The organism is Cellulomonas sp. PS-H5, from assembly GCF_019265565.1.
Lineage (GTDB): Bacteria > Actinomycetota > Actinomycetes > Actinomycetales > Cellulomonadaceae > Cellulomonas.
Window position 1 is genome coordinate 55835 of the sequence record NZ_JAHVCI010000009.1, and the last position, 44222, is coordinate 100056.

Annotated in this window: 41 protein-coding genes and 1 other RNA gene (1 of these 42 cut by a window edge); 22 read left to right on the forward strand and 20 right to left on the reverse strand. The window is 74.9% G+C overall.

Translation table 11 applies throughout. The features are described from left to right. Window positions 1-355, forward strand: the 3' end of a protein-coding gene (locus tag J5O08_RS05955) for an ABC transporter ATP-binding protein (RefSeq protein WP_218705971.1). It extends 407 nt beyond the left edge of the window; the window shows 355 of its 762 coding nt (coding positions 408-762); the start codon falls outside the window, past its left edge; the stop codon is at window positions 353-355. 61 nt (window positions 356-416) lie between these two features. Here the strand turns inward: J5O08_RS05955 and J5O08_RS05960 are convergent, their stop codons facing one another. Continuing rightward, complete coding sequence (locus J5O08_RS05960; RefSeq protein ID WP_218705972.1) at window positions 417-3086, reverse strand: right-handed parallel beta-helix repeat-containing protein; 2670 nt, start codon at window positions 3084-3086, stop codon at window positions 417-419. Window positions 3087-3282: 196 nt separating this feature from the next. Between J5O08_RS05960 and J5O08_RS05965 the strand changes: the two genes are divergently transcribed. From J5O08_RS05965 to J5O08_RS05975, 3 genes are all read left to right on the forward strand, one after another. Continuing rightward, on the forward strand, window positions 3283-3714 hold the full coding sequence (locus J5O08_RS05965) for a type II toxin-antitoxin system PemK/MazF family toxin (protein ID WP_218705973.1): 432 nt from the start codon (window positions 3283-3285) through the stop codon (window positions 3712-3714). Between the two features lie 122 nt (window positions 3715-3836). Further along, complete coding sequence (locus tag J5O08_RS05970; protein WP_218705976.1) at window positions 3837-5192, forward strand: ABC transporter substrate-binding protein; 1356 nt, start codon at window positions 3837-3839, stop codon at window positions 5190-5192. Window positions 5193-5205: 13 nt separating this feature from the next. Continuing rightward, window positions 5206-5652 carry a GNAT family N-acetyltransferase gene (locus J5O08_RS05975; protein WP_218705978.1) on the forward strand — a complete coding sequence of 149 codons (447 nt, stop codon included), beginning with the start codon at window positions 5206-5208 and terminating at the stop codon, window positions 5650-5652. Window positions 5653-5688: 36 nt separating this feature from the next. Here the strand turns inward: J5O08_RS05975 and J5O08_RS05980 are convergent, their stop codons facing one another. Next, on the reverse strand, window positions 5689-6084 hold the full coding sequence (locus J5O08_RS05980) for a VOC family protein (RefSeq protein WP_218705979.1): 396 nt from the start codon (window positions 6082-6084) through the stop codon (window positions 5689-5691). A gap of 46 nt (window positions 6085-6130) precedes the next feature. Here J5O08_RS05980 and J5O08_RS05985 point away from each other — a divergent pair, with 46 nt between their 5' ends. Together J5O08_RS05985 and J5O08_RS05990 are read left to right on the forward strand one after the other, a co-directional pair. After that, entirely contained in the window at window positions 6131-6580 is a 450-nt protein-coding gene (locus J5O08_RS05985; RefSeq protein WP_218705980.1) for a MarR family winged helix-turn-helix transcriptional regulator, read from the forward strand. Window positions 6581-6797: 217 nt separating this feature from the next. Continuing rightward, complete coding sequence (locus J5O08_RS05990; protein WP_218705981.1) at window positions 6798-7094, forward strand: hypothetical protein; 297 nt, start codon at window positions 6798-6800, stop codon at window positions 7092-7094. A 121-nt stretch (window positions 7095-7215) separates the two neighbouring features. Here J5O08_RS05990 and J5O08_RS05995 read toward each other — a convergent pair whose 3' ends face one another. Both J5O08_RS05995 and ssrA read right to left on the reverse strand, forming a co-directional pair. Next, window positions 7216-9111: an HNH endonuclease signature motif containing protein gene (locus J5O08_RS05995; protein ID WP_218705982.1), complete on the reverse strand. Its 1896-nt coding sequence runs from the start codon at window positions 9109-9111 to the stop codon at window positions 7216-7218. A gap of 254 nt (window positions 9112-9365) precedes the next feature. Beyond that, window positions 9366-9732: a transfer-messenger RNA gene (gene ssrA, locus J5O08_RS06000) on the reverse strand. Between the two features lie 216 nt (window positions 9733-9948). Here ssrA and J5O08_RS06005 point away from each other — a divergent pair. Continuing rightward, window positions 9949-10524 (forward strand): DUF6328 family protein, encoded by a 576-nt coding sequence (locus tag J5O08_RS06005; RefSeq protein ID WP_255589370.1) that lies wholly within the window; start codon window positions 9949-9951, stop codon window positions 10522-10524. A gap of 18 nt (window positions 10525-10542) precedes the next feature. Here the strand turns inward: J5O08_RS06005 and J5O08_RS06010 are convergent, their stop codons facing one another. Beyond that, on the reverse strand, window positions 10543-11355 hold the full coding sequence (locus tag J5O08_RS06010) for a TetR/AcrR family transcriptional regulator (protein ID WP_218705983.1): 813 nt from the start codon (window positions 11353-11355) through the stop codon (window positions 10543-10545). Between the two features lie 193 nt (window positions 11356-11548). Between J5O08_RS06010 and J5O08_RS06015 the strand changes: the two genes are divergently transcribed. From J5O08_RS06015 to J5O08_RS06035, 5 genes are all read left to right on the forward strand, one after another. After that, a complete protein-coding gene (locus tag J5O08_RS06015; RefSeq protein WP_218705984.1) occupies window positions 11549-12526 on the forward strand; it encodes an ABC transporter ATP-binding protein in 978 nt (325 codons plus the stop codon). Beyond that, window positions 12523-13257 (forward strand): ABC transporter permease, encoded by a 735-nt coding sequence (locus J5O08_RS06020; RefSeq protein WP_218705985.1) that lies wholly within the window; start codon window positions 12523-12525, stop codon window positions 13255-13257. Before J5O08_RS06015 ends, J5O08_RS06020 begins: the two co-directional genes overlap by 4 nt. A 61-nt stretch (window positions 13258-13318) precedes the next feature. Then, window positions 13319-14071 carry a histidine phosphatase family protein gene (locus J5O08_RS06025; protein ID WP_218705986.1) on the forward strand — a complete coding sequence of 251 codons (753 nt, stop codon included), beginning with the start codon at window positions 13319-13321 and terminating at the stop codon, window positions 14069-14071. 72 nt (window positions 14072-14143) lie between these two features. Then, entirely contained in the window at window positions 14144-15223 is a 1080-nt protein-coding gene (locus tag J5O08_RS06030; RefSeq protein WP_218705987.1) for an ATP-dependent DNA ligase, read from the forward strand. A 98-nt stretch (window positions 15224-15321) separates the two neighbouring features. Next, window positions 15322-16695: an NAD(P)/FAD-dependent oxidoreductase gene (locus tag J5O08_RS06035; protein ID WP_218705988.1), complete on the forward strand. Its 1374-nt coding sequence runs from the start codon at window positions 15322-15324 to the stop codon at window positions 16693-16695. Between the two features lie 36 nt (window positions 16696-16731). Here J5O08_RS06035 and J5O08_RS06040 read toward each other — a convergent pair whose 3' ends face one another. Both J5O08_RS06040 and J5O08_RS06045 read right to left on the reverse strand, forming a co-directional pair. Next, on the reverse strand, window positions 16732-17442 hold the full coding sequence (locus J5O08_RS06040) for a triacylglycerol lipase (protein ID WP_218705989.1): 711 nt from the start codon (window positions 17440-17442) through the stop codon (window positions 16732-16734). Further along, window positions 17436-18299: an alpha/beta fold hydrolase gene (locus tag J5O08_RS06045; protein ID WP_218705990.1), complete on the reverse strand. Its 864-nt coding sequence runs from the start codon at window positions 18297-18299 to the stop codon at window positions 17436-17438. Before J5O08_RS06045 ends, J5O08_RS06040 begins: the two co-directional genes overlap by 7 nt. A 121-nt stretch (window positions 18300-18420) precedes the next feature. On the opposite strand from J5O08_RS06045, the gene J5O08_RS06050 reads away from it, so the two are divergent. Further along, a complete protein-coding gene (locus J5O08_RS06050; RefSeq protein ID WP_218705991.1) occupies window positions 18421-20556 on the forward strand; it encodes a thioredoxin domain-containing protein in 2136 nt (711 codons plus the stop codon). An 81-nt stretch (window positions 20557-20637) separates the two neighbouring features. On the opposite strand, the gene smpB is transcribed toward J5O08_RS06050, so the two are convergent. The 9 genes from smpB to prfB form a co-directional block, all read right to left on the reverse strand. Further along, window positions 20638-21108 (reverse strand): SsrA-binding protein SmpB, encoded by a 471-nt coding sequence (gene smpB / locus J5O08_RS06055; RefSeq protein WP_147794009.1) that lies wholly within the window; start codon window positions 21106-21108, stop codon window positions 20638-20640. Between the two features lie 106 nt (window positions 21109-21214). Next, entirely contained in the window at window positions 21215-22552 is a 1338-nt protein-coding gene (locus J5O08_RS06060; protein ID WP_218705992.1) for a M23 family metallopeptidase, read from the reverse strand. Between the two features lie 10 nt (window positions 22553-22562). Continuing rightward, window positions 22563-23480, reverse strand: a complete 918-nt coding sequence (gene ftsX / locus J5O08_RS06065; protein ID WP_217615941.1) for a permease-like cell division protein FtsX — start codon at window positions 23478-23480, stop codon at window positions 22563-22565. 13 nt (window positions 23481-23493) lie between these two features. Continuing rightward, window positions 23494-24183 (reverse strand): cell division ATP-binding protein FtsE, encoded by a 690-nt coding sequence (gene ftsE / locus J5O08_RS06070; protein WP_147794012.1) that lies wholly within the window; start codon window positions 24181-24183, stop codon window positions 23494-23496. 204 nt (window positions 24184-24387) lie between these two features. Next, complete coding sequence (locus J5O08_RS06075) at window positions 24388-25659, reverse strand: ROK family protein (protein WP_218705993.1); 1272 nt, start codon at window positions 25657-25659, stop codon at window positions 24388-24390. Between the two features lie 27 nt (window positions 25660-25686). After that, window positions 25687-26964 carry a sugar ABC transporter permease gene (locus J5O08_RS06080; RefSeq protein ID WP_218705994.1) on the reverse strand — a complete coding sequence of 426 codons (1278 nt, stop codon included), beginning with the start codon at window positions 26962-26964 and terminating at the stop codon, window positions 25687-25689. Beyond that, entirely contained in the window at window positions 26961-27815 is an 855-nt protein-coding gene (locus J5O08_RS06085) for an ATP-binding cassette domain-containing protein (RefSeq protein ID WP_218705995.1), read from the reverse strand. Before J5O08_RS06085 ends, J5O08_RS06080 begins: the two co-directional genes overlap by 4 nt. 90 nt (window positions 27816-27905) lie before the next feature. Continuing rightward, window positions 27906-29021: a sugar ABC transporter substrate-binding protein gene (locus J5O08_RS06090; RefSeq protein WP_218705996.1), complete on the reverse strand. Its 1116-nt coding sequence runs from the start codon at window positions 29019-29021 to the stop codon at window positions 27906-27908. A gap of 227 nt (window positions 29022-29248) precedes the next feature. Beyond that, window positions 29249-30367, reverse strand: a complete 1119-nt coding sequence (gene prfB / locus J5O08_RS06095) for a peptide chain release factor 2 (protein ID WP_218705997.1) — start codon at window positions 30365-30367, stop codon at window positions 29249-29251. A 200-nt stretch (window positions 30368-30567) separates the two neighbouring features. Between prfB and J5O08_RS20825 the strand changes: the two genes are divergently transcribed. The 3 genes from J5O08_RS20825 (at window position 30568) to J5O08_RS06110 (ending at window position 34094) form a co-directional block, all read left to right on the forward strand. Beyond that, on the forward strand, window positions 30568-32715 hold the full coding sequence (locus tag J5O08_RS20825) for a GDSL-type esterase/lipase family protein (protein WP_255589371.1): 2148 nt from the start codon (window positions 30568-30570) through the stop codon (window positions 32713-32715). 113 nt (window positions 32716-32828) lie between these two features. Next, complete coding sequence (locus J5O08_RS06105) at window positions 32829-33125, forward strand: hypothetical protein (RefSeq protein ID WP_218705998.1); 297 nt, start codon at window positions 32829-32831, stop codon at window positions 33123-33125. Window positions 33126-33170: 45 nt separating this feature from the next. Then, the gene (locus tag J5O08_RS06110) at window positions 33171-34094 is read left to right on the forward strand and encodes an aldose 1-epimerase family protein (RefSeq protein ID WP_218705999.1); all 924 of its coding nucleotides are present in this window, start codon (window positions 33171-33173) and stop codon (window positions 34092-34094) included. Window positions 34095-34160: 66 nt separating this feature from the next. On the opposite strand, the gene J5O08_RS21565 is transcribed toward J5O08_RS06110, so the two are convergent. From J5O08_RS21565 to J5O08_RS06125, 3 genes are all read right to left on the reverse strand, one after another. Further along, complete coding sequence (locus J5O08_RS21565) at window positions 34161-35015, reverse strand: M15 family metallopeptidase (protein WP_217615588.1); 855 nt, start codon at window positions 35013-35015, stop codon at window positions 34161-34163. 261 nt (window positions 35016-35276) lie between these two features. Further along, window positions 35277-36335: a hemolysin family protein gene (locus J5O08_RS06120; RefSeq protein ID WP_218706000.1), complete on the reverse strand. Its 1059-nt coding sequence runs from the start codon at window positions 36333-36335 to the stop codon at window positions 35277-35279. Further along, window positions 36332-37660 carry a hemolysin family protein gene (locus tag J5O08_RS06125; protein WP_210417355.1) on the reverse strand — a complete coding sequence of 443 codons (1329 nt, stop codon included), beginning with the start codon at window positions 37658-37660 and terminating at the stop codon, window positions 36332-36334. Before J5O08_RS06125 ends, J5O08_RS06120 begins: the two co-directional genes overlap by 4 nt. A 186-nt stretch (window positions 37661-37846) precedes the next feature. Here J5O08_RS06125 and J5O08_RS06130 point away from each other — a divergent pair, with 186 nt between their 5' ends. The 4 genes from J5O08_RS06130 to J5O08_RS06145 all read left to right on the forward strand — a co-directional run bounded on the left by J5O08_RS06130 (window position 37847) and on the right by J5O08_RS06145 (window position 41625). Next, entirely contained in the window at window positions 37847-38647 is an 801-nt protein-coding gene (locus J5O08_RS06130) for a response regulator transcription factor (protein ID WP_147794017.1), read from the forward strand. Between the two features lie 2 nt (window positions 38648-38649). Then, entirely contained in the window at window positions 38650-39729 is a 1080-nt protein-coding gene (locus tag J5O08_RS06135; protein ID WP_374225936.1) for a sensor histidine kinase, read from the forward strand. Window positions 39730-39826: 97 nt separating this feature from the next. Then, window positions 39827-40819, forward strand: a complete 993-nt coding sequence (locus J5O08_RS06140; protein ID WP_218706002.1) for an ABC transporter ATP-binding protein — start codon at window positions 39827-39829, stop codon at window positions 40817-40819. Then, a complete protein-coding gene (locus tag J5O08_RS06145) occupies window positions 40816-41625 on the forward strand; it encodes an ABC transporter permease (RefSeq protein WP_218706003.1) in 810 nt (269 codons plus the stop codon). Before J5O08_RS06140 ends, J5O08_RS06145 begins: the two co-directional genes overlap by 4 nt. A gap of 141 nt (window positions 41626-41766) precedes the next feature. On the opposite strand, the gene J5O08_RS06150 is transcribed toward J5O08_RS06145, so the two are convergent. Beyond that, window positions 41767-42267 carry a MarR family winged helix-turn-helix transcriptional regulator gene (locus tag J5O08_RS06150; protein WP_218706004.1) on the reverse strand — a complete coding sequence of 167 codons (501 nt, stop codon included), beginning with the start codon at window positions 42265-42267 and terminating at the stop codon, window positions 41767-41769. A gap of 106 nt (window positions 42268-42373) precedes the next feature. Here J5O08_RS06150 and J5O08_RS06155 point away from each other — a divergent pair, with 106 nt between their 5' ends. Both J5O08_RS06155 and J5O08_RS20835 read left to right on the forward strand, forming a co-directional pair. Further along, on the forward strand, window positions 42374-43666 hold the full coding sequence (locus J5O08_RS06155) for a multidrug effflux MFS transporter (protein WP_218706005.1): 1293 nt from the start codon (window positions 42374-42376) through the stop codon (window positions 43664-43666). A gap of 230 nt (window positions 43667-43896) precedes the next feature. Continuing rightward, window positions 43897-44222, forward strand: a 326-nt coding sequence (locus tag J5O08_RS20835; RefSeq protein ID WP_308281412.1) for a hypothetical protein, incomplete at its 3' end; no start/stop codon positions are given.

Below are 44222 nucleotides of genomic sequence, written 5' to 3' on the forward strand. Positions count from 1 at the left end.
GTCCGGCGGGCAGCGGCAGCGCGCGTACGTGGCGATGGTGCTCGCCCAGGACACCGAGTACGTCCTGCTCGACGAGCCGCTGAACAACCTCGACATGCAGCACGCCGTCGCGATGATGGCCCGGCTGCGGCGCGCGGCGGACGAGCTCGGCAAGACGGTGGTGCTCGTCGTGCACGACATCAACTTCGCGTCCGCGTACGCCGACCGGGTGGTGGCGATGACCGAGGGCCGGGTGCGGTACGTGGGGACGCCGCGCGAGGTGATGACGGACGCGGTGCTGTCGGACGTGTTCGCGACGCCGGTCACCGTCGTCGAGGGGCCCGGGTACCCGCTGGCGGTGTACTACCGGGCGTGATCGGCGCCGGCTCGCGGATCCCCCGCCCGGCGAGGCGGCCCGGGACCGGGCCGTTCCCGCGTCACGGCGCGGCCCGCCGGCGAGCCACCAGCCCGGCGCCGAGCACGAGCAGCAGTGCCGCGACCGCGACGGCCGCGCCGGCACGCGCGCCCGTCGTCGCGAGCGGGCCCGAGGCTCCCCCGTCCACCGCGTCGCCGACGCCGCCGGGACCGCCCGCACCCAGCCCGGGCGCCTCGGGCCCGGGCGCGGGCGCCTCCGGGGCGCCGGGGCCTCGGGCCCCCGGCTCGGGCCCGAGCACGATCTCCGTCGGGTCCGGGTTCGGCAGCAGCCGCGCACCGGTCCCGGCCGGCGCCGCGTCCGTCAGCTCCAGCAGCCCGTGCATGTCGATGCTGCCGTCCGCGGCGATCGTCGGGGCGACCGAGGTGTCGAGGTGGACGAACCAGTCGTCCCGCACCTCCACCCCGAGCGCGTTGACGCCGTCGAGGTAGTTGCTCGGATCCGTCCGGATGGTGTCGGCCTGCTCGCGGAGGCTGATCTGGTCGGCCCCGCGCGGCCCGACGGACAGGAAGCCGGTCACCCGGTAGTCGGTCACCGGGTGCGTCGTCGTCGACAGGGTCAGGTTGTTCTGCTCGTTGGCGTACGCGGTGACCCCCTGGACGGTGCCGTCCGGGCTCGAGTTGCTGGACACGCCCTGCGTCACGTTGCCGTAGGCCACCGAGCTCGTCAGCACGTTGCCCAGCGGGATCGACTCGCCGCCGAGCTTGAAGCCCTTCCCGCTCTGCGGCGACACCTCCGCCGGGTCGTCCGTCAGGTAGCCGTTCCGGTAGGCCACCGAGTGCTCGATCGCCACCGACCCGTGCGGCCCGAGCGTGGACTTGGCGTACAGGTCGAACCCGTCGTCCACGTTGTGGTGCGCGATGCAGTACCGGAACACGTTGCCGTCGCCCACGGTCAGCTTGGCCGCGAACCCGTCCGCGTCGTTCCGCTCCGGGTCGACGTTGTGGTGCGACACGCTCGACAGCACCAGGTTCCGCGCGGGCCACATCGACCGGGGCTCGGTGTCGTCGCCCGAGATCTGCAGGCCGGTGTTGCCGTTGTGGTGGGTGTGCAACCGCTCGACGACGTTGTCGTTGCCCATGACCGAGAACGCCTTCTGCCGCCCGCGGGCCCTCGTGACCTCGAGGTCGTGGACGTGCCAGAAGTCGCCGCGGAGCACGAACCCGCCGTCGGGCGAGCCCGAGAGGTCCACCAGGACGTGCTCGCCGGGTGCCGAGGTCAGCAGGATGCGGGCGTCGGCGGTCCCGTCGCGCCCTCGGGGGATCACCACCGCCCGCTCCGGCCGGTAGGTGCCGCCGCGCAGCACGACCTGCTGCCCGGGCTGGGCGAAGGCGAGGGCGGTGGCGAGGTCGAGCGGGGCCGCACGGGTGCCCGCGCCGTCGGGCGACCCGGGCGGGCCGCCGGCCGCGACGTCCGCCTCCGCCGTGGGCGCCACGTGCAGGGCGTCACCGGCCACCCCGTAGCGCCGCACCTCGAGGTCGACGGACAGCGGCACCGGGTCCGTCCCGGCGAGCCGGACGCCCTCGTCGAGCTCCTGCTCCGCCTCCGGCGCGGGCTCGAGGACGGCGGTGAGGTGGGAGTGCCCGTCCGGCAGGTGCAGCGGCACGCGGGCCGGCACGCCGGGCACGACCGGCACCGGGCCGCCGAGCACGGCCCCGGAGGCGTCGCGCACGTGCACCGCCCCCCGGACGTTCGCCGTGAACCCGGGCGCGTAGTCCCGGGACGGCGTGGTGGTGGCGGAGTCCAGCGCGAGCGCAGGCTCCAGGAGGGTGACCGGGCGCGGGTCCGCGGGGTCGTCGTCGTCCGGGTGCACGGTCGTCAGGCTGAGGTCCGTCACGGTCACCTGGACCTTGCGCCCCGCGAACACCCCGACGGTCATCGCGTCGTCGGTCTGCTGCAGCAGCATCGCCGGGTCGTACGCGATCACCTGGCGACCCACGTCGTCGCCCAGCCACGCGTGGAACCCGGTGTTCGAGCGCCGCAGCGTGAGCGTGAAGGTGTCCCCGGTCAGGATCTTGGGCGGGTTGGCGTTCTGCTCGGTGACCAGGTCGGAGCGGAACCCCCAGTCGAACGCGGCGGAGTCCCGCACGGAGCGGGCGGTGGACGCGACGTCGGGCGCCTCGGTGTACCCCGAGACGAACCTGCCGCCGGCGGTGCCGTACCGGAACTGCCCGGACTCCGGGTCGGTCTGCCGGGCGAACGCGGCCGCCGCGGAGTTGAAGTACCGCGCGCCCTTGCTGCCCGGCACGAACGTGTCGAGGGCGATCACGCCGTACCCGCTCTGGTTGTCGACCGCGGAGGCGTCGTCGACGTGGAACGTCGCGGTCAGCGTGAAGTTCTCCGTCGCCGGGTCGATCTCGGTGTAGTGGTAGACGAACCCGTCCTCCGACTCGGCGATCTTCCCGTCCACCGACGTCAGGCGCACCGAGCCGTCGTCGAGGACCTCGACCGAGCCGGCGTTGGCGCCCGAGCCGGAGACGTTCCCGACGAAGGCCGACCGCCAGGTGCGCTCGGCGGGCGGATCCGGGGGCAGGTCGGCGTCCCCGGCCGAGGCCGGGGACGACGTGGCCGGCTCGGGCGCCGAGGTCGCGGAGGCGGCCGGCGCGCAGGCGAGCGCGGACGCGAGCACCGCGGCTCCGAGGGCGAGCGGGGTGGGGCGAGGACGGGCGCGCACACGTGCTCCTTCGACGTCGTCGTCGTGCAGGGACCCGGTGTGCGGCGACCCCGCCCGAACAGGGCGGGAAACCGGTTCCTGAGAACGTAGCGACCGCGACGGTCGGCCGTCAACGCGAGCGACGGCCCGGACCGGCACGCGCCGCGGGCGGGCTGCGCCACGCCTGCCGGGGCGCCGGCCTGCGACACTCCCCTGCATGACCGACCAGATCGTGCCCGGTGTCCTCGCCGACCTCGTCGCCGACCGCCCGTGGCTGCTGGTCCTCGTCGTCGGCGCCGTGGTGCTCGTGCTGCGGCTGCTCGGGCGGGCGGGGGCGCCGCGGGCGCGCCGGGGCGACGTGTGGTTCGCGATGGTGCCGTACCGCGACGGCACGGGCGCGAAGGACCGCCCCGTGGTGGTGCTGTCGGCCCGCGGGCGGCGGTGCACCGTCGTGCGGCTGACCTCCCGGGACCAGGACGGGCGGCGCGGCTACGCCCGGTCTCCCGAGACGCTGCCGGGCCTCGACCGGCGGAGCTGGGTGGACCTGCGGCCGCTGGACCTGCGCCGGACCGCGCTGCGGCGGCGCACCGGGGACGCCGGGCGGGCGTGGCTGAGCTGGTACGAGGAGGCGGCGCGCGACCTGCGGTGACGGGCGGCTCGACGCGTGCACCGGTCGACGCCCACCGCGAGCCGCGAGCCGTGCGCGTAGCGTGCGCGACGTCGGGACCGGGTGGCCCGGCGCCGGGCCGAGCGCGAAGCGGGAGGCGGACCATGACGCTGCGCCGCGTGGCCGTCGTGGCGACCATGGTGCTTGCCCTGTCGGGCGCGGCGTGCACCGGGTCGAGCGGCCCGGACCCGACCGCAGCCCTCTCGGGGCCGTCGTCGGGATCGCCGTCGGGGTCGTCCCGGACGCCGGACCTCGACGGCGCGGAGGTGTCCGTCCTCGGCCTGTGGAGCGGACCCGAGCGCGACGCCTTCGCCGCGGTCACCGGGGCGTGGGAGGACGCCACCGGTGCGACCGTCGCGTGGACCGGGTCCCGGGACCTCGCGGGCGACCTGGCGGCCGCGGTGGCCGACGGGGTCCCGCCCGACGTCGCCGTCCTGCCGAACCCCGGCCTGCTGCGCGACCTCGTCGGTGCGGGCGCCCTCCTGCCGCTCGACGACCTGCTCGACCCGGCCGCCGTCGCCCGCGACTACCCCGCGGCGTGGACGGACCTCGGGACCGTCGACGGCGCGCTCTACGCGCTCCCGGTCAAGGTCACCGACCGCTCCACGGTCTGGTACTCCTCCGCCGCGTTCGACGCCGCCGGCTACGCCGTGCCCGGGACCTGGGACGACCTCGTCGCCTGGGCGGGCGACGCCGTCGCCGACGGGCGGACGCCGCTCTCGGTCGTCGCGCCCCGCGGCCCGGGCAGCGGCTGGGCGCTCACGGACGGGGTGGCCTCGCTCGTGCTCGGCGGCTGCGGCCCCGCGACCTACGACGCGTGGGTGGCCGCCGAGGTCCACTGGACCGACGCGTGCGTCCGGCGGTCCTTCGACCGGTTCCTGACGCTGGTGACCGCGCCCGGGCGGGTCCTGGGCGGGGTCCAGGCGATCCTGACGACCGGGGACGCCGAGGGCGTGCTGCCGGTGTTCGCCGACCCGCCGGAGGCGTACGCCTACCCGATGGCGTCGTTCGCGCAGGCATTCGTGACCGAGGCCTACCCCGACCTCGTGCCCGGCACGGGCTACGACTGGTTCGCGTTCCCGGCCGTCGACCCCGCGCTCGCGGGCGCCACGACCGTCGGCGCGGACCTGGTCGCCGCGCTGCGGGACACCCCGGCCGCCCGGTCGTTCCTGGCCTACGTGACCGGCGCCGACGCGCAGGCGCGGTGGGCCGGGCTCGGCGGGTACACCTCCGTCAACCGCGGCGTGCCGGCCTCGGCCTACCCCGATGCGGTGGCCCGGTCGGTCGCGGAGCACCTGACCGGCGCCGAGGTCGTGCGGTTCGGCGCCGGGGACGCGATGCCGGCCGAGGTGCAGTCGGCGTGGAGCGCGGCGATGCTCCGGCTCGTGCAGGACCCGGGCGGGCTGGACGGCGAGCTGGCGTCGCTGACGGACGTCGCCGCGGCGGCCGCGGACGGCTGACTACGCTGCGCGGATGGCCACCGTCACCCCGCTCACCCCGGACGACCGCGCCGCGTGGCGCGCGCTGTGGGACGGGTACCTCGCGTTCTACGAGACCACCCTCGACGAGGAGACGACGGCCGCCACCTTCGCCCGGCTCGTGGACCCGGGCTGGGGCCTGCACGGGGCGCTCGCCCGGGACGACTCCGGCGCGGCCGTCGGCCTCGTGCACTGGCTGACCCACGCCGCGACCTGGACCACGACGAGCTACTGCTACCTCGAGGACCTCTTCGTCGCCCCGGGCGGGCGCGGCGCGGGTGCGGGCCGGTCGCTCGTCGAGCACGTGCGCGCGTGGGCCGAGCAGAACGGTTCCGCCAAGGTGTACTGGCTGACCGCCGAGTCGAACGCCACGGCCCGGGCCCTCTACGACCGGGTCGCGACGCGGTCCGGGATGATCCACTACCAGATCCCGCTCGGCTGACGGCCGCCGAGCGCCCGGGCCGAGCCGCCGCCCGGGTCAGGCCTTCGAGTGGACGGTGACCACGTAGCCGTCGGGGTCGCGGAACGAGAACGTCGTCCCGAACGGGCTCTCGAACGGCTCCTGCACGATCGGCACGCCGGCCCCGACGAGCCGCGCGTGCAGCGCCGCCGCGTCGGGCTGGTGGAACCACACCCCGATCCCGGCGCCGAGCTGCCCTGCCGCATCGAGGTCGACACCCGGGAAGGGCACCCGCACCGCGAACGCGGTCGCTCCGGCGGCGCCGCCGGTGGAGAAGACCACGGCCTGGGGGTTCGACGCCGGGAGCCGGGTCAGGCCGACGAGGCGCTCGTAGAAGTCGGCGGAGGCGGCCAGGTCGCGGACCTGGAAGGAGACGAAGTCGGGGCCGGTCGTGCCGGCGGGTGCGGTGTTCATGTCAACATCCTGACACTCACGCCGGTGCATGTGTCAAGATGCTGACATGGACGATGCCACCGAGGCCGCTCTCGCCAAGGAGCTCGGCATCCTGCTGAAGGCCACGCAGGCCGCGCTGCACCACCGCATGGACGAGGCGCTGCGCCCGCTCGGGCTGACCGTGTCCCAGTACGCCTGCCTGAGCACCCTGCGCGCGGAGCCGGGCATCACCGGTTCCGAGCTCGCCCGGCGCACCTTCGTCTCCCGGCAGTCGATGAACGTGCTCGTCCAGGGCATGGAGCGGCAGGGTCTCGTCGACCGCGCCGAGGAACCAGGGCCCCGGCGGGAGCGGGCGGTCGCGCCGACGCCCGCCGGCACCGCGGCGCTCGCCGTGGCGGAGTCGCGGGTGGCGGAGGTGACGGCACGGATGCTCGGCAGGCTCGGCGCCGCGGAGCGGATGGCGCTGCGGGACGCGCTCGTGGCGAGCAGGGACGCGTTGCTCGCCGGTGACGACTGATCGCGCATCCTCCCGTCCGAACCCGCCCGCGACCCGTGGCCGCGCCGCTACGGTGACGCACTGAGGCGTCGAGGGGTGAGCACGCAGGTCCACGCGCTGGTTGTGCTGCTCGCAGCGGCGAACGGTCGCATCGGGGGGTGCGGGCACCACCTCCCCGTCGACCGAGGTCCAGGGACCGTCGCCGCAGCCCACCGGGCCGGCGGACCCGGCGGCCTCGATGGCCCTCGTCGACCAGCACCTCGCCGGCGCCGACCTCGTGGCGGGCCCCGCGCGGAACGTCCTCGGGCTCGGCGAGGGGCTCGGCGAGGGCGGCCCCACGTACGCCGTCGCCCGGGCGCTCGGCCGCGACGACGACGGCGGCTGGCGACTCGTGACCACCCGGGCGTTCACGGTGCTCGGGGCCCAGCAGGTCACGACCGTCACCTGCCCGACGGGCACGGGCGTCGACGTGACCCAGGGCCAGATCGCCATGACCACCTGGGCGCACCTGCCCGGACTCGAGCGGTACCCCTGACCGCGCGGCGGCGGCGACGTCCTGAGCGAGGCTCGAGTACGCGACGCAGCGCCGTGCACGCGACGCGCGGCACGTGCCCTGCACGAGGCGACGCGGGGCACGCGCCGCTCCGGGGCGCGCCTCAGAACGGGGGCGCTGCGTCGTGCGGGTCGGCCGTGGCGTCGTGGGTCTGCCCCGTGCCCGGCCGGGTGAGGTACCGGTGTCCGGTGGGCGTGATCCACTCGAACAGGCCGGGTTCGATCTGCCGGAGCCGGAAGCCGCCGTCGGTCTTGAGGCGGTGGTGCCGGTGGCAGACCGGTCCGAGGTTGTCCGCGTCGGTGCCGCCCAGGGGCGCGTCGGGGTCCCCGCCCGGTCGGGAGTGGAACTCCTGGGTGTGGTCGAGCTGGCAGGCGCAGGCCGGGACCCTGCAGCCGGGTGCGGCGCACGTCTTGTCGCGGGTGCGGATCAGGTCCGCCAGGGCGGCGGGTGGTCGATATCGCTCGCGACCGACGTCCAAGACGCGGTCCGAGAGGGGATCCGTGACGATTCGCCGCCAGACCGCGCCGATCGCGAGTGCTCGGGCCTGGACGGCGTCGATGGGGCCGTGGCCGTCGAGGTGGGCGGGCTGGTCGTCCAGGCCGAGCAGGGTGGAGGCGGGGATGGTGATGCGGACCTCGGCGCCCGGACGGCCGGAGCAGCGGGTGCAGCCGCGACGATCGGGCGCGGGTGCGGTCGCCCCGGGGTTGGACGCGAGAACGGGCTCGGTCGCGCGGGCCGGTGCGCCCGGCGCGGTGGCTCCGATGGGTGCGCCGGGCACGGTGGCGTCGGTGCCGACCGTGGTCCCGGTCGTCACGGACCCGGTCGCGGTCCGGGTCTTGGTCGAGGTCGTCGCCTCCGGCGAAGGCGCGGTCGCGACCGTCGCGGCCTGCGAACCGGTGTCGTTCGCCCCGGGCCCGGGACGCGCGGCGGTGTCGTCGAGCGGGGTGAGCGTGGCGATCGGGATCGGCTCGACCGGGCGCGTGAGCACCACCCCGTCCCGGTCGGTCATGGTCGCCCCGTTCCACGACCGTCGCGGCTCCGGCGGCACCGGCAGGCCCGGGGACAGGTGGACCTCGAACGCCGGACCATCCGACGCGGGGACGTCCCCGACCACCAGGTCGCGCAGACCATCCGCGCGCAGCTGGTCCAGGGTCCGGTCGTCACCCAGCGCCTTGGCGGTCTTCGCAGCGTGGGTCAGGACCCCGTCGACGCGCAGCGCGTCCGCCGCGTCCAGGACCAGCCACATGGAGGCCATGCCGTCCGGCTGCGGCCGGGGGTGGGAGACCTTCCTGGTGCAGCGGGCGCGTTCGCGGCGGGCGGCTGCGCCCTCGGGGTCGACCAACCGGATCTCCCGCGCCACCCGCTGCCGCAGCTCGGCGACGGAGCACTGGTCGGCCTCGGGCAGCACCGCGTCCTCCACGGCGTGCGCGACCTGGAACGGCAGGTCCGCCAGCTCGGCCGTCAGCACCTGGGCCTTGGCGGGGTCGAGGTGCCCGACCTCCAACGCCTGCCGGGTCGCACCGAGCATCCCGTCGAGCACCAGCGCCCGGTGCACGGTCTTGGTCGCCGTCACCCGCGGCCACCCGAGGCGCATCTGGAGCTCGTCGCCCGCCACGCAGGCCTGCGTCGGGGGCGCACCGGCCAGAGGGGACCACTGCGGACTCATCTCGTCCCGGGAGGCGAGCTCGGCCACCATGGCCAGCTTGCGGGCGTGCTGATGACTCTCGACCCGGTCCTGCGCGGCGATCACCTCGACCAGGATCTTCGAGGACAGCACCTGCAGGTCCAGCCCTCGCAGCCAGGCGTCCAGCTCGGGCCCCGGCGGGCACGCCGCGATCGCCTCGACCTGCCGCTGCTCACCCGTGCGCGGCACCCCACCCGCCGCCACGACGGGGTCCGGGCCGAAGTCCGTCAAACAGGTCCCGTCAGGCCCGTAGACCGGCAGCACCGGGACCGCGACCGGGTCGCCGTCGGAGTGTTCCTGCAGGTCAGATGCCATGGAACGACACTACCGACCACCACCGACACGACCCCGGCGCCCGACCCCCGCCCTGGGGACGGAGCACGACCACGGCACCTGTGGACGACTCGGCGCCCCGCAGCCGCGCGGCGGGTCCCGCGCGCGGGGTCCCGCACGGCGGGTCCCGCGGGCGGGCTCCGCCGCCCCGGCAGGCCGAGCGGCCGCCGGCACGGCCCATGACTGACGACGCACGAGAGGCCCGCCCCCGGACGGGGACGGGCCTCTCGGCACTCGAGTGGAGGTGGCGGGAATCGAACCCGCGTCCGATGACGTGGAACCAGGACTTCTCCGGGCGCAGTCTGCTGCGCTTTTCTCGGCCCCCACCATCACGCAGACAAGTGGTGGACAGGCTCAGTCACGTGAAAGTCCCCGCAGCCCCCGTGACGAAGGCTACGAGCAGTGGCTCCCTAGATGACGCCAGGAACTGAGTCGGAAGCTAGCTCAGGCTGACGGACTTCGAGGCTCGCTCAGGCGGCGAGGGCGAAGTCGGTGCGCTTGTTATCGGCACCTATGGGTTTACACGGATCGTTAGCGAGATAACCGTGTGTCCTCGGCCCGCTTCTCCTGGCTCGACGATCACCGTCGAAACCGATCACCCCCATGTGGAGTTGTCAATCGCCGCGCCCCTCGTCCGGTCGCCCTCGCGGGCTCCCGGCCGCCGGCCGCAGCGGGTCCAGCATACGGGTGCAACGCCGCGGCCCGCACCGTGATTCCCGCCGCGCGCCTGCTCGACCTGCGCCGTGCGACCGGGCGCGGCACCATCTGCGCAGATGCCGCCGAGGACCCGGGCGGCGCGCACCGCGCGGAGGACCGACCATGCCGCAGCACGACCCCGAGAGCACCCGCCCCGACGGCACGCCCCCCGCGAGCCATACCCGTCCGGGCAGCACCCGACCCGAGGACCGGGACGCCGACCCCCGCGACGGCCGGCGTGAGACAGCCACCGAGCGGATGGACCGGAACTGGAACGAGCTGCTCCAGGAGCTGCGCGTCGCCCAGACGGGCGTGCAGATCCTGACCGGCTTCCTGCTGACGGTCCCGTTCCAGCAGCGGTTCCTCGACCTCGACGACTACCAGAAGACCGTCTACCTGGTGCTGGTCGTGCTCGCGGTGACGGCGACGGGGTTCATCGTCGCGCCGGTGTCGCTGCACCGGATCCTGTTCCGGCGGCACCTCAAGCGAGAGCTGGTGGAGTCCGGCGACCGGATGGCGCAGGCGGGTCTGGCGACGCTCGCGCTGGTGCTCGCGGGGTCGGCCCTGCTGCTGTTCGACGTCGTGGTCGGCCGGTCGGCGGGCTGGGTCGCGGGGAGCGCCGCGCTCGTCGGGCTGGCGGTGGTCTGGCTGGCGTTGCCGCTGCGCCTCTCGCGCCGGGCGGGGCGCGAGGACGAGTGAGGCCCTCGCGCGGGATCGTCAGCCGCGCAGCAGCCGCGCGATCACCCGCGCCCCCGCCTCCGGCGAGGCGTGCGGCGAGCCGGTGACCGCGCCGAGCAGCAGGGCGATGTTCGAGACGCTGACCACCGCGAGCGCGGTGTCCCAGTCGTCCTCCGCAGGTTCGGGGTCGGCGGGGTGCCGCGCGCGCCCGACCTGGTCGGCGAGCTCCGCGAAGCCCTCCTCGTAGAACGCCCCGATCTCGGCGCGCGCCTCGGGGTGCCGGACGGCGAAGGACAGGATCTCGAGCGCGAGCAGGAGCTCGGTCTCGTCCACCATGCCGAGCAGCGCCGCCGACAGCTTCTCCTCCAGGCCCTCCTCCCCCATCCCGGGCAGGCCGGGCTGGGCCGGGGCGGCGGCGATCTGCCGACGGGCGACCTCGAGGAACAGCTCGTGCTTCGACCCGAAGTGCGCGTACACGGCGCCCTTGGTGTACCCGGCGTCGGCGGCGATGTCACCGAGGGACGCCCCCTCGTAGCCCTGCCGGGCGAAGGCGCGGGCCGCGGCGTCCAGCAGCTCGGTGCGCGTGCGGCCCGCGCGCTCGGCGCGCCGCTCCTCGGCCCGGCCGCTCCCACCCCGTCGCCCGACGCTCTCGGAGGCGTCGGCCAGCCCGCGCGACGCCTCGCGCAGGCTCGCGGCGACGGCGTCGGAGACCTCGGGGACGACGGACTGCACCTGCTTGCCGATGAGCCGGGTCAGCGCCGCGGTGGCGTCGGCGAGGGCGCGGGTCGCGGCCCCGATCGAGTCGTCCGCTGCGTTCCCGTCGGGGGCCTGGTCGTCGTGCATGCGCGCCATGCCGTCATCCTAACCGCGTCGCGTACCGACCGGTATCCAGGATCGGACCGATGGCCAGCCAAGAGTCTGACCTGGTGCAACACGGCTCAAACCAACGAGATACCTACTGGTATCCCGGAGCCACATCCTGCTACGTTCATCACGTACCGGTCGGTATCAGAGCCGCCGAGGCGACGAGCGAAGGAGTGCGGAGATGGGTGCAGCGGGTGTGCTGACCGTCCGCGGGCTGCGGAAGCGGTACCGCGGGCGCGGCGGCGTGCAGGCGAACGACGGGATCGACCTGGACGTTGCGGCGGGGCAGGTCGTCGGGCTCCTCGGCCACAACGGGGCCGGCAAGACGACCCTGGTGAACCAGGTCGTCGGGCTCGTCCGCCCCGACGAGGGGACGATCCACCTGGACGGCGTCGACGCGGTGGCGCAGCCCGCCGAGGCGCGGCGCCGCACCTGCATCCAGGCGCAGGCCAACGTCCCGATCACGGGCCTCACGCCGCGCCGGGCGATCGAGCTGGTGGGGCGCATCCGCGGCGCCGACCGCGCGGCGGTGCGCGAGCGGACCGACGAGCTGCTCGACGCGCTCGACCTGCGCCCCTGGGCCGACACCCCCGCGGAGAAGGTCTCGGGAGGCATCGCCCGGCTCACCGCGTTCGCGATGACCGTCGTCACCCCGGGCCGGCTCGTCGTCCTGGACGAGCCCACCAACGACGTCGACCCCGTGCGCCGACGGCTGCTCTGGGGCCGGATCCGCTCGCTCGCCGACGAGGGCCGCGCGGTGCTGCTCGTGACGCACAACGTCCGGGAGGCCGAGCGCGTCGTCGACCGGCTCGTCGTCCTCGACCGAGGCCGGGTGCTGGCCGACGACACCCCCGCGGGGCTCACGGCGCACCTGCAGGGCACGCTCACCGTGGAGGCCGACCTCTCCCCCGGCGCCGTCGACGCCGGCTGGCGGTGGCACCCGGCGGTGCGGGAGGTGGCGGGCGCGCGCGGCCGGGAGGTCGGCACGGTCCGCGCCGCCGACGCCGCGGAGGTCGTGCGCTGGGCGCAGGACGAGGTCGCGGCGCACCGGCTCGAGCGGTACGCGCTGACGCCGGCGTCGCTCGAGGACGTGTACGTCGACCTCGTCGGCCACGAGCAGCACGCGGGCCGGGCCGCGGGTGCGGAGGTGGCGGCGTGACCACCGTCCAGCAGACCCTCCTGCTCACCCAGTGGCAGTTCCGGCGGCAGGCGACGATGCTGCCGCTGCTCGTCGTGGTCCAGGTGTTCCTGGCGGTCGCGACGATCCTGGGCTTCGGGCTCGTGATCGGCGACCCGCCCCCGGACCAGGCCCTCTACCTGGCGACCGGCGCCCCGACGATCACGCTCGTGATGGTCGGCCTGGTGATGACGCCGCAGATGCTGTCCCAGTCCCGGACGGAGGGCAGCCTCGACTGGATGCGCACGCTGCCGGTGCCGCGCGGCTCGTTCCTGGTGAGCGACCTGCTGGTCTGGACGCTGATCGCGCTGCCCGGCATGGTGCTCGGCATCGTCACCGGCGTGCTCCGGTTCGACGTCCACCTGTCGCCCGCGCCGTGGCTGGTCCCCGCGACGCTGCTGGTGTCGCTCACGGCCGCGGCGGTGGGCTACGGGATGGCGTCGCTGCTCAAGCCGACCCTGGCGATGCTGATGACCCAGGTGCTGGTGTTCGTGATCCTGCTGTTCACCCCGGTCAGCTACCCGGCCGACCGGATGCCCGCGTGGCTGCAGACGGCGCACGAGTGGTTCCCCTTCGAGCCGATGGCCCAGCTCGTCCGGTCCGGGCTCGCGAGCGACACGTTCACGATGCCCGGGCGCTCGCTCGTCGTGCTGCTGGCCTGGTGCGCGGCGTCGGTGGCGGGCGCGACCTGGGCGCTGCGCCGGCGGGCGTAGGCGCCCGCGCGGCCCCGGCGACCCAATCACGGGCGTCGGGGCCGTGCCTAGGATCGCGGGCATGCCCTTCCTCGCGACGTCCGCCGACGCGGCGGAGCACGGCCCGACGACCAGCCTCGACGACGGGGCGGTCCCCGACGGCACCACGACGCTCTACCTGGTGCGGCACGGCCGCACGGAGTTCAACACCGCCCGCCTGCTGCAGGGCTGGTCGGACTCCCCGCTGACGGCGGACGGCCTGGCCGGCGTCCGCGCCACCGCGCGGGTGCTCGCGGACCGGACCTTCGCCGCGGCGTACGCGAGCCCGGCGGGCCGCACCGTCGCGACGGCGCGGGAGCTGCTCACCGCGCACCCCGGCGTGGGGCTCACCACCGACCCCGGCCTCCGGGAGATGCACTTCGGCGACCTCGAGGCCCGCCCGGAGGCCGAGCTGCTGGCGCTCGGCGACCCGGTCGAGCTGTTCGGCGGCATCCTCACCGGCACCTACCCGGGCCTGCCCGGCGCGGAGCGCACCACCGCGTACCTGGAGCGGGTCGCCGACGCTTTCGGGCGCATCGAGCGGGAGCACGCGGGCGGCGGCGACGTGCTCGTGGTCAGCCACGGCGTGACGCTGCTGGCCTACCTGGCGATGGCCGGCACCGTGCCGATGGACCCGCTGGCGAACGCGAGCGTGTCGACGGTCCGGATCGGGCCGGACGGCGAGCGGGAGGTGCGGACGTTCGGGTACGACCCGGCCGCTCAGGGCGCGCCGGGGCTGCCGGTGCCCGGCACCGAGCAGCCGGTGCGCTCCCCGGAGCGCCCGGACGGCGCCTGACGACCTCTGTCCCGCCGCAGCGCCGACGCCCACCCCTGGCCGCGCCCGCCCCCGCCGAGCAGGATGGGCGCCATGGACCTGCCCGTGATGCCGCCCGTGTCCCCGATGCTGGCCAAGGCCGTGCCGGAGATCCCCGACCTCGGCCACACCGAGCCCAAGTGGGACGGGTTCCGCACGATCGTCTTCCGGGACGGCGACGAGGTGGTGCTCGGCAGCCGCAACGAGAAGCCGATGACCCGGTACTTCCCGGAGCTGGTCGACTCGATCAAGGCATCCACCCCGGAGCGGTGCGTGCTGGACGGCGAGATCGTGATCGTGTCCGGCGACCGGCTCGACTTCGACGCGCTCCAGCAGCGGATCCACCCCGCGGAGAGCCGGGTCCGGCTGCTGGCCGGGCAGACGCCCGCTTCGTTCGTGGCGTTCGACGTGCTCGCGCTCGGCGACGACGACCTGATGCGCACCCCGTTCGGCGACCGGCGCGCCCGCCTCGTCGACGCGCTCGGCGCCACGATCACCGGCGACGACCCCCGCGTGCACGTCACCCCGGCGACGGGCGACCTCGCGGTGGCGCAGCAGTGGTTCACCCAGTTCGAGGGCGCCGGGCTGGACGGCGTCGTCGCCAAGCCGCTCGACGGCACCTACCAGCCCGACAAGCGGACGATGTTCAAGGTCAAGCACGCCCGCACCGCCGACTGCGTGGTCGCCGGGTTCCGCTGGCACAAGTCCGGCGACGTGCTCGGCTCGCTGCTGCTCGGGCTGTGGACCGACGACGGCCGGCTGCAGCACGTCGGCGTCGCGGCGTCGTTCCCGATGGCCCGGCGCAAGGCGCTGGTCGAGGAGCTGGCACCGCTGCGGGCCGACGACCTGTCCGAGCACCCCTGGGGCGACTGGGCGGACCAGTCGGCGCACGAGGGCAGGCGGATGCCCGGCGCGGTCAGCCGGTGGAACGCGACCAAGGACCTGTCGTTCGTGCCGCTGCGCCCGGAGCTCGTGGTCGAGGTCGGCTACGACCACATGGAGGGCGACCGGTTCCGGCACACCGCGCAGTTCAAGCGCTGGCGCCCGGACCGCGACCCCGCGACCTGCACCTACGCGCAGCTGGAGGAACCGGTGAACTTCCGGCTGTCGGAGATCCTCGCGCCGCCCGCGTGACCGGCGGCCGGCCCCGGCGCCCTCCGCGCGCGCTCCGCGCAGCCCGCTCGTAGGGTCGGACGGGTCCGCCAGACCCGACCGCGGAAGGACCCCGTGGAATGAGCGCCTCCGTCCCCTCGCGCACGCCCGGCAAGCCGCACGACGTCGTCGTGATCGGGTCCGGCTTCGGCGGCCTGTTCGCCACCAAGGCGCTGGCCGACGCCCCCGTCCGGGTCACCGTGATCGACGGGACCGCGACGCACCTGTTCCAGCCGCTGCTCTACCAGGTCGCCACGGGGGTGCTCTCGGTCGGCGAGATCTCCCCCGCCACCCGCGACGTGCTCAAGAGCCAGCGCAACGCCCGGGTGCTGCTGGGCGTCGTCACGGACATCGACCTCGACAAGCGCGAGGTCGTGTCCGCCTCGCCGCTCGGCGAGACCCGCACCCGGTACGACAGCCTGGTGGTCGCGGCCGGGTCGGGGCAGTCGTACTTCGGCAACGACCAGTTCGCCGACTTCGCCCCGGGCCTCAAGAGCATCGACGACGCCCTGGAGATCCGCGGCCGCGTGTTCGGCGCGTTCGAGCTGGCGGAGCTCGCCACCGACCCGGCGGAGCGCGCGCGGCTCACCACGTTCGTCGTCGTCGGCGCGGGACCCACGGGCGTCGAGATGGCCGGGCAGCTCGCGGAGCTGGCGCACCGGTCGCTGCGCGGCTCGTTCCGCAGCCTCGACCCGACCCAGGCGCGCATCCTCCTCGTCGACCCGGTGCCGAAGGTGCTGCCCGGGAACCCGGAGGAGCTGCAGGACGCGGCGGCACGGGTGCTCGAGGGCCTGGGCGTCGAGCTGCTGATGGGCCACAAGGTCGTCGACGTCGACGCGTCCTCCGTCACGGTCGAGGACGGCGACGGCAACCGCACCACGATCGAGTCGCAGACGAAGGTCTGGGCTGCCGGCGTGCAGGCGTCGCCGCTCGGGAAGCAGCTCGGCGAGAAGACCGGGGCCGAGGTGGACCGCGCGGGCCGGGTGCGGGTCGAGCCCAACGGCTCGCTGCCCGGGCACCCCGAGGTGTTCGTGGTCGGCGACATGGCCCTGCGTCCGGGCGTCCCCGGCGTCGCGCCCGCCGCGATGCAGACCGGCCGGTACGCCGCCCAGGAGATCGTCCGCCGCGTGCAGGGCGAGCCCAGCGCCGGGCCCTTCCGGTACCAGGACAAGGGGTCGCTCGCGACGGTGTCCCGGTTCCAGGCGGTCGCCAAGATCGGGCCGGTCAAGACCGCCGGGTTCGGCGCGTGGCTGCTCTGGCTGGGGGTCCACCTGTTCTACCTGGTGGGGTTCAAGAACCGGATCACCACGCTGCTGCACTGGGCCGTGAGCTTCATCGGCCGCGGGCGGTCCGAGCGCACGGCCACGTGGCAGCAGGTGGTCGGCCGGGGCGCGCTGCGCACCCGGGGCGTCGACAAGCCCACGGTGCCGACCCGCCAGGTCCTGGACGACTGACCCGCCGTCTCCGCGCCGCGGCGAGGTCGGCCGGGGTCAGGCCGGGTCGGCCGACGCGAGGCGCGCGAGCTCCTGCTCCAGCAGCGGGAGCAGCGCCGGGTCGGTCAGCGAGCGGAAGTGGCCCGGGGTCTCCAGGCGCACGTTGCGCGCCCCCGGCAGCTCGCTGCCGGTCGGGATGTGCGGGTCGAAGCACGTCGCCACGGACACGATGCGCCCGTGGTCGGCGCGCTGGGCGGCGAGCGCCGTGAGCACCTCGTCGTCGGGCAGGAAGGTCCGGATCGACCGCAGGGGCAGCAGCCGCGCGTAGGGCGACCCGGAGAACGGCGTGTTGAGCGCGACCATCCCGAGGACTTGGTCGCCGACGTCGGTGCGGCCCATGACGCTCTTGCCGATCAGCCCGCCCTTGGAGTGCGCCACGAGCACCACCCCGCGCAGGTCGGCGTCGACCAGCTGGGCCGCGGCCAGGTCGGCCATGTCCGGGACGCTCCCCCGGTTCAGGCCGAACGGCGCGACGACGTGCACCGGGTGCCCGCCCGCGAACAGCCCGCGCGCCAGCGGCTCCAGGAACCGCCAGGTCTCCCACACGCCGGGCAGCAGCAGGACCGGCGGGCGGCGAGCCGGCGCGGGCCGGGTGTACGAGTCCGGCGAGGTCCGGGACAGCAGCCCGCGCGCCTGCCGCCAGCCGGCGTACGCGTAGTCCTGGCCCCACCACACCGCGCGGCGGGCGGTCTCCCCCGCGGTCAGCACGGGTCCTCCCGCACCCAGCGGGCGAGCAGCGGCGCGTGGCTGGCCATCGCGACGTGCCCGGCGCGGGGCACCTCGCGGACGTCGGCCCGCGGCGCGAGCGCACCCAGCCGGCGCGCCCAGGCCCGCGACGACACCGGGTCGTGCTCGCCCCGCACGACCAGCACCGGCCCCGGCAGCCGGGACACGGCGTCGGCGGTGTCGTAGGCGAACATGTGCGGGAGCACCGCCGCGTACCAGGAGGGCCCGGTCCGCAGGTAGTCGCTGGCGACGACCGCGTTGACGCCCAGCGGCTCGTGCAGCCCGTCCTTCGCGAGCCGCAGCGCCTGGCGCAGCACCGACGGCGCGTCCGGGTCGACGACGGCGCCGATGAGCACCACCCGTTCCACGACGTCGGGCGCCCGCAGCATCGCCTCCGCGACCACCTGGGCGCCCATCGAGTGCCCGACGAGCGTCGCGCGCTCGATCCCCCGGTGCCGGAGCACGGCGAGCACGACGTCCGCGAGGTCGCCCACCGTGGGCACCCGGGCCGGGCGCGGGCTGCGGCCGAACCCCGGGAGGTCCGGGACGAGGACCCGGCGGTCGGTGGCCAGCTCGCGGGTCAGGGCGCGGTAGTACCGCTCGGAGACGCCGATGCCGTGCACCAGCACCACCGCCGGGTCGTCAGGGCGCCCCACGTCCGTGACGACGACGCCCGCCGCCGGGTCGAGGCCGCGGGGCTGCGCGCCGCCGAGGGTCCGGGCGAGGAGCCGGCCCGGGCGGCGGCCGGCGGTGCGCCCGTCGAGGCGGGCGCGGGCGCGAACGCCGGTGCGGTCGCCCGTGCGGCCGTCCGCCGGGGTGTCGGGGGGCGTGGACAGCACGGACGGGGCTCCTCGGGGTCGAGCGGGCGGGATCCGTACTCTGGCGGACTCCGCGCCGCCGGGCCACCCGGGGCACCCGCGCGGGGTGCGGGCCCCGCGGCGCCGGGCGAGAGTGGGACGCATGCCGAACCGCCTCGCCCGCAGCACCAGCCCGTACCTGCGCCAGCACGCCGGGAACCCGGTCGACTGGTACGAGTGGGGCGAGGAGGCGTTCGCCGAGGCCCGCCGCCGGGACGTGCCGCTGCTCGTGTCGATCGGCTACGCCGCGTGCCACTGGTGCCACGTCATGGCGCACGAGTCCTTCGAGGACGAGGCGGTCGCCGCGGTGATGAACAGCCGGTTCGTCAACGTGAAGGTCGACCGCGAGGAGCGTCCGGACCTCGACGCCGCCTACATGGCGGCGACCCAGGCGATGACCGGGCAGGGCGGCTGGCCGATGACGGTGTTCGCGACGCCGGAGGGCGACCCGTTCTTCTGCGGCACGTACTTCCCGCCGGTCCCCGTGGCGGGGCGGCCGGCGTTCGGGCAGGTGCTCGAGGCGCTGTCCCGCGCGTGGCGGGAGCGGCGGGACGAGGTCCGGGGCGGGGCCGCCGAACTGCTGGCGCACCTGGGCGGCGGGGCGGCGCCCGGCGCGGGCACCGCGGGCGGCACGGAGGCCGACGACGACGGCGCGGCGACCGGCGCGCGGGCGGGCGACGCCGCCGACGACGGCACCGCCGCCCTCGACCTCGACGCCGTCGCCCGGGTCTCCGACCTCGCGGTGGAGGCGCTCGCCGCGTCGTACGACGCCGAGCACGGCGGGTTCGGCGGAGCCCCCAAGTTCCCGCCGTCGACCGCCCTGGAGTGGCTGCTGCGCCGGCACGCCCGCACCGGCGACGAGCGCGCGCTCGCGATGGCGACCGGCACCCTGGAGGCGATGGCCCGCGGCGGCATGGCCGACCAGGTCGGCGGCGGGTTCGCCCGGTACGCGGTGGACGCGACGTGGACGGTGCCGCACTTCGAGAAGATGCTCGAGGACAACGCGATGCTGCTCCGGATCGGCGTGCACTGGTGGCGCAGCACGGGATCGGACCTGGCCCGGCACGTCGTCGAGGGCACCGCCGACTGGCTGCTGCGCGACCTGCGGACGCCCGAGGGCGCGTTCGCCTCGTCGCTCGACGCGGACACCGACGGCGTCGAGGGCGCGACCTACGTGTGGACCCGGGCGACGCTCGACGAGGCGCTCGGCGCCGAGGACGGTGCGTGGGCGGCGGAGCTGTTCGGCGTCACGGAGGCCGGCACGTTCGAGGCGGGCACCTCCGTGCTGCAGCTGCGCGCGGACCCGGCGCCGGAGGACGAGGTGCGGCTCGCGCGGGTGCGCCGGGCGCTGCTGCGCGCCCGGTCCGCCCGGCCGCAGCCCGCGCGGGACGACAAGGTGGTCGCGGCGTGGAACGGGCTGGCGGTCGCCGCGCTCGCCGAGGCGGGCGCCGCCCTGGAGCGCCGCGAGTGGGTCGCGGCGGCGGCGGACGCGGCGGAGCTGCTCGACACCGTGCACACGCTCGACGGCGGGGACGGGCTGCTGCGGCTGGCGCGCACCTCCCGGGACGGCGCGGTGGGGACGGCGCCCGGGGTGCTCACCGACTACGCCGCGGTGGCCGAGGGGTTCGGGGTGCTCGGCGGCGTGACCGGGGACCCGCGCTGGGCCGCGCGCGCGTCGGCCCTGCTGGACACGGTGCTCGCGCGGTTCCGCGCGCCGGGCCACGGGTTCCGGGACACCGCCGACGACCAGACCGACCCGGTCGTCGCCCGGCTGTCCACCCGGCCGGACGTCGCGGACGGGCCCTCGGCCGCGGGGCAGTCGGCCGCGGCGGGCGCGCTGCTCGCCCGCGCGGCGCTGACCGGCTCGGCGACCGACCGGCGCGCCGCGGAGCTCGCGCTCGCCGGGCCGCTGTCGATCGCGCACCAGCACCCGCGCGCGGTGGCCTGGGCGCTGGCGACCGCCGAGGCGGTGCTGGACGGGCCGCGGGAGGTCGCGGTGCTCGGCCGGGCGGACGACCCGGGCCGGGTGGCGCTGGTGCGCGCGGCGCTGCGCTCCCCCGCGCCGGGGCTGGTGCTCGCGCAGGGCGACCCCGACGAGGTGGCCGCCGACCCCGCCGCGGTGGGCCTGCTCCGTGACCGTCCGCTGGTGGGCGACCGCGCGGCGGCGTACGTGTGCCGCGGGTTCGTCTGCGACCGCCCGACGACCGACCCGGGCGCCCTGCGCGCGTCGCTCGCGTAGCCCTTCGCCGAGTCTCCGTTTCTCGCATCCCCGCACCCGCGCGCGCAGAGTCCGGAGACGAAGACTCGGCGAGATGGGGCGTCAGCGGTCGCGCTTCTCCCGCATGGCGCGGACCGCCTCGAGGTTGTCCTGGCGCTCGCGGAGGGCCTGGCGCTTGTCGTACTCGCGCTTGCCTCGCGCCAGCGCGATCTCGACCTTCGCGCGGCCGTCGAGGAAGTACAGGGACAGCGGGATGATCGTCTGGCCCTTCTCGCGCGTCTTCGCCTCGAGCCGGTCGATCTCCTCGCGGTGCAGCAGCAGCTTGCGCTTGCGCCGCGGGGCGTGGTTGGTCCACGTCCCCTGCGAGTACTCGGGGATGTGCACGCCCTCGAGCCAGGCCTCGCCGCCGTCGACCGAGCACCAGCCGTCGACCAGCGACGCGCGGCCGGCGCGCAGCGCCTTGACCTCGGTGCCGCTCAGCACGACGCCGGCCTCGAACACGTCCTCGATCAGGTAGTCGTGGCGCGCCTTGCGGTTGGACGCGACGAGCGACCGACCGCTCTGCTTGGCCATGACTCTCCTCCTGGGGTCGTGCACGGGGTCGTGCGGGAGCCCCGACGGGTCCGGGGGGCGACGCAGCAGCCTAACCGGCCCCGCCCCGCGCGTCGCCCGGATTCCGCTACAGGCCGAGCAGCGGCCGCGGGTTCTGCGTCGCGCCGTTGACGTACACCTCGAAGTGCAGGTGGCAGGCCGCCGACGTCCCGGTGTTGCCCGAGTAGCCGAGCAGCTGGCCCTGGGACACGTGCTGGCCGCCGCCGACCACGAAGCTCGTCATGTGGTTGTACGACGTCATCAGCGAGCTGCCGTTGTACAGGCCGTGGTCGACCATGACCTGGTTGCCGAAGCCGTTGCGCCAGCGCGCCCACTGCACGGTGCCCTCGCGGGCCGCGTAGATGGGGGTGCCGCAGTAGGTGCGCAGGTCGATGCCCGCGTGCAGCCGGTAGTACCCGAGGATCGGGTGCAGCCGCATGCCGTACTCGCTGGTGACGTGGATCGGGTTGATCGACGTCGGGTTGCCGAACAGCGCGCCGGACACGGGGCCGGCGGCGGGCGCGGGCTGCCCCGCCGCCGCGGCCGCCGCGGCCGCGCGGGCCCGCTGCTCGTTCGCGACCTTGGTCAGCTCCGACTCGATCGACTTCTTCTCCGCGTCGATGGACGCGACCTCGGCCTCGGCGGCCGCCTTCTGCGAGGCCAGCGCCTGCTCCTTGGCGGTCTGCTCCGCGATCAGCCGCTCGACCTCGGCCTGGCGGTCGGCGGCCTCCTGGCGCGCCTGCTCCGCCTCCTCGACCTTGGCGTCCGCCTCGGCCTTGAGCTCGGTGATCCGCTCGCGCACGGCCGTGAGCCGCGCCTGGCTGTTCTTGTTGGCGGCCTCGATGTCGGCGAGCTCGTCGAGCACCTGGTTCTGGGTGCGCTGCGCGGCGGACGCCAGGCCGTACTGCTCGGTGAACTCCTCGACCGTCTGCGCGCCGACCATGATGCTGAGGCCGGACAGGCTCGGGCCGCCCTGGTACGCCTGGCGCGCCATCTGCCGCATCTGGCTGCGGATCTCGTCGGAGCGCTGGGTGTCCGTGGCGATCGTCGAGCTGATCGACGTCTCCTGGTCCTCGGCGTCCTGCAGCCGCGCGGCGATCAGCTCCGCCTCGCGCTCGTAGCCGGCCAGCGCCTCCTGCGCCGCGGTGAGCGCCGCCTGCGCCGGGGCGAGCTGCTGCTGGACCGCGAGCAGGTCCTGCGCGGTCTGCTGGTACTGCGCGCTGAGCCCCTCGAGCGCCGCCTCGGCGTCGGCCCGCTGCTGCTCGTTCTGCTGCTGCTGGCGCTGCAGCGCGGCCTGCCGGTCGTCGAGGTCGTCGCCGACGGCGGACCCGGCCGCGGTCAGCCCGAGCAGCACCGCGAGCGCGCCGGCGAGCGACGCGGCGACGGCGCGGGTGCCGCGCGCGCGGCGGGGGGTGCGGGTGCGCATGCTCGCCATCTCAGACCTTCGTGTAGCGGCTCAGGGTGACCAGGGACGAGATCGCGGCGAGCAGGATCGCGGCCGCCACCAGGAACGGCGCCACCTGCCACACCTCGTTGGTGGTGACGTACGGGATCCACGCGACCTGGCCGCCCAGCCAGTCCGTCACGAGGTACCGCACGCCGGCCCACAGCCCGGCGACGGACAGCGCCGCACCGATGGTCGCGGCGATCGCGCCCTCGAGCATGAACGGCAGCTGGATGAACAGGTTGGACGCGCCGACCATCCGCATGATCCCGGTCTCGCGCCGCCGACTGAGGGCGGACAGCCGGATCGTCGTCGTGATGAGCAGCACCGCGGCGAGCAGCATCACCCCCGCGAGGCCGAGCGACAGCAGGGTCGCGGAGTTCAGCACCCGGAAGAGCGTGTTGTAGAGCTCGCGCTGGTCCTGCACGGTCTCGACGCCCTGCCGGCCCTGCAGCACGTCGGCGACGACCTCGAACTTCTCCGGGTCGGTGAGCTTGATCCGCAGCGACTCGTTCATGTCGTCGACGGTCATCACCTGGGCCCAGTACTGGCCCTCGAACTGGCGCTGGAACGTCTCGAACGCCTGCTCCTTGGACTCCGCCGTGACGCTCTCGATGTACGGGGACACGTCCGGCGCGTCGAGCGCGTCGAGGATCGCCTGCTTCTGGTCGTCGGTGACCTCGCCGCCGGCGCAGGTGGGCTCCGAGGAGGTCCCGGCCGGGCAGAGGTACACCGCGACCTCGACCTTGCCGTAGAAGTCGTCCTGCATCTTGCCGATCTGCATCTGCAGCAGCGCGGCGGCCCCGACGAACGTCAGCGACACGAAGGTGACCAGGACGACGGAGATGGTCATGGAGAGGTTCCGGCGCAGGCCGATGCCGATCTCCGAGAGGATGAACTGCAGTCGCACGTCGATCCTCCCCTCAGCGGTCCGAGCCGTAGACGCCGCGCGACTGGTCGCGCACCATCTCGCCGCCGGACAGCTCCACGACGCGCTTGCGCATCTGGTCGACGATCTCGTCGTCGTGCGTCGCCATGACGACCGTGGTCCCCGTGCGGTTGATCCGGTCGAGCAGGCGCATGATCCCCAGGGAGGTCGTCGGGTCGAGGTTGCCGGTAGGCTCGTCGGCCAGCAGGATCGACGGCCGGTTCACGAACGCGCGCGCGATCGCCACGCGCTGCTGCTCGCCGCCGGACAGCTCGTGCGGGCGGCGCTTCTCCTTGCCGGCCAGGCCGACCATCTCGAGCACGTCGGGCACGGTGGTGAGGATGTGGTGCCGCGGCTTGCCGATCACCTGGAGCGCGAACGCCACGTTCTCGAACACCGTCTTGTTGTGCAGCAGCCGGAAGTCCTGGAACACCGCGCCGATCTGGCGGCGCAGGTGCGGGACCTTCCACGACGACAGCGTGGTGAGGTCCTTGCCCGCGACGAAGACCTTGCCCGCCGAGGGCCGCTCCTCGCGCAGCGCCAGCCGCAGGAAGGTCGACTTGCCGGAGCCGGACGCGCCGACGAGGAACACGAACTCGCCGCGCTCGACCTCGAGGCTGATGTGGTCCAGCGCGGGTCGCGCGCCGCGCGCGTAGACCTTGGTGACGTTCTCGAATCTGATCACGGGGTTCTGCGGCCAGCCGGTCGGGGACTGAGGGCGTGCGGAGGGTGGTGCGGGACCTGGCCGCGTCGAGCGTAGGCAGCGGCCCGTCGTGACCCGTCCGTGACACGCCGGTCGCTCCCTGTGAGAACGGCCGCCGCGCCCGGATCGCGTAGATCGTCCGGTTCGCCCCGCCGCGCACGCCCCGCGGACCCCGTACGACCCGCGTCAGGCCGGGTCAGCCGCCGGCTCGCCCCCGCGCGGGTGCGGCACCAGCGCCGCGCCGGCGCGCAGCGTCTCGACGGTGCCGACCGGGTCCTCGAGCACGTCCGCGAACGCGACCTCCGCCGCGCCCACCAGCTGCGCGTCCGAGCCCAGCCCCGACCGGACCAGGGCCGCCTGCTCCCGGATCGGGCCGAGCGCCCGCGCGTAGGTCGCCTCCAGCGCGGGCTCCATCGTCGGGTACAGCGCGCCGAGGGTGCCGCCCAGCACCACGACCGCGGGGTTGAACAGGTTCACCAGCGTCGCGAGCCCGGTGCCGACCCACTCCCCCGTGCGCCGCACGCCCGCCACCGCGCGCCGGTTGCCGACCGCCACGTCCGCCAGCACGTCCTCGATGTCGGACTCCCGCGGGTCCCGGCCGACCGCCCGGATGATCGCCGCGTCGCCGATCTCGGCCTCCCAGCAGCCGCGGGCGCCGCACGCGCACGGCCGGCCGCCCGGACGCACGACGATGTGCCCGACCTCGCCCGCGTAGCCGCCGACGCCCTTGAGCAGCTCGCCGTCCACGACCACGCCGCCGCCGACACCCGCCTCGCCGCGGACGTACAGCACGTCCCGGAACCCGCGGCCCGCGCCGCGCAGGTGCTCCGCCACCACGCCGAGGTCGCCGTCGTTGCCGACCGTCACCGGCAGCGCCCCGCCGGTCGCGGCCCGGAGCAGGTCGGCGAACGGCACGTCGAGCCAGCGCAGCGACGGCGCGCGCCGCACCAGGCCGTCGGGCTGCCGCACGCTGCCCGGGATCGACACCACGATCCCCAGGCAGACCGAGCCCGGGGTCGCGCGCGCCTGCATCTCGGCCGCGAGCCCCGCGACCAGCGCCACCACGCCCGCGACGTCCGACGGGTCGGTGCGGTGCAGCCGCCGGCGCACCTGGAGCAGGAAGCCGCCGAGCCCGACCGCCGCCGCGCCGACGCTGGACTGCGTGACGTCCAGCGCGAGCACGTGCGCGCTGGTGCTCACCGGCTCGACCACGAGCGACGGGCGGCCCTTGCCGCGCACGACGCCGGGCCGCTCCCGCACCAGCCCGACCCGGGCCAGCTCGGACGTGAGCGCGCCGACCGTCGAGCGGTTGAACCCGGTGGCCGCGACGATGTCCGACCGGGTCGCCGCACCGCCCACGTGCAGCTGGCGGAGCACCGCCGACAGGTTGGCGCGCCGCACCTCGTCCGGGCCCGAGGCGTCCGCGCGCCGCACCGGCGGGCCAGCACCGAGCCGCACGGGCCGCCCTCCTCGTCGTCGCCGTCCTCAGACGCGGCCGGTGGCCCGCGCCCGGCGCCGGGACAGGGCGTCCACGGCCGCGGCCAGCGCGAGCACGCCGCCGGTGACAACGTACTTGACGCCCGCCGAGTACCCGAGCAGGCCCATGCCGTTGTCGATCACGGCGATCACCGCGCCGCCGATCAGGGCGTCGACGATCCGGCCCTTGCCGCCGAACAGCGACGTCCCGCCGATGACGGCCGCGCCCACCGCGTACAGCAGCACGTTGGAGCCGCCCGCGTTCGGGTCGACCGACGTGGCCCGGGACGCCGCGAACACGCCCGCCACCCCCGCCATGGTCGAGCAGATGATGAAGCAGAGCTGGCGGACCACGGCGACCGGGATGCCCGCCCGGCGGGTGGCCTCGGCGTTCCCGCCGACCGCGTACACGTGCCGGCCGAACGCGGTCCGCGTCAGCAGGAAGCCCAGCACCAGGGCGAGCACCGCGAGGATCGGCACCACGATGGGCACGCCCTGGATCGAGGTCCGCGCCGGGTTCAGGCTGCGCTCCTGGTTGAGGACCGCCACCAGCGCGAGCACCACGGCCGCCACCACGACGACCTTCGTCGCCACCAGGCCGAGCGGCGGCGTGACCAGCCCGCGGGCGCGGCGGTGCCGCCAGGTGCCGAGCTGCTGCAGCGCGTACCCGGCGACGGCCAGGACCGCGATCGCCCAGCCGAGCAGCGGCGGCACGTTCTTGTTCTGGATCGCCAGGATCACCGGGTCCGTGATCGGCACGTTGCCGCCCGAGCCGATGATCAGCAGCACGATGCCCTGGAACGCCAGGAACGCCGCGAGCGTCGCGACGAACGACGGGATGCCGACCCGCGCGACCAGCAGGCCGATCAGCACACCGATCACCACGCCGGTGCCGAGCGCCGCGGCGAGCGAGGCGTACCAGGGCCAGTGCATGTCGGTCAGCGTCGTGGCCAGCACGGCGCCGCAGACGCCCGACGCGAAGCCGGCGGACAGGTCGATCGCGCCGAGCAGCAGCACGAACACCAGCCCCATGCCGATCGTCATGACGACCGCGCCCTGCTGGAACAGGTTGGCCAGGTTGAGCGCGGACGGGAACGTCTGCGGCTTGGCGACGGTGAACGCCGCGACCAGCACGGCGAGCGCGAGGACCGCCGGCAGCGACCCCATGTCGCCGCCGCGGACCTTCCGGACGTAGGCGTTCAGGGCCTCGGCGAACGTCGGCTGCTCGACCGCGCCGGTCAGCGGCGACGACGGGGTGGAGGGCGGGGTCAGGGTCGGGGTGGTCACGGCTGCACGCTCCCGTCGGGTCCGGGCCGGCCGTCAGCGGCGGTCGACGGCGGCGGGGGCGCCGGGTCGCGGTCGCCCGTCGTCCCGCTCGTGATGAGCTCGATGACCTGGGCGCGGCTGGTCTGCGCGGTGCGCACCTGCGCCGCCGTCTGCCCGAGGTAGAGGACGCAGATCGCGTCGGCGACCGCGAACACGTCGTTCATGTTGTGGCTGACCAGCACGACGGCGAGGCCCGCGTCCGCGAGCCGCCGCACGAGCTGCAGGACCTGCTCGGTCTGCGCGACGCCGAGCGCCGCGGTCGGCTCGTCCAGGATGACCAGCGTCGAGTTCCACAGCACCGCGCGCGCGATCGCGACGGTCTGCCGCTGCCCGCCGGACAGGCTCGCGACGTGCTGCCGGATCGACCGCACCGTCCGCACCGACAGCGAGGCCAGCACCTCCGCGGCCCGGGTCTCCATCGCGTCCTCGTCCAGCCGGATGCCCTTCCTCAGCTCCCGGCCCAGGAACATGTTGTGGACGATGTCGAGGTTGTCGCACAGCGCGAGGTCCTGGTAGACGACCTCGATGCCGAGCTCGTTGGCCGCCGCGGGGTCCGCGATGTGCGCGGGGCGGCCCTGGAACCGGACCTCCCCGGCGTCGAACGGGTAGATGCCGGCGACGCACTTGATGAGCGTCGACTTGCCGGCGCCGTTGTCGCCGACGAGCGCGGTGACCTCGCCGGGCAGCGCCACCAGGTCGACGCCGCGCAGGGCGTGCACGGCGCCGAAGTTCTTGTGGCCGCCGCGCACCTCGAGGGTCGGCGGCGGGGACAGGTCGGGATCGGCCGGGGTCTCGGCCAGGACGTCGGTCATCGTCCACCTCGCGTCGTCGCAGGGCTGCCCGGGGGCTGCGGGGTGCCCGGACGGCCGACCCCGCACCGGGGCCGGCCGTCCGGGCGGGGGTCAGGAGATGCCCGCGGAGGCGCACGCGTCGGCGAGCGCCTCGGTGCACACGTTCTCCTTGGTCGTGTAGCCGTCGGCGATGACGTCCTTGACGTTGTCGAAGTAGATCGCCTCGGGCTTCAGGAGCACCGCGTCGACCTCCTCGTCCGTCTCGGTGTCCGTGACCGTGCCGGTGGCCAGGCTGGACGTGTCCCCGCCGGTCGCGAGCGCCACGGCCAGCGCGGCGGCGGCGTCCGCCTCCTTCTTCACGGCCTTGTAGACCGTCATGCACTGGTCGCCGGCCAGGATGTTCTGCAGGCCCTGGTCGGTGGCGTCCTGCCCGGTGACGGGCACGGTGCCGTTCACGCCGTTCTTCTTCAGGATGGCGATCGCAGCGTTGCCCAGGCCGTCGTTGGCGGCGAGCACGCCGTCGATCTTCCCGCCGGTCTCGGTGTACATCTGCTCGAAGATCGTGCCGGCCTGCTGGTTGTCCCAGTCGGGGACGTCCTGGTCGGCGACGACCGTGTAGTCGCCGCCGTCGGTCTTCGCCTGGAGCGCCTCGACCGCGCCCTGCTTGAACAGCGTCGCGTTGTTGTCCGTCGGCGAGCCGTTCAGGAACGCGATGTTCGCGGTCGTCGTGCCGGCGTCGGTCAGGCACTTCTCCAGCCCCTGCCCCTGGAGCCGGCCGACCTCGACGTTGTCGAACGACACGTAGAAGTCGGCGCCGCCGCCGAGGGTGAGCCGGTCGTAGTCGATCGTCGCGATGCCCTGGGCCTGCGCCTTCTGCAGCACCGCCTTGCCGGAGCCGGAGTCCAGGTTGACGATCATCAGCACGTTCACGCCGCTGGTGATCATCTGGTCGGCGATCGTCTGGAACTGGGTCTTGTCGCCCTGCGCGTTCTGGATGTCGTAGTCCACGCCCGCGTCCTGGAAGGCCTGCTCCAGGTACTTGCGGTCCGCGGTCTCCCAGCGCGCGGAGGACTTGGTGTCGGGCAGGATCACGCCCACCTTCGCGGCCGACGCCGAGGTGGTCTCGCCACCACCGCCACCGCCGCTGTCGTCGCTGCCGCCGCAACCGGCCAGCAGCAGTCCGGTGGCCGCAACGGCCGCCGTCGCCAGGAACATGCTTCGTCGCATCGGTCCCCCTCGCGTCGGACGCGCCCGGGTGCACACCTCCTGTGCCCGTGGCGCAGAGTATGTTGCGAGCCACAACATAGAACCGCTCGTCCGTGGCGACAAGGGGTTTCGCCCAACCTGGACCCGACCTGTGACCAGGATGTGACGCGGGCGTCCCGGGGTGCGGACGCGCCGAGGGCGGCGCACCCGGTGGGGTGCGCCGCCCTCGGACGGTCGGGCGGGGCCCGTCAGGCCTCGACGGACGCCTGCCGGCGCCAGCGGATCCCGGACTCGATGAACCCGTCGATGTCGCCGTCGAACACCGCGGAGGTGTTGCCCACCTCGTGCTCGGTGCGCAGGTCCTTGACCATCTGGTACGGGTGCAGCACGTACGACCGCATCTGGTCGCCCCAGGACGCCTTGATGTCGCCCGCGAGCTCCTTCTTCTTCGCGTCCTCCTCGGCCTTGCGGACCAGGAGCAGGCGGGACTGGAGCACGCGCAGCGCCGCCGCGCGGTTCTGGATCTGCGACTTCTCGTTCTGCATCGACACGACGATGCCGGTCGGGATGTGCGTCATGCGGACCGCGGAGTCCGTCGTGTTGACCGACTGCCCGCCCGGGCCGGACGAGCGGAACACGTCGACCTTGATCTCCGACTCGGGGATCTCGATGTTGTCGTCGCTCTGCTCGATCAGCGGGATGACCTCGACCGCCGCGAACGACGTCTGCCGGCGGCCCTGGTTGTCGAACGGCGAGATGCGCACCAGGCGGTGCGTGCCGGCCTCGACCGACAGGTGCCCGAACGCGTACGGCGCCTTCACCTCGAACGTCGCCGACTTCAGGCCGGCCTCCTCGGCGTACGACGTGTCGAGCACGGTCGTCGGGTAGCCGTGCCGCTCCGCCCACCGCAGGTACATGCGCATGAGCATCTCGGCGAAGTCGGCCGCGTCCACGCCGCCGGCGCCCGCGCGGATCGTCACGACCGCCTCGCGCTGGTCGTACTCGCCGTTCAGCAGCGTGCGGACCTCGAGCTCGCCCAGGTCCTTGCGGATGCCGACGAGCTCCGCCTCCGCCTCGGCGAGGGTCTCGGCGTCGCCGCCGTCCTCCGTCGCCATCTCGACCAGCGTCTCGAGGTCGTCGATCCTGCCGCCCAGCTTGTCGACGCGGTCCAGCTCGGACTGCGCGGCGCTCAGCGCGCTCGTCACCTTCTGCGCGGACTCGGGGTCGTCCCACAGGTCGGGGGCGGACGCCTGCTCGGAGAGGTCGGCGATCTTCGCCCGGAGGGCCGTGGGGTCGGACACCGCCTGGATGGACTGCAGGGTGCTGCGCAGGTCGCGGATCTCGGCGGGGAAGTCGGTGGCTGCCACGACGGTCCAGGCTACCCGGTGCCGCACGGAGGTGTGCTCACGGCCGTCGCCACGTCGGTCGGCGGGCTCGCGCGCCCGAAGTGGGGACGTAGGTCCCGGCCCCGCGACGGCCCCCCTCCGCCAGGGTGATGGTCGAGGACCAGACACCACCCCCGCGGTGTCCAGCCGCTCGTTCCTCCTCTGCACGAGGGAGCGCGCGCATGTCCATGCCCCGCTGGCGGCCGGCAGCCGCCCTGGTCGCCACGATCCTGCTGCTGACGGCGCTCGGCCCACCGGCGACGGCCGCCGGCCCGCCCGCGTCCACCTCGGACGGGCCGGGCGGCGAGTCCTCCTCGGTCGAGGTGGGCGCGGAGCTGCGTGCCGACCTCACGACGAACGCGGACGAGATGGAGACGATCACCTTCTCGGAGTTCCCGGTCGGCACGGCGATCACGACGCAGTACCAGCAGCGCGGCATCGCCTTCGGCGGCGACGCACCGTTCATCGCCCAGGACGGCTCGAACCCCACCAGCCCGGTGCTGTCCGGCACGCCCACGTTCCAGGGGGCGATCGAGGGGCGGTTCGTCCGCGCGGACGGTTCGCCGCGCACGGTGAACCACCTCGCGCTGTCGGTCGGGTACATCGACACACGGAAGAGCGTGCGGGTGATCGCCCGGGGCGCGGACGGTGCCGAGCTGCTCTCGGTGCCGCTCGACGCCCTCGGGATCGTCCGGGTGACGATCACGCAGTCCCGCATGGCCTCGTTCCGGGTCGAGGCGGTCGCCGCCGAGCCGGCCGGGTTCGCCGTCGACGACGTGACCTTCCTCTCCGCGTCCGCTCCGGACGTCGTGCACGTCGACACCTACGTCGCGCTGGGTGACTCGTTCCAGTCCGGCGAGGGCGCCGGGAACTACGAACCCGGGACCGACTGGGACGGCAACAGCTGCCGGCGCTCCTACGCCGCGTACCCGCACCTCCTGCTCCAGCGGGGCACCACCCGGCTGTCGCTGGACTTCCGCGCCTGCTCGGGCGCCGTGATGCGTGACATGTACCGCGCGCAGAAGGCCGACCAGGGTCCCCAGCTCGACGCCCTCGGGTCGGACACCCGGCTCGTCACGGTGGGCATCGGGGGGAACGACCTGGGGTTCGCCGGGGCGTTGAGGGACTGCCTCCTCATCAACACGGGCGGCGCGGTCAACCCGGTGATCAACTGGTGGCGCAGCTGCGCACGCAACCAGGGGCCAGCAGTCGACGCCCAGCTCGCCGAGCTGAGCGGCGGCTCTCTCGCGCACGAGCTGTCCGCCCTCTACTCCGACATCCGGCGCCGGGCGCCGAACGCACGGGTCGTCGTCGTGGACTACCCGCAGTTCTTCTCGCCGAGCGGCGTCGGCGGGCTTCCCGGCTGTGCGAACGTCCGATCCTCCGACCAGGTGTGGCTCAACGAGAAGGTCCGGCAGGCGAACGAGGCGATCGCCTCGATCGCGACCCGCGCGGGGTTCGAGCGCGCCTCCATGACCACCGCCCTGGCCGGGCACCACCTGTGCGACGCCGAACCCGGGATGAACCCGTTCTCGCTCGAGAACGGTTCGGGGTCGTTCCACCCGAACGCGCTCGGCCACGTGCTCATGGCCAACCGCGTCGCCTCGACGATCGGCTCCCCGATGCGCCCGACGGTCGTGGTCAGGTCCCGGCAGACGGTCACCACCCGCTACACGGTGCGCGGCTCGGTGATCGACCTCGACGCGTTCTTCCCGCCGTACCTCGCACCCGACGCGGGCTCACGGACGATCACGGCGCTCTCCGAGGTGGTGATCACGCCGGAGCGCCGCGACGTGGTCACGTCCCTGATCTCCCCGTCCGGCGTCCGGTACTCCCGGGACACCCTGCGCGACGCCGAGCACGAGGTGGGCCCGACGTTCGAGCACTGGACGATCCACGACCCCGAGCCCGGGGAGTGGACCGTGGAGATGTTCGGTGCCGACGTGCCCGAAGAGGGCGCGGGGGTCGTGTCCTCCTTCGTCGACCACGTCGCGCCGAACCAGCCGCCGACCGCTGAGGTCGTCGCGACTCCCGGGGCACCGCTGCTCCCCGGCAGCGCGGGCGGTGCGGGGACGTACACGTTCGACGCCTCGGGCTCCACGGACCCCGACGGGCGGATCGTGGACTACCGCTGGGAGTTCGGCGACGGCACCACCGCGTCCGGACCGGTGGTCACCCACACGTTCGCGCCGGGCACCTACGACGTGACGCTCGTCGTGACGGACGACGCAGGGGCGCTGGGATTCGGGCACCCCGACGACGAGATCACCGTCGCGCTCGGGCCGATGCTGCCCGGCGGGGGCGGCTCCGGACCGGTGCCGCTGTGGTGAGCCCACCGGGCTCGATCCCGGGCGGAGTCGTTCCAGCGGGGCCCGAGCCCCCGCCGTCGTGGTGGCAGACCTGGGGCCTGTTCCTGGTACTGACGGCCGTCGGCTGGCTCAGCGTGCCCTTCTTCGCCGTGCTGGGCTGGGTGGCGCTCGGTGGCGCGCACGGCGTCAGCATTGCGGGTGCACCTCCGAACACGACTCTCGGCACTCTGTTCTGGGCCGCTTCCGCCCTGCTGCTGGTCGGCCCCGGCTGCCTCGCCGGCTACCGGCTGTGGTCCCTCGAGCACCGGCTCGCGGTGGCGTTGCCCGTCGGCCTGGCCTGGTTCGCCCTCGGTCGCTTCGTGCTGCCCGCCCCGGGCGTCCCCGGCTCGATCCGATCGGTCGCGGAGGCGGTGGCTTCGCTGCCCCTGTGAGTGAGAGCGTGACCGCCCCCGACCCCCGGCCGCTACGGTGTGAGCGTGAACACGCCCGCACCCTCCGGACAGCAGCACGCCCTCGCCCACGGCGCCCACCGCGCCGTGATCGCCGAGGTCGGAGCCAGCGTCCGCGCCTACAGCGTCGGCGGCCGCGACGTCGTGCTGCCGTTCGACGAGTCCGACCTCGCGCCCGCCTTCTCCGGCGCCGTCCTCGCCCCGTGGCCCAACCGGCTGCGGGACGGGCAGTACACCTGGGACGGCACCGACTACCAGGTCCCCGTCACCGAGCCCGACCGGATGACCGCCCTGCACGGCCTGGTGGCCCAGGTCCGGTACGCGAAGGTCGCCTCCGAGTCCGGCCCCGACGGCGACACCTCCGTCACGCTGCGCCACGAGCTGGTCCCGACGCCGGGCTACCCGTGGTCGCTGCGCGTCGACGTCACCTACTCGCTGTCCGACGCCGGGCTGCGCGTGCACGTCGCCGCGACCAACCTGGAGGCCACCGCCGCGCCCTACGGCATCGGGTTCCACCCGTGGCTGTCGCCCGGCGACGCCGCCGTGGACGACTGCACGCTGCGGGTCGACGCCGCGTCGCAGGTGACGGTCGACGACCGGCTGCTGCCGACCGGAACGCGCCCCCTGTCGGGCGCCGAGGACCGCCGGACCCCGCAGCCGCTCGCCGGCGTGGCCCTGGACGACGCGTTCGTCGACGTGACCCGGGACGCCGACGGCCTGTCCTGGATCGTGCTCGGCTCCCCCGACGGCCACGGCGCCGCGATGTGGATGGACACCTCGATGGACACCTGGCAGGTGTGCACCGGCAACGGCATCCCGAAGATCGACCGCCGCGGCGTCGCCGCCGAGCCGATGAGCTGCATCGCGGACGCGTTCCGCACCGGCGAGCGCCTGGTGCGCCTCGAGCCGGGCGCCACCCACGAGGTCACCTGGGGCATGACGCTGATCTGATCGGTCCCGGACGACGACGGCCCCGCCTCCCGGAGGAGGCGGGGCCGTTCTCATGCGCGTGCGGCGTCAGCCGTAGTACTCGCCGTCGGCCATGACGCCCTTGGTGTACTCCCAGTGCCAGCGCTCGTAGGGGCCGGAGCCGCCGGGGCGCGCCCAGTCGGGGTTCTCCCAGCCGAACACCGGCGCGTTGTCATTCAGCCACTCCCACTGCGCGCCCGTGGTCTGCGAGGTGCACAGGTCGACCGCGAGGCCCCAGCCGTGGTTGCTGCGGCCGGCGGGCGCGGCGAGCGAGCCCTTGGCGGCCTTGACCGCCCGCTGCTCGGCGAGCGTGCGGTAGCCGCTGGACAGGCACAGGTCGGTGCCCCACCGGGTCACCCACATCGCGTTGAGCTCGGCGAGCGCCTCGGCGGCGTCCGCGCGCAGCTGGGTCTTGCCGTCCCAGAGGTAGCAGAGGTCGGACTGCGGGACCTGGCCGTTCGCGCTGGCGGGGTTGGCCTCGCCGTCGCACCCGGGCAGGATCTCGCGCTCCTGGCTGCGGCTGACGTCCACCTGCGCGCGCAGCGCGGTGGCGTCGCCCGACACGAGGGACGCGGGCGGGAGCACCGACGTCGCGGAGGAGGTGAGCGCCTCGACGGTGCTGGGCAGCGTCGCGTCGGCCTCGGCGTCGGTGAAGCCGTCCTCGCTGCGCGCGGCGCCCTGGGAGAGCGGGATCGCGACCGTGACGGCGGCCAGCGTGACGAGCACGCCGGCGCGGGTGCCCCACCGGGCGGCCGGGCTGGTGCGCCGCCGGTGCTCGGTGACGACGACCGCCGCGGGGGCGGCGTCGGCGGACGCGGCGGCGGGTCGCGTGCGGCCCGCCTCGCGGAGCTGGCGTCGGGTGGGAGCGCCGGCGTCGGCGGGCTGCACGCGGTGCGACGCCACGGGACCTCCGAGCTCACGGGCAGGCGGCCAGGAACCGCCGACGGACGAGGGGCGACACCCGGGAAGGGGCGGGGCGCCGAGGCGTCACCGTCGAGGGGGGATCCGGGTGATCGATCACGAAACCATAACGGCACCGGGGTGCCCGTTCCAACCCCCCGACCGGGGGGTAGCTGACGGATCATCGGCGTGTCGCGTGCGTTCACCCACCGGGCTCACCCTGTCGTGTGACCAAGGTCCCACATTCGGCCCAGTCCGGGGCGCTCACGCCCCCGCGCGGTGTCGGAACGCGCCCCGCTGCATCGCGTCCCGGACCTCGCCGACGAGCTCCTCGAGGATGTCCTCCAGGAACACGACGCCGACCGCCCCGCCGTCGTCCTCGACGCGCGCGAGGTGCACGCCGGAGCGCTGCATGGCGGCGAGCGCCTCCTCGACCTCGTCGCCCGGTGCCACGACGGCGAGCGCGCGCACCCGCCAGGTCGGCACCGGCAGCCGGCGGGAGCCGTCGTCCGCGTAGAGCACGTCCTTCACGTGCAGGTAGCCCGTGGGCACCTCGCCGCGGCCGAGCACCGGGAACCGGCTGTAGCCCGTCCGGGCGACCAGACGCTCGACCTCGTCCGGCGTCGCGTCCACGGGGACGGTGACGAGGTCCGCGAGCGGGACCATCACCTCGGCCGCCGTGCGGTCCGAGAACTGCAGCGCGCCGGACAGCAGGCCCTGCTCGTCGTCCAGCAGCCCCTCCGCCTGGGACTGCTCGACGATCGACTGCACCTCCTGCGCCGTGAACGCCGAGGCGACCTCGTCGCGCGGGTCCACCCGGAACAGCCGGAGCACGTGGTTCGCGATCCAGTTGAGCGCCGCGATGACCGGGCGCACGACCCGCCCGAGCCAGACCAGCGGCGGGCCGAACACGAGCACCGCGCGGTCCGGGCCGGACACCGCCAGGTTCTTCGGGACCATCTCGCCGAGGACGACGTGCAGGTAGACGACCACGAGCAGCGCGACGACGAACGCGATCGGGTGCGCCAGGCTCGTGCTGACGCCGACCGCGTGCAGCGGGTCCTCGATGAGGTGCGCGATCGCCGGCTCCGCGACCAGGCCGAGGCTGGTGGAGCAGACGGTCACGCCGAGCTGGGCGCAGGCGAGCATGAGCGAGACGTGCTCCATGGCCCACAGCACGGTCGTCGCGCGGCGGTCACCCGCCGCGGCCAGCGGCTCGATCGCCGAGCGGCGCGCGGAGATGATCGCGAACTCGGCCGCGACGAAGAACGCGTTGCCCGCGAGCAGCGCGACCGCGAGCGCCAGGGCCACCCCGGGGCTCATCGGGCCGCCCCCTCAGCATCGGCGGCGGCCCGCGCGGGCTGCACCACCACCCGCTCGACGCGGCGGCGGGCCATGGTCTCGACGCGCAGCAGCACGTCGCCCGCACGCACCTCGTCCCCTGCCTCGGGCACCCGCCCGAGCGCGGCCATCACCAGGCCGCCCAGCGTCTCGTACGGGCCGTCCTCCGGGACGACGAGGCCGGTGGTCTCGGTGAGCTCGTCCGGGCGCAGCAGGCCCGACACCACCCAGGCGCCGTCCGCGCGCCGCGAGGCGGCGGTGCGCCGGCGGTCGTGCTCGTCCGCGACGTCGCCCACCAGCTCCTCGACGACGTCCTCCAGGGTCACGACGCCGGACGTGCCGCCGTACTCGTCGACGACGACGGCCATCTGCATCCCGTGCTCGCGGAGCTCGACCAGCAGCGGGCCGAGGTGCACCGTCTCGGGGACCCGCGGCGCGTCGATCATCAGCGCGGCGGCGGGCACCTCGTCGCGGCGCTCGTACGGCACGCCGATGGCCCGGCGCAGGTGCACCAGGCCGACGACGTCGTCCGAGTCGTCGCCGATCACCGGGAACCGGGAGTGCCCGGTCTCGCGGGACAGCCGGACGACGTCGGCGGCGGTGTCCGCGCGGCGGAGCGTGACGACGCGCTGCCGGTCGGTCATCACGTCGACGGCGGTGAGGTCGGTGAACTCGATCGAGTTGGTCAGCAGGGTCGCCGTCGACTCGTCGAGCGTGCCCTGCTGAGCCGACCGCTTCACCAGGGCCGCGAGCTCCTGCGGCGACCGGCCGCCGGACAGCTCCTCGCGCGGCTCGACGCCCATGCGCCGCAGCAGCGCGTTGGCGCTGGAGTTGAACAGGGTGATCAGCGGACGCAGCGCGGAGGTGAAGCCGGCCTGCAGCGGCGCGACCCAGCGCGCGGTGCCCAGCGGGCGGCTGATCGCGAAGTTCTTCGGCACCAGCTCGCCGAACAGCATCGAGAACCCGTTCACCAGCACCAGCGTGACGACGAGCGCGACCGCGCCGCCGATCGCCGGGCCGAGGAACGACCCGCGCAGCGGCTCGGCCAGCAGCGCGTTCACGGCGGGCTGCGTGGTGTAGCCGAGCAGCACCGTGGTGACGGTGATGCCGACCTGGGCGCCGGAGAGCTCCGTCGACAGCCGGCGCAGCGCCTTGAGCACGCTCTGCCCGCGGCGGTCGTCCGGCCGGGTCTGGCCCTCGACGACGCCGGGGTCGAGCGTCACCAGGGAGAACTCGCTCGCGACGAACACCGCGGTGCCGGCGGTGAGCACGACGCCGAGCGCGACGAGCAACCAGTCGGTCAGCACGGGTCACCACCCGCGGCGCGCGCGCCGGGCGGTGCCGGGACGCGCGCGGGGTGGGTCAGGAGGCAGGAAGGGCCGGCATGGTCTCCCCCGGGCACGTCGGCCCGGGAGGGACGCCGGCAGCGACTTGAGCTGCTCATGGTGGCGCAATCATACGAAACCTCCACACGCGCGCTCTACGCTGGCGAGATGACCTTCGCATCCCGCCCCGGCGCCGGTGCCGGAACCCCCGCGGGCGCCCCGGGCGCCGCATCCACCTCGGTCCTCGTGGTCGAGGACGAGCCGGCCATCGCCACCGCCGTCGCGCGCCGGCTCGCCGCCGAGGGCTGGCAGGTCGAGACGGTCGGCGACGGCCTGCAGGCGGTCGACGCCGCCGCGCGCCTCGCGCCCGACGTCGTCGTGCTCGACGTGATGCTGCCCGGCATCGACGGCCTCGAGGTGTGCCGCCGGATCCAGGCGGACCGCCCGGTGCCCGTCCTCATGCTGACGGCGCGCGACGACGAGACCGACATGCTCATCGGCCTCGGCGTCGGGGCCGACGACTACATGACGAAGCCGTTCTCGATGCGCGAGCTCGTCGCGCGGGTCAAGGCCCTGCTGCGCCGCCAGCAGCGCGCCGCCCTCGCCGCCGAGCTCGCCGCGGCAGGCACCGAGTCCGCCGAGCCGCCGGTCGCCGTGGGCGACGTGGTCATCGACCGCGCGCAGCGCCGCGTGCACCGCGCGGGCGAGGAGGTGCACCTCACGCCGACGGAGTTCGACCTGCTGCTCGCCCTCGCCGCCAGCCCGCGGACCGTGCTCACCCGCGAGCGCCTGCTGGCCGAGGTCTGGGACTGGGTGGACGCCTCCGGGACCCGCACGGTCGACTCGCATGTGAAGGCCCTGCGCAGGAAGCTGGGCGCCGACCTGATCCGCACCGTGCACGGCGTCGGCTACGCCCTGGAGCCGGCCGGAGCGGCGGGCACGGCCACCCCGGGAGGCGGCCCGGCGTGACGGTGCCGACCCCTCCCCGGCACCAGCGGCCGCGCCTGCCGGACGTGCGCCCGCTCGACCGGCTGCGGTCCATCAAGATCAAGCTCGGCGTCCTGGTCGCGGCCGCGGTGTTCGTGGCGGCGCTCCTGACCTGGATCGGGCTGAACAACGCGCTCGGCCCGACGCGGACGTTCCCGATCGTCATCGTCCTGGCCCTGGTGATGACCCAGGTGCTCGCACGCGGCATGACGTCCCCGCTGCGCGAGATGACCTCCGCGGCCCGGGCGATGGCCGCCGGCGACTACAGCCGGCGGGTCCGGGCGACCAGCCGGGACGAGGTCGGCGAGCTCGCGACGGCGTTCAACCGGATGGCCGACGACCTCGAGCAGGCCGACCTGCTGCGCCGGGAGATGGTCGCCAACGTGTCGCACGAGCTCCGCACGCCGGTGACCGCCCTGCAGGCGCAGCTGGAGAACATCGTCGACGGCGTCGAGGACCCGGACCCCGAGACGATGAAGGCCGCGCTCGCGCAGACCCAGCGCCTCAGCCGGCTGGTCGCGACCCTGCTCGACCTGTCCCGGCTGGAGGCCGGCGCCGTCGACCTCCAGGTCACCGACGTGCCGGTGCAGCAGTTCCTGGAGGAGGCCGCCCAGGAGGGCCGGCTGGTCGGCGCGTCGAAGGGCCTGACGTTCCCCGTGGTCGTCGACCCGCCCGACCTCACCCTCCCGGCGGACCGCGAGCGGCTGCACCAGGTGGTCGCCAACCTCGTCCAGAACGCCGTCCGGCACTCCCCGCGCGGCGCACCGGTTCGGCTGGAGGCGCACCGGGCCGGCGGCTGGGTCCGGCTCGACGTGGTCGACCAGGGCCCCGGCATCGCGGCCGACCAGCGCGAGCGGGTGTTCGAGCGGTTCGCCCGCGGCAACTCCCCCGCCATCACGGGGCAGATCTCCACCGGCGGGACCGGCCTGGGCCTGTCGATCGTCCGCTGGGCGGTGACGCTGCACGGCGGGACGGTCGAGGTCGCGGACAGCGACACGGGCTGCACGATGCGGGTCATGCTGCCGTCGCGGCGGACCTCCCGGCCGGCGACCGCGGCGTTCTGAGCCGCCCGGGCTCCCCCGGGCGGCGGAGGCGCACCCGCCCCCGGGTTCCGCCTCGCGGCTGATCCGCCGCGTGCGGGTGGGTCCCTAGGGTCGAGACATGCCACCCGACGCGACGCACGCCATCGAGGTCTCCCACCTCACGAAGACGTTCGGCCAGGTCCGGGCCGTGGACGACCTGAGCTTCACGGTCCGCCCCGGGCGGGTCACCGGGTTCCTCGGGCCCAACGGCGCCGGCAAGACCACCACGCTCCGGATGCTGCTCGGGCTCGTGCAGCCCACCGCCGGCACCGCCACCATCGGCGGGCGCCGGTACACCGCGCTGGACCGCCCGATGCGCACCGTCGGCGCCGCCCTCGAGGCCGCGGACTTCCACCCCGGCCGCACGGCGCTGGACCACCTGCGGGTGTACGCGCCGCAGGCCGGCGTGCCGGACCGCCGGGCGCACGAGGTGCTCGACCTGGTCGGTCTCCACGGCGCCGCGAAGCGGCGGGTCGGCGGGTTCTCGCTCGGCATGCGGCAGCGGCTCGCGCTGGCGACCACGCTGCTCGGCGACCCGCCGGTGCTGCTGCTGGACGAGCCGGCCAACGGGCTAGACCCCGAGGGCATCCGCTGGCTGCGCGACCTGCTGCGGGCGCTGGCCGCCCAGGGGCGCACGGTGCTGGTGTCCTCGCACGTGCTCTCCGAGGTCCAGCAGACCGTCGACGACGTGGTCATCATCGCGGGCGGCCGGCTCGTGCACGCCTCGACGCTCGCGGAGCTGAGCGGGCTGGCCGAGCCGCGCGTCCGGGTCGCCTCCCCCGACGGTGCGGCGCTCGACGCGCTGGTCGCCCGGGCGGGCTGGCAGCGGGTCGCCGGGGCGCCCGGCGTCGCCGAGCTCGTCGGCACCGACGTCGCCACCGTGGGGCACGCGGCGTTCGCCGCCGGGCTGGAGCTGCACGAGCTCGCCGCCCACGGCGTCGGGCTCGAGGACGTCTTCCTCCGGCTCACCGCCCCCGCCCCCGCCCCCGCGGGCGGCGCGCACGCGGCGCCCGCCGACGGGCCCGCCCCCGCCTCCGCCCCGACCGACGCCCCCGCCGGAGGTGCCCGATGAAGGACTCCCTGGTCTCCGAGTACCGGAAGATCGTCACCACCCGCACGTGGTGGGTCCTGCTGATCGTGATGATCGGCTACATGGCGTTCCTGGGCGCCGCGATGGCGTTCGCGTTCACGTTCGACGGCGCCGAGGTCTCCGGCGCCGACGGCGCGCCGGTGGTCGCCGACGCGCAGACGATCGTCACCGCGGTGTACACGCTGCCCGCCTCGCTCGGCTACGCGCTGCCGCTGCTGGTCGGCCTGCTGTCCGTGACCGCGGAGTTCCGGCACCGGACGCTCACCCCGACGCTGCTCGCGCAGCCGGACCGCAACCGGTTCGTGGTGGCGAAGCTCGCGGCGAGCATCCCGATGGGCGTGCTCTACGGCGTGCTCGGCACCCTCGCCACCGTCGGCGCGGGCGCGCTGGCGTTCGCGTTCACCGACGCGCCGAACCTGCTCGGCGAGGGCGACGTCTGGGGCATCATCGCCCGGACCGCGCTGGCCCTCACCGTGTGGTGCGTCGTGGGCGTGGGCCTCGGCTTCGCGATGCCGAACCAGGTGGTCGCGATCGTCGTCGTGCTGGCGTTCACGCAGTTCGTCGAGCCGATCGCCCGGCTGGTGCTCGGCCTGAACGACGCGACCGCGCCGATCGGCAAGTTCCTGCCCGGCGCGGCCGGCGAGGCGATCAGCGGCGGGTCGTTCTACTCGGCCACCGGCGCGGGCTCGCTGCTCGGGCCGGCCGCGGGGGCGGCGGTGCTCGTCGGGTACGCGGTGCTGCTCGCGGTCCTGGGCCGGTTCACGACGCTGAAGCGCGACATCACCTGACCGGGGGTCACGCCCCTTCGCGGGGTCGCGGCTCGCCGAGATCGCAGCAGGCGTGGGGTTCGACGCGGTCGAACCCCACGCCTTCTGCATGCTCGGCGTCCGGGGCGAGCGGGGAGCAGGGCAGCGGGCGAGCGCGGGGCGTCAGGCGCGCCGCTCGGCCGTGCGCGCGGCCAGGCGGGCGAGCGGGGCGGCGGCCCGGCGCACCGCCTCCGCGTCCGCAGCCGGCAGGTCCGCGAGCGCCGCGCCGAGCGTGCGCGCCCAGCCCGCCTCGACCGGCTGCCGCCGCTCGCGGGCGTGCGGCGTCGGGTGCAGCCGGGTCACCCGCCGGTCGTCGGCATCGGCCGACCGCTCGACCAGGCCCCGCGCCACGAGCCCGCGGACGGCCGCGCTGACGTTGCTCTGCCGCAGGCGCAGCCCCGCCGCCACCCCGCCGACGCTGGTCCCGGGGCGCGCGTCGACGTACCGCATCACCTCGAACTCGGTCGGCGGCAGCGCGGGCAGACCACCCTCGTGCGCGCCCTCGGCCCGGCGCACCGCGCGGGACAGGTCGTGCAGCGCGACGGCGAGGACCCGGAGGTCGTCGGCCGCGGGGTCGGTCCCGGTGTCGGTCCCGGCGTCGTCGGCGGGGCGGGGTCGGGTCACGCCCGGAGGCTAGCAGCGCGCATGTGGACAGACATATATGACTTCATAGATATGATGCCCCGGTCCGCGGCCCCACGCCGCCCTCCCCCGTGCTGGAGCACACCCCATGACCGCTGCCCCGGGCACCGCCGTGCCTGCCGCCACCCCGACCGCCCACCCCGCACCCACCGCCGACGCGACCCCGCCGCGCCACGCGCTCCCGCTCGCCACCACCGTCGTGCTCGCGCTGCTCACCGCGATCGCCCCGCTGGCGACCGACATGTACCTGCCCGCCTTCCCGCAGCTGGCCGTCGACCTCGGCACCACCGCGACCGCCGTGCAGCTGTCCCTGACCACGTTCATGGTCGGGCTGGCGCTCGGGCAGCTGGTGATCGGCCCGCTGTCCGACCAGCGCGGCCGACGCGGGCTGCTCATCGCCGGCAGCGCGCTGTGCGCCGCAGCCGGGCTGGCGTGCGCCCTCGCGCCGTCGATCGCGTTCCTGGTCGCGGCGCGGTTCGTCCAGGGCTTCGCCGGCGCGGCGGGGGTCGTGCTGAGCCGCGCCGTGGTCGCCGACCGCGCCCGGGGCACCGCCGCCGCGAAGCTGTTCGGCATCATGATGCTCATCCAGGGCGTCGCGCCCGTCGCGGCCCCGCTGCTCGGCGGCACGCTGGTGACTGCCGTCGGCTGGCGCGGGGTGTTCGGCATCCTCGCCGGGCTCAGCGCGCTCATGCTGGTCGGCGTCCTGGCCCTGGTGCCGGAGACCCGGCCGCGCGAGGCCCGCACCGACGGGGGGCTCGCCGCCACGCTCCGCGACGCCCGTTCCGTGCTCGGCAACCGCCGCTACCTCGGCTGGACCGGCGCGCTGGTGCTCGGGTTCGCGGCGATGTTCGCGTACATCTCCGCGTCGCCGTTCGTGCTGCAGAACGTCCTGGGGCTGTCGGTGGGCGCGTACTCGGTGGCGTTCGCCGCGAACGCGCTCGGACTCGGCGTCGTCGCGGGGCTGGGCACCCGGCTCGTGGACCGGTTCGCACCGCAGCGGCTGCTGGCCGTCGGCGTCGCGGCGGTCGCGGTGCTGAGCGCGCTGCTGCTCGTCGACGTCGTCGTGCTCGACCTGCCCCGGTGGCCGACCCTGGTCCTGCTGTTCCTCACCGTCAGCGCGCTCGGGCTGGTGTTCGGCAATGCCACGACGCTGGCCACCGACGAGGTCGCGCACGCCGCCGGCACCGGGTCCGCGGTGATGGGCGCGCTGCAGTTCGGCGTGGGCGCCGCTGTGTCGCCGCTCGTCGGCCTGGCGGGTGAGCGGACCGCCGTCCCGATGGCGGTGACGATGCTGGTGCTCGCGCTCGGCGCGGTCGCCGCAGCCCGGTTCGCCGCCACCGCCCCGGTGCGCGCCGGCGAGGCCGTCCCGGCCGGGGCATGACCGAGTTGACACGTCCTCGACCCGGCGCAGACCCGCAGATGGGGAGCCTGACACCCCCGCCGGACCCGCTGTGTGACAACCGTGTGAACCGTCCGCGCGCCGCGCTCCCCGAGGGGAGATGACGCCCGGTCAGGACGTAGGGTGGGCCACGAACTGATCCGGCGATGACGCGGTCCGTGACCGCGGAGGAAGTGGGCGATCCTCGCGTGTCCCAGCATGCGGAGCCAGACGTGAACCGTGCCGACTTCGGCGCGAACACGTGGCTGGTGGACGAGCTGTACGAGCAGTACCTCCAGGACAAGACGGCGGTCGACCCGGCGTGGTGGGACTTCTTCGAGGGCTACAAGCCCTCGGCGCCCGCCACGACGACGTCGGGGGCGGTCGCGGACGGGGGCGGCGCGGGGAGCACCGGGGGGAACGGCGTGGTCGACGCCGCGCCCGCCGGCACCGCGAGCACCCCGGCACCCGCTGCCCCCGCGGCCCCGAGCGCGTCGGGGGACGCGCCCACGCCCCGCGAGGCGGCCGACCGCCCCGCGCCGGGCGCGCCCGCCGGCGA

Bases quoted from the DNA above. Each gene is read 5' to 3' on its own strand.
- J5O08_RS06030 (WP_218705987.1), top strand. From the start codon at position 14,144: ATGGACCTGCCCGTGATGCCGCCCGTGTCCCCGATGCTGGCCAAGGCC.
- J5O08_RS06050 (WP_218705991.1), top strand. From the start codon at position 18,421: ATGCCGAACCGCCTCGCCCGCAGCACCAGCCCGTACCTGCGCCAGCAC.
- J5O08_RS06035 (WP_218705988.1), top strand. From the start codon at position 15,322: ATGAGCGCCTCCGTCCCCTCGCGCACGCCCGGCAAGCCGCACGACGTC.
- J5O08_RS05985 (WP_218705980.1), top strand. From the start codon at position 6,131: ATGGACGATGCCACCGAGGCCGCTCTCGCCAAGGAGCTCGGCATCCTG.
- J5O08_RS06015 (WP_218705984.1), top strand. From the start codon at position 11,549: ATGGGTGCAGCGGGTGTGCTGACCGTCCGCGGGCTGCGGAAGCGGTAC.
- J5O08_RS20825 (WP_255589371.1), top strand. From the start codon at position 30,568: ATGTCCATGCCCCGCTGGCGGCCGGCAGCCGCCCTGGTCGCCACGATC.
- J5O08_RS06025 (WP_218705986.1), top strand. From the start codon at position 13,319: ATGCCCTTCCTCGCGACGTCCGCCGACGCGGCGGAGCACGGCCCGACG.
- smpB (WP_147794009.1), bottom strand. From the start codon at position 21,108: ATGGCCAAGCAGAGCGGTCGGTCGCTCGTCGCGTCCAACCGCAAGGCG.
- J5O08_RS05990 (WP_218705981.1), top strand. From the start codon at position 6,798: ATGGCCCTCGTCGACCAGCACCTCGCCGGCGCCGACCTCGTGGCGGGC.
- J5O08_RS05965 (WP_218705973.1), top strand. From the start codon at position 3,283: ATGACCGACCAGATCGTGCCCGGTGTCCTCGCCGACCTCGTCGCCGAC.
- J5O08_RS06010 (WP_218705983.1), bottom strand. From the start codon at position 11,355: ATGGCGCGCATGCACGACGACCAGGCCCCCGACGGGAACGCAGCGGAC.
- J5O08_RS06090 (WP_218705996.1), bottom strand. From the start codon at position 29,021: ATGCGACGAAGCATGTTCCTGGCGACGGCGGCCGTTGCGGCCACCGGA.
- J5O08_RS06155 (WP_218706005.1), top strand. From the start codon at position 42,374: ATGACCGCTGCCCCGGGCACCGCCGTGCCTGCCGCCACCCCGACCGCC.
- J5O08_RS06005 (WP_255589370.1), top strand. From the start codon at position 9,949: ATGCCGCAGCACGACCCCGAGAGCACCCGCCCCGACGGCACGCCCCCC.
- J5O08_RS05980 (WP_218705979.1), bottom strand. From the start codon at position 6,084: ATGAACACCGCACCCGCCGGCACGACCGGCCCCGACTTCGTCTCCTTC.
- J5O08_RS06120 (WP_218706000.1), bottom strand. From the start codon at position 36,335: ATGAGCCCCGGGGTGGCCCTGGCGCTCGCGGTCGCGCTGCTCGCGGGC.
- J5O08_RS05995 (WP_218705982.1), bottom strand. From the start codon at position 9,111: ATGGCATCTGACCTGCAGGAACACTCCGACGGCGACCCGGTCGCGGTC.
- J5O08_RS06060 (WP_218705992.1), bottom strand. From the start codon at position 22,552: ATGCGCACCCGCACCCCCCGCCGCGCGCGCGGCACCCGCGCCGTCGCC.
- J5O08_RS06140 (WP_218706002.1), top strand. From the start codon at position 39,827: ATGCCACCCGACGCGACGCACGCCATCGAGGTCTCCCACCTCACGAAG.
- J5O08_RS06145 (WP_218706003.1), top strand. From the start codon at position 40,816: ATGAAGGACTCCCTGGTCTCCGAGTACCGGAAGATCGTCACCACCCGC.
- J5O08_RS05975 (WP_218705978.1), top strand. From the start codon at position 5,206: ATGGCCACCGTCACCCCGCTCACCCCGGACGACCGCGCCGCGTGGCGC.
- J5O08_RS06085 (WP_218705995.1), bottom strand. From the start codon at position 27,815: ATGACCGACGTCCTGGCCGAGACCCCGGCCGATCCCGACCTGTCCCCG.
- J5O08_RS06130 (WP_147794017.1), top strand. From the start codon at position 37,847: ATGACCTTCGCATCCCGCCCCGGCGCCGGTGCCGGAACCCCCGCGGGC.
- J5O08_RS05970 (WP_218705976.1), top strand. From the start codon at position 3,837: ATGACGCTGCGCCGCGTGGCCGTCGTGGCGACCATGGTGCTTGCCCTG.